Below are 57671 nucleotides of genomic sequence, written 5' to 3' on the forward strand. Positions count from 1 at the left end.
CGGGGTTAGCGATATCGTTAATTTGCCACAGTGAACAGAGTTATCTGGAGGCGATCGCCGCGCTAACACAGCGGGTATTAGTACCTGAGCCGTTAGCGGGGTTCATGGTGACCGATAAACCGGCCAGCGAGACGGCGACGCGTAAACGTGCCCCCAGAGATAAACAAGCCAATCGACGCAGCCTAAACAAGCAAAGTGCGAGAGACTTTGTTAAAAAAGCCGATAAACGCTAGGGCGGCGTTATCCCCATCAGTATAAAGGGGCGATTGCTCAGCGAGAATCGAACACTTCCTTATTGATGAGCATTGGGTTAAACCCAGTTTTCATTGGGCAATAAAAAAGGTGAAACATTACTGTTTCACCTTTCTTTATTTCGAACGCTATCGATTATTCGCCTTGCTCAACGCCTGCACGGTTGATCAGGAACTGAGTTAACAAAGGTACAGGGCGACCCGTAGAGCCTTTGTTGGCACCGCTGTTCCATGCACTACCGGCCACATCAATATGGGCCCAGTTGTACTTCTTGGTAAAGCGTGACAGGAAGCATGCCGCTGTGATCGCGCCTGCTGGGCGGCCACCTAGGTTAGTCATGTCTGCAAATGGGCTTTCAAGGTGCTCTTGATACTCATCCCATAATGGCAAACGCCATGCGCGGTCACCACTTTGCTCACCGGCATTAAGCAGCTCATGAGCCAATGGATTGTGTGATGAGAACAAGCCTGATGCATGTTTGCCTAGGGCAATAACACAAGCGCCAGTCAATGTTGCGGTATCGACGACCAGTTCAGGGTCGAAACGCTCAACATAGGTCAACACGTCACACAGTACCAAACGGCCCTCTGCATCGGTATTCAATACTTCAACAGTTTGACCCGACATAGTGGTTAAGATGTCACCTGGACGGTACGCATTGCTTGACGGCATGTTTTCACAACCAGCAAGAATACCCACTACGTTGATAGGCAGCTTAAGCTCACACAGTGCTTTCATGGCACCGATAACACCTGCCGCACCACCCATGTCGTACTTCATCTCATCCATGCCTTCGCCTGGCTTAAGTGAGATACCACCTGAGTCAAAAGTAAGGCCTTTACCCACTAATACAATCGGCTTTTCAGTGCTGTCGACTGCGCCCTTGTACTCCATCACTGTCATGATGGATTCGTTGTCACTGCCACGGCCCACAGCAAGGTAGGAGTTCATGCCTAACTTAGCCATCTGCTCTTCGCCAACCGTTGATACCGTTAGGGTCTCATGAGTCTCGGCGATTTGGCGTGCCTGTGACGCCAAATAGGCTGGATTACAGATGTTTGGTGGCATGTTAGCCACGTCACGACATAGGTGCATACCTGAAGAGACGGCCATGCCATGCTCAATCGCACGTTCGCCAACCGTTAGCTCGCGACGTGTCGGTACGTTAAACACCAACTTGCGCAATGGGCGACGAGTTTCGCCTTTGCGGGTCTTTAATGCATCAAAGCTGTAAAGACTGTTTTGTGTGGATTCGACCGCTTCACGTACTTTCCAGTAGGTATCGCGTCCTTTGACATGTAACTCAGTTAAGAAGCATACCGCTTCCATAGAACCGGTTTCATTCAAAGTGTTGATGGTTTTAGTAATGATTTGCTTGTATTGGCGCTCGTCTAGCTCGCGCTCTTTTCCACAACCTACAAGCAGGACGCGTTCACTAAGGACGTTTGGTACATGATGCAAAAGCAGCATCTGACCCGGTTTTCCTTCTAAGTCGCCGCGGCGAAGTAGGTTGCTAATGTAGCCGTCACTGATTTTATCCAGTTGCTCAGCAATACCAGAGAGGCGTCTAGGTTCATAGACACCAACGACAATACAGGCCGAACGTTGCTTTTCCGGACTGCCGCTCTTAACGCTAAACTCCATGAGCTCTCCTAGATTCTTAAAGACAAATTTTATTATTTATTAGATAATGTCTGCTTGTGTCCAAAACGGACCTAAAAATTGGTACACCAATGTTAATTTTTCAGGTGTTTTTCTACCATTTTTAGTTAATGGCTGGTCACAAAACTACCAAAAGTAGACAGTCTACATGAAAAGTAGGCTGACACCAGCATAAATATAAGTTTAGGGACTGGATCCTGCCTGTGATTGTATTTAGATACTTGATTCGAGAAGTTTTAAAAGCGCAAATGGCGGTGCTTTTAGTACTTTTAGCTATTTTTATTAGCCAACATTTTGTTCGTGTGCTCGCTGACGCATCAGACGGTGAGTTTCCCGCTTCTCTTGTGATGACACTGCTGGGGCTTAATTTGCCCTATCTGGCTGTGTTAGTGGTACCGCTCAGTCTTTTTCTCGGCATTTTGGTGGCTCATGGCCGCATGTATGCAGAAAGCGAGATGGTGGTGCTGCATGGCGTGGGCGTTAGCGAGTGGTATATCACGCGCGTCACCCTGCTTATCGCGATCGCTAACATGATCTTTACTGGCTTCTTGTCGATATACGTCACTCCCTGGGCGGAGGAGACGCAAAATCGTGTGCTTGAAAATGCACAATCAGAGGCGGGGATCGCTGCATTAACCCAAGGTCGATTCCAAACCAGCCCCAATGGACGTGCGGTACTCTTTGTTGAGCGCATTGGTCGTGACAATCAATTAGATAAAGTGTTTGTGGCCCAGCTGCCAGACCCTGACGATGATGCCGGACAGGCCAACATCGTTGTGGCGAAAGGGGGCAGTGTGGTTGAAGATGATACCGGTGCTCAGCGTTTGCAACTTAACGAGGGAACCCAGTACCAAAGCACGCCTAATCAATTGGACTATCAAGTGGTGGAGTTTGCAGGCTACCAGATGGAGATTAAAGAGCAGGAGGTCGATGAGCGTCGCCGTAAATTGTCCGCGCTGCCAATTGAGCAGCTGATGGACACGGAAGGCCCTGGGGCTGTTGCAGAGTTTCATTGGCGTTTGGCTATCCCGTTAGCAATACCTTTCATGACCTTGATTGCGGTGCCGATGGCCAGAGTCAATGTGCGCCAAGGTAAGTTTGCTAAAATGTTCCCAGCAATTTTACTCTATCTAGGTTATTTCGGTTTGATGATTGCAGGGCGTAAAGCCCTCGAAGATGAGGTGATACCCGCATACTTAGGCATGTGGTGGATCCATCTCTCCGCTCTATTCTTAGGCATACTGCTGCTCGGTAAAGAGCGCCCCGCAGGCGCTAAACTGACCGGCTTTTTTAAGCGTAAGAAGGTAGCGGCATGAGAATTTTAGATTTCTATATTGCTAGAGTTTTGGTTAGCACCTCAGCGCTTTGCTTACTGGTGCTGACCGGATTGTCGGGCATCATCAAATGGGTGGATCAACTACGCTTAGTTGGCCGCGGCACCTATAGTATGGTGGATGCGGGGATCTATGTGCTGTTTCTTATTCCGCGTGATATTGAGATGTTTTTCCCCATGGCTGTGCTGCTAGGTGCCTTGATTGGTATGGGCATGTTGGCCTCTAATTCTGAACTGGTGGTGATGCAGTCGTCCGGTTTATCTCGCTTGCAAATTACTCTGTCTGCCATGAAAACCGCTGTGCCCTTGATGTTAATCGTCATGGCGTTAGGCGAGTGGGGCGCTCCAGTTGCCGAACGTCATGCCAAAGAGTTACAAGCGGTGAAACTGTCTGGTGGTAGTCTGTTTAAGTCAAGCCGTGGTATTTGGGCTAAAGATGGCGATCTGTTTGTCAATATTGGCGAAGTGGTGGATATCAATAGCCTCAATAATGTCACCCTGTATGAGTTTGACGCTGATTTAAAGTTAATCGGGACTGTTGAAGCAAAACGTGGTGTCTATGCCAAAGATCATTGGCGCTTACTCGATGTTAGACAGACCAAGATTGAAGCGCAGCGGGTGACATTGACGGATTTAACTCTGTTCCGCTGGGAGTCAACGTTAACGCCAGATAAGCTCAGTGTGGTGTCGGTTAAGCCCGAAGCCTTGTCGATTGAGGGCTTGGTTGACTACTTAGAGTACCTTAAGGTGAACAATCAAGATTCTGGTCGTTATGAGCTTGCGCTGTGGCGTAAGATTATGCAGCCCGTGACAGTGGCAGTTATGATGTTAGTGGCCTTGTCATTTGTGTTTGGCCCGCTGCGAACTGTCACCATGGGCGCTCGGGTATTACTGGGCGTTGTTGCGGGCTTCAGTTTCTATATCTGCAACGAGATCTTCGGTCCTATGACCTTGGTGTATGGGCTACCGGCCGTGTTTGGAGCCATCATGCCCCCCATTATCTTCAGCGGTGCGGCGATATACTACATACGTAAGTAGAGGGTGAGCTGATAGGTGTGAGGCTTTAGGGCATCTAAACAGGTTGCTAGCACCTAGCACCTAGAATCTAGAATCTAGAATTAAAAAAGGACCATTCAATGGTCCTTTTTTGTTGGTGTTTGCCAGTATTGGAGGCGAATTATACGCCGCGCCAATTACGCATCTGGTTGGCTTCTTTAGACAACACCACCACTTCTGAGCGGGTCATCATATCTTGCAGTGCCAGTTTATCGCCATTGATTAATATCCACAGATTACCGATACCTAGCAATGACCAAACAAGGCGCGCGGCTGCGGTAATGATGCTTAAGCTTTGGCCATTAGGGTGTTGAATTTTCAAACGCCATGCGCGCATACCAAGGGTCTGTCCACCATAACTCCAAAACATCACGTAGAAGAGTCCAACACAGGCCGCAATCCAAAACTGGTAGATCCCTTTATATAGGGCAACGCCGTTAAGCAGATCGGAGACGTGTTCATGTCCGTGCATCGCAATCATGCCTGTTGAGGTGAGTGCAGTGAAAATACCAAAGCCGATGGCACCCGCTATCATGTAAACGGCTACCGCTAACAGTAGGTCGTAGACGATGGCGCCAAAACGGCGAAAAAAGCCTGCTCTAGGGAAGTTAGCATGTTCAAAGTTGGACATGGAGGTTCCTAAATCATGTGGTTAAGGGAGGGCGATTAACGCGCTATTTTAGCCAAGTTACTCTGGGGTTTCATCTCTAATAAAATGAATCTTGGTAAAACCGAAACGCTCAAACTCTTTGAGGCGATAATCTTTAACGGCTTGAGAGCCCTTTGAGGTCATGGCAACCTGTGCTTCCATTGCATGATAGCGGGTTAAGTCTACCCCCTCCGCGGCCGCTACGGCTTCATACATATCGTTGTATTTGTCATAGACAAAGTTGATCTCTTTGTACTGCTTTTTAAAGGTATAACCGACTCTACGGGCCATATTTATCTCTTAACTGTTTAATAATGAATGACTAAATTCTAGTTTACTCGGTAATCTGGTACACCATGTAACAGGCATCATGAGTATAACTATCGAGGGATTTGTCGATTATACGCGATTTAAACCCAAGACGTTGCCAATAACTGCTTGCGCCTTGCACGGCAACCAAAGAGAGGCTGGTAAACTGCATCAGTTTGGCTTGGATAAGCAGTTGGCTAAAGACTTGCTCGCCAGCGCCTTTTCCCCGCGATGCCGACGACAGTGCAATATCGTGCAGATAGAGGGTATCGGCATTGGTGGGCGGTGTCAGCTGTTGTGCTAACGCGGGTGGGCGGCCCAATAGCCAAGGGTGTGCCAAACAATAACCAAGGACAGTGTTATCGTCGACGATGACAAAGCATGATTGCGGCGACAGCTCAGCTTTACTTTTCAGTACCGCAAGAGATTCTGGTTCAATAGTGGGATAGCATTCATCTTGAATGGCCAATATTGCCCGCCAATCATTGTCTTGTATGGAACGAATTATCATCTTCTTGGGTTTCGCTGTGGTTAGTGAGGTGAGCGCTGTTAGGGATACTCTCATAGCGGCTTGGGCGAATCAAATATGCGGCCAACTTTGATTGTGAACTAATATAGTTTAACTATGATATTCAGTCTGTTATTCTGCAGCCTATTGGGCCAAATCCTGCCACCGAACGGTGAATTTTTTGGCTATATCGACTTCTCATGGAGAGAGATACGATGGATTTTTTACTCCTTTCTACTAATGTGCCTTTTACGGTTGCCATCGCCTTTGTGGCGTTACTGGGCGCGGTAGAAGCACTATCGATGCTGATTGGCCTGAGTTTATTAGGCTTACTCGATGACCTATCCCCTATCGATTATGACGCAGACCTAGATTCTGCTTCTGGGGTCACTGGCGTGGTGGGCTGGCTATGTTTAGACCGCTTGCCGTTACTCATCTGGCTAGTATTACTCTTAACCAGCTTTGCAGTGGCGGGTCTAAGCGTCAATTATATTGGTTTAGTGCTAGGCATGACGTTACCTATGCTAATAAGTGTGGCGTTGGCACTACTATTATCGGCTATCTCTTGCCGCACTCTGGGCCACGGTCTTGCCAAATTACTTCCCAAAAATGAATCGTCAGCGGTGTCAGTGGATGCGCTCATAGGCTCCGTTGGCGTGATCACCTTAGGTTGTGCGCGCCAAGGACTCCCCAGTGAGGCGGTGATTATCGATAGCTATCAGCAAAAACACTATGTACTTGTGGAACCAGAAGGGGCCAACGAGACATTCCCTAAAGGGACGCAAGTGGTGCTGCTTAATCGTATCGGCAAAGTCTGGTCCGCAGCACAACTGACTCAGTAACCAACTGACTCAGTAACCAACTGACTCAGTAACCAATAGATGCAGTAGACGCTATCTCAGTGGTGAGTAGCGTCATTTTTGATTTAACAATAATAGCTTTTTTAAGGAACAATTATGGATGAAATTCAAGGAATAGGTTCATCGCTAAGTGGCGGTTTTGTCTTCATTATTGCAGGGGCCGTGCTGCTTGGTTTGTTGGTGATCGGTTTGATTTTTGCCAAACTCTATCGCCGAGCCTCGAAAGAAACTGCCTTTGTTAGAACCGGCTTTGGTGGCGAGAAGATCATCAAAGATGGTGGCGCAATCGTCTTGCCTGTGTTGCATGAAACGATTGCCGTCAACATGAATACTTTGCGTATTGAAGTTGAGAAGATGCAAAAGGATGCTTTGATCACCAAAGATCGTATGCGTGTCGATGTGCGTGCCGATTTCTATTTGCGTGTGGCACCGAGTATCGAAGGGATCTCGATGGCGGCCCAAACCTTAGGTACGCGAACCACGCGCGTCGAAGAGGTGAAAAAGCTGATGGAATCTAAGTTTGTCGACGTGTTACGTGCCGTGGCTGCTGAGATGACCATGACAGAGATGCATGAACAGCGCTCTGACTTTGTGCAGCGAGTGCAAAATAACGTCGCTAATGATTTAGAAAAGAATGGTTTAGAACTCGAGTCTGTCTCCTTGACCGGTTTTGACCAAACAGACCTGCAGTTTTTCAATGAAAATAACGCTTTTGATGCTGAGGGCCGCGCCCGCCTAGCTAAAATTATCGAAGAGAAACGTAAAGAAACTAACGACATAGAGCAAGACAACCGGATTAAGATTGAGCAACGTAATCTTGAGGCGGAAAAAGAGTCGCTAGAGATCGAGAAAGCAGAACAAGAAGCTCGCTTGGCTCAGCAACAGGTGCTTGATTTCAAACGTGCCGAGCAAAAAGCCGAGATCCTCAAACAGCAAGAACAGAAGACACGCGAAGAACGCGAAGCTGAAATTGCGCGGGAACGTGCGGTTGAAACCGCCGAAATTGAAAAAACCAAAGATATCGAAACCCGCGAAATTGAGAAGCGTAAAGCCATTGAGCAATCACGTATTCAGCAGCAACGAGACATTGAGGTCTCAGAGCAAGAGAAGCAAATTGCGGTCGCAGAGAAGTCAGAAGAGGAGTCGGCCGCGCGCGCTAAAGCTGCCGGAGCCGAAAAGCTTAAAGTTGAAAAAGAAGAAGCGGTTATCACGGCTCGTCAAGTGGCCGAAGCGAATCGTCGTAAAGAGATTGAAGTGATCGATGCGCGTAAAGAGGCAGAACGTGATGCTGTGGGCGTGACAGTTGAAGCGGAAGCGGAGAAGCGTGCGGCTGAAGATAGAGCCAGCGCCATTTTAACCGAAGCCAAAGCCAGTGCCGATGCCAAAATATTGCAGGCGCAGGCTAATGAGAAAGTCTATGAAGTAGATGCTAAAGGTAAGCAAGCCTTACATGAGGCGGAAAACGTATTGAGCATAGAGCAGATAGAGCTACAAAAAGCCTTAGCCATGCTTAAAGCACTGCCGCAGATTATTGAGCAATCGGTTAAGCCGCTTGAAAATATCGAAGGCATTAAGATTCTTCAAGGATATGGCACTGGCGGTAACACCTTAGCGACAGGTGAAGGAACGACTGCTCAAGGTGGCATGGCCGAGCAGGTAACGAGCGCAGCGCTTAACTATCGAGCCAACGCACCATTGGTGGATGCCATGCTTAAAGAGCTTGGCTTAGTGGATGCAGAAAAAGGCGGTTTAAACGATCTGTTAAGCGGTAATCATCTGTTGGCTGACGGTAACTTTGCTGTGAGTGATGTAGCTAAGGCGGCGACCAAAGGGCTCAATGGTCAGGGCACCAGTGAGGCTGACGCCTAAGGTCAAGCTACTTCGCGTCAATCATTGAAAAAAGCACCCATTCGGGTGCTTTTTTGTTTGTGGTTTAGGGCTATAAATAACGATTGAAGAGGTGACGCTTAAAGTGCTGCGGATTGAGAGATTCGCCCGTTGCGGCAGTAATGAGTTCATTGGTGGTCAATAGTGAGCCTTTGCTCCAGATATTGTGTTGTAACCACTCAAAAACGCGATTAAGTTTACCGTCACTCACAAGTTGGTCGATATTGCCTAGTTGCGCTTCAATGGCACCTCTGAGCTGTGCAGCATACATGGCGCCCAAGGTATAGCTGGGGAAATAACCTAATTCACCCACGGGCCAGTGAATATCCTGCATACAGCCGTTGCGGTCGTTATCTTTAGTGGATAATCCCAGTAGAGATTGCATGGCGTTGTCCCAAAAATCTGGCAGGTCGGCGACAGATAAACTGCCATCGATCAGGGCTTTTTCAGCATCAAAACGCAGCATAATATGGCACGGGTAGGTGACCTCATCGGCGTCAACGCGGATTAAACCGGGCGTGACTTGTGTGGTGAGGTGCTCAAGTTGGGTTGCAGTAAACTGAGTCCCTAGGTGTTGATTGACCTTGGCGGTGAGTGGCGACAGCAGGCCTTTACCTCTTGCCAGTTGCATTTCAAAGAACAGGCTTTGGCTTTCATGTATCGCCATTGAACGCGCTTGACCTGCTGGTTGGCCGCGCCACTCGAGCGGTAAGCCTTGCTCATAACGGGCATGACCCGTTTCGTGGATAGTGCTAAAGAGTGCGCTGAGAAAGTCTTGCTCCTCATAGCGGGTGGTGATGCGCTGATCGCCAGGCACGCCGCCAGAGAAAGGGTGGCTGCTGACATCGAGCCTGCCTTGATTAAAGTCAAAGCCGAGCAGAGACATGACGTCTAGACTCAGTGCTTGTTGCTTATCAACCGAGCTGGCAGGGATGGTAAGGTGAGGTCGGCTAGCTTGGTGTTGCTGCACCTGCTTGATGAGATCTGGCAGCCAAGTTTTGACCTCATTAAATACCTGCTCAATTTGGCAAGCTTGGGTGCCGGGCTCAAACTTGTTTAACAGTGCATCATAAGGGGACAGCCCTTGCGCCTCGCCTAAAATCTGTGCCTCTTCTCTGACTAAGTCGATAACCGCAGTCAGGTTGGGCGCAAAGCCTTGCCAGTCATTATTTTTACGTTGGTCGCGCCAAGCATGTTCGCACTGGTAGGTGAGTTGAGTTTTCGCCTGTACCAAGGCGCTGGGCAGGGCGTTGGCTTGTAACGTTTGATAGCGCATCTCAGTCAAGTTAGCGCGCTGGGACGGGCTGAGCGGCTCACTGTCAGCACAGTCTAACAACTCAAGCAGCAGTGGCGCGGTTTTCAGCTGATGAATATGCACGGCCAGCTCTGCCATCGCTTCGGCACGTCCATGACTGCCACCCATGGGCATCATGGTCGCTTGGTCCCAATCTCCCAACGCTTGCAGGTGCTGAAAGTGATAAATACGCTGAAACTCTTGGCTTAGCGCTTGGTAGTGCTTAGGTGTCGTCATGGCGGGCCGCTGCTCTATGTTAAGTTGAAATGATTTAGGCAACCAATAGCGCTAGGCTAGGTTGTTGATTATTGGGATAGAGTTTGTAAGCCTTATGATGCTTGATAAGGCTAGCTTTCTTATTTCCTGGGCTCAGTAGCAACTGATGCTCTGCCGCCAGTTGTGCCAGCAGTTGCTCGTCACCGCGCACATAGAGGGTGACGGGTTTAAGTAGTTGTCCTTGGCTGATGTGCTGCTCATATTGTTCAACAGAGATGATTAAGCTGTTGCGGCCATCGCTATCGAGTTTCAGCTTAGTGGTGACTTCGCAATCGACAATCACTAACCACTGCTCCTCATCGAGACTATCGAGCATGGCCTGCAGTGAGGCCCCGATATCACTATTATCGATAGCGGCTAGATATTGCTGCTCAATACGGGAGAGTAGGTTAGGCAGTTGTGCTCCCGCCCCCATGCTGCGTCCATCGCGGATCCAGTTGTTAAGGTCCTCGGCGACGAGCTTAGAGAAACGACGCTCTTTTAGCGCTTGCACCATCCAGCTGCATAGGAAGTGGCTTTCGGCTGCTGGGGTATTAATGGCATTACTGCTGCTTTCTCTTTGCGCAAGGGCAGCGAGTCCAGCCTGTGCTAGGGCCAAAATGGCTTGGTTATAGGTTTGCTCTGTCATGGTTTCTCCGAGCAGAATAGGTGGCGATTTGCCCGGAGAGTATATCCTAAATGCGCTAAGAAACCCTAGGGTTGCGGCACTAAACTGGCGGCCGTTAAGATAAGTTTTGGCGCGGCGCGCACCTTGTAGTTAGGGTTTACATATTGAAAATGGATCAGCCCTGAGGCATCGGTGATATAGATGGCTGGCACAGGTAATACCAAGCGCATATCGCCATCTGGTGTGGGACGCAGTAAGTTATCCAGTTTCATTTTACTCATGTAGCGCTCAGTGATGCGGGCACTGCTGTAGTAACCTAAACCAAACGCTTGCATCGCTTGTAGCTCGGTGTCGGAGAGCAAGGTGTAGGGCAAGGATTGACTGAGCATTGAGGCGTTGAGTTTTTCAGGGCTATCCGGTGAGATACCAATTAACTGAAACCCCATCTCAATCAGCTTAGGTTCTATCGCTTTGAGCTGCCCCATTTGGCTATTACAGAACGGGCACCAGCCACCGCGGTAAAAGAATATGACGCTGGGTTTGCCGGCGAGAAAGGTGTTCAAGTCGACAACTTTGCCCGCTAACGTTTTGACTAATGCCGGGGGGATCGTTTGCCCGTTCATTAATGGCGCAACTGAGAGTTCATCCAGGGCGAGTGGCTTGGCAAGGGCGGGCAGGGCCAATAGCAGCATGAGGGCAGCGACAAGGGATTTCATTGATTATTCCTATTTATTGAGATCGATTGTTCTTGAAAAAGAACAGACCCGCTGACGCCTTGGTTACTTTCACAGCGACAAATAAATAATCGTTATGCATAAAAAAGGCACAGTTAAGTGCCTTATTTGATTGTTAAATAATTCTATGACCGTACGTCGATTATTTTTGCTTCTTTATTTTCGCGTTAGATGAGTTTTTCACTTTAACCCGGCGACCCGTCATGTTCTTCTCTGCGACCACTTGAGCGCCTACATTATCACTGCGCTGCTGCTTCTTAGCAAAACTGCGACGCTTCTGCAGTTGCTTGATCAATAGCTCACGGCTGCCCACTTCGTAGCCAGCAATGGTGATGCGACGTAGTTTATTGCCGATCAGTTTTTCGATATCGGCTAAGGTGCGCTCCTCTTCACGACTGACTAAAGAGATGGCGACACCGCTACGCCCAGCACGACCGGTACGGCCAATACGGTGCACATAATCTTCGGCAAGGAAAGGTAGGTCATAGTTGACCACATATTCAAGCTCAGGAATATCAAGACCACGTGCAGCGACTTCGGTTGCAACCAGTGCGCGTACCTTACCCTCTTTAAACTCACGTAGGGCGCGGCGACGATTGCCTTGGGCTTTTTCACTGTGCACTACGGCTGACGGAATACCGTCGAGATTGAGCTCTTTAACGAGCGTATCGGCTGCTTCTCGGGTGGCGGTAAACACCAATACTTGTTTCCAGTTTTTCTTACCGATTAGCTCAGATAAGAGTTCACGCTTACGACGTTGCTCAACCGGATAAACCACTTGGCTCACGGTGACTGCCGTGGTGTTTTGGCCGTCAACGCTGATCAGCTTAGGTTTAACCAGCATCTCATTGGCAAGCTGTTTGACCGACGATGAGAAGGTCGCAGAAAACAGCATATTTTGACGCTTGCTATTAACGGCTTGCAGAATTTTTTGAATATCAGCGATGAAACCCATGTCTAGCATACGGTCTGCTTCATCGAGCACTAAAAAGTCGACGTTAGACAGGTTGAGGTTACAGGCGGTTAGATGCTCTAACAGGCGACCAGGTGTCGCCACTATGATGTCGGCGCCCTTTTTTAGTTTCTGTGCTTGAGTGTCCATCTTGACACCCCCATAGATAGTTAGCACTGAAATAGGCAGATAGCGGCTGTACTCTTGGATATTGTCAGCAACCTGCGCGGCTAACTCACGCGTAGGAGCCAGGATAAGTGCACGGGCGTTAGAGCGTTGGGTTTCAACTGGGTTGTCGACCATTTTTTGTAAAATAGGTAGTGCGAATGCGGCGGTTTTACCCGTTCCCGTTTGCGCGCTAGCAAGGATATCTTGGCCACGACGGATAGCTGGAATCGACTGCTGCTGAATAGGCGTCATTTTTTGATAACCGCAATCAGAGATGGCGCGCAAAATCTCGGGAGCAAAACTAAAAGATTCAAATCTCATTGGGATATCCTATTTACCTATTACAAAAATAACGCTTAATGTCGCTTAGCCGCAACGGAACCCGATCCGTAACACAAGCTACTACAGCCTAAATGGCGGCCGCGGAGTATAGCAAACATTTTTGCTTAAAACCTGCACTTTCGCATTAATGCCCATTCATTAGAGTGAGTTTGATCCTAAAGGATCGGCGGCGATCGCACCTATGCTAAATTATCTTAGTGCAATAAAAATGGCGCCACGAAGGCGCCATTTTTAGGTGGGTGGGCTTAAATGGCCAAGGTGGCCTTGTTCAACCACGCTAGCTCCTCTCCCTGCATCAGCGGTGACAAGGTTTGCTGTACCCGCTGGTGGTATGCGTTTAGCCAATCAACCTCTGCTGTAGTCAACAGTGATTTGTCGATGAGGCGCGAATCGATTGGAATAAGCGTTAAGGCATGAAACTCATAGATTTCTCGCTCTGCGCCCGCCAAGGCCTGGCAATGCTGCACTGCGACTAAGTTTTCAATTCTGATGCCAAACTCGTTAGCACGGTAGTAACCCGGCTCATTGGATACCACCATTCCAGGTAGTAGCGGGACATCGTTACTGTTTTTAGCGATGCGTTGCGGGCCCTCATGCACACTAAGGAAGTGGCCGACCCCATGTCCGGTGCCATGATCATAATCAAAGCCATGTTGCCACAGGTATTGACGGGCAAACCCATCGAGTTGCTGGCCTGTTGTGCCTTTAGGGAAGCGGGCTTGATCGAGTGCAATATGGCCTTTTAACACCAAGGTGACCATTTTTCGCTGCTCGTCGGTGACCTTGCCGATGGCGATGGTACGGGTGACATCTGTGGTGCCATCTAAATACTGCGCACCGGAGTCAACTAAGTAGATGCTGTCCATCTGCATCATTGCTGGAGTGCCATTATTGTGGTTGTAGTGACACATTGCCGCATTGGCGCCCGCGGCAGAGATGGTGTCAAAGCTGGGCTCTTTATAGATAGGGTCGGCTAAGCGGAAGCTCTCTAACTTGTCAGCGAGTGCGCCTTCATCATAAAGGCGTCCAGCGGCAACCTCTTTGTCTAACCATGCGAGGAAGCGGCTTACGGCAACACCGTCGCGAATATGACAAGCCATCATTCCCGCTAGCTCATGGCTATTCTTCTGAGCTTTTGGCAGCGCGACAGGGTCTTGGCCTGTGATCAGATGAGCACCATGAGATTGTGCGGTGAGTTGCAACCACGCGTTTGAGGCGTTGGGATCGGCGAGTAGTTTGACGCCCTCTAGTTCGCTTAATATGACGGCAAGCGACGCCTCGGAGCGGACCGTCACGCCGCTGCCGACATGGGCGTCGAAGCCATCAGGTATCTTAGCTAAATCGGTAAACAGCACCATATCGCCGTTGGCATGCAGCAATGCAGCACCGAGCACAACGGGTAGTCGGGGGACATCACTGCCGCGAATATTCAGTAGCCAGCAGCAGGAGTCCAGCGCGGTTATTAGCGCACAATCTGCACCGGCGGCTTTGATCCGGGTTCCAATGGCCTGACGTTTTGTAAGGCTGGATTCGCCGGCGCTCTGCTCACTAAAGAGGGTGATTTGTGCTGTTGATGCTGGCGGACGTTGCTCCCAGTGCAGATCGATAGGATTAGCACTCACGGCAACTAATTCTATGTTGGCACGCGCGAGCTGTTGCGCAGCTTTTGTGTGCCAACTGAACGGGTGCAAACGAGGGTCATAACCGATACGGGTATTGGCACCGAGCTGGTCAATCAACCACTCAATTTGCGGTGTCTCGGTGAGGCTCTCATATTCAAACAACTCGCCGTCGACTTGTTGCTGTACCTGGACTGTGTAGCGTCCATCGATAAAAATGGCGGCCCGTGTTTTTAACACAATCGCCATGCCAGCGGAGCCCGTAAAATCGGTAAGCCAATGCAGTCTTTCGTTACGCGCTGGCACATACTCGCCTAAGTATTCGTCCGCACGGGGAACAATAAATGCGTCTAGATTGGCGGTTTGCATCTCTGCGCGCACGGCGGCAAGGCGATTAGCGATTGAGGTAGTCATACTGGCTCCTGTTATTACCAATAAGGTTTGGTATCGGGCTTTATCAAAAGAGGCGCATAGAATATCACAGTCGGTAGGCGCCATGGCAAGGGATCTGTAGCCTTGAAGATTGAATCAGTTTATCTTGGTACCACGATTTGATTAGGCGGCGTGATAGCAGATGGAGCGGGGATTAAGAAAAGGGATGCCGAGTAATGTTTGGGTATTAACGCTTGCGCAAGCCTTTGCGATGAGTGCGACGCCGATGATGATGCTGCTCGGTGGCTTGATAGGTGTAGAGCTTGCGCCAAGCCCAGTCTTAGCGACACTGCCCATTGCCTCTATGGTGATTGGGGTGGCGCTGTCAGTGATCCCTGTCAGTCGTGCTATGCGTCGATTTGGTCGAAAGCCGATTTTTATTTTTGGCGCATTTCTCGGGGCTTGTTCAGGATTAGTCGCCGCCTGCGCCACTCACTTTCATTGGTTTATCTTGTTTTGCTTCAGTGGATTTATGCTAGGGGCCGCGGGCGCTATTGTGCAGCAATATCGCTTTGCGGCGATGGAGTCAGTCGATGCAATCGATGGGGCAAAGGCAGCGTCTAGAGTGCTGGTCGGTGGTTTGGTGGCCGCATTTGTCGGACCAGAATTGGCGGTATTGGGCAGTGAGTTGATCACCACCCCTTATGTGGGGGCATTTCTGTTTTTGACCTTGGTCTGTTTGCTAGCCGCCGTGACCTTGAGTTTCTACCAAGAAGCGGATGGGCTCGTGGTTTCTTCTGATCCGACAACGCAAGGTGATGGACGAGGCATGGGCCTTATTTTAGCTCAACCTATGTTGTGGGTAGCAATTGGTGCGGCGACTTTGGGTTATGCCATGATGAGCTTTGTGATGACAGCCACGCCGCTGCATATGCATCATATGGAGCATCACTCACTTGCCGACACTAAATGGGTGATTCAGAGCCATATTATTGCGATGTATTTTCCATCACTGTTTAGTGGTTATTTAACGGCTAAATATGGCCCATCCAAGATGATGTTAGCGGGGTTGTTGGCTTATGGTGTCACTATCGCTATTGCGTTGATGGGCAGGGAGCTACTTAATTATTGGCTAGCCTTGGTGTTACTGGGGATTGGCTGGAACTTCCTGTTTGTGGCAGGTACGGTTTTGCTGCCGCAGTATTATTGTTCTCAAGAGCGTTTTAAGGTGCAGTCTTTTAATGACTCGTTTGTCTTTGGGGCGCAGGCGATGGCCTCGCTAAGTGCGGGTTGGGTGCTGCACGCACTTGGGTGGGAGGTCATGCTACTTAGCTGTATACCATTGATTGCTGTGTTGCTGTGTTTAATGGCTTGGGGGCGGATGTCGCTGCCTAAAACGGTTAAACGAGGCGTCTAACTGGACGATTGGCAACAATGCATACCCACCGCGCATGAATCTGTGGTTTAAATGTAATCAAAGCAATGTGTTAGTGTGACTTTTTATAGCATCATAACTGTTATTGTGTGGTAATATTTTTGTTTCAATAGTTGCGAGTTATCACGGCGCAAGGACGATTGTCATCGGAGCAAGTTATGCAATCATTAACCATAGATATTGGCGGTACCACAGCCCTATTTGAGATAGTGCAGCAGGGGCGGACAGAGCAGTATAAGATTGCAACGGGTGAGCATTTTACGGTTGATGACCTCAATCAGCAGATCGCTGATTTAGAATCAGACTATGGTCTTAGCGATTACGCACTTGGTGTTGCTGTGCCTGGGTTAGTTAAAGGTAATCAGCTGGTGTCTTGTAAAATATCACCAAAGCTCAATGGTTTATCTATCGATAAGATTATTAGCCGTGCCGCAAAGGTGGGTATTTATAACGATATTGATGCGGGCATGCTGGCTATCTGTGATGTTAAAAATGATTGTGAATTGCTGTTAACCAGTGGCATGGGGATCGGCATGGCGATTGCGATTAAGGGACAGCTGTTTACGGGCGCGGCTGGAATGGCTGGCGAACTCGGCCATTGCCGCGTGATGACTGAAGCGGGCGAATATAGCGTTGAGCAGTTAGCTAGCGGTGAGTCGATTCGATTAAGAGGATTAAAGACGCCGCAAGATCTATACCGTGCTGGCAGCTATTTGGGCATGGGCTTGGCTTGGGCCGTTAATCTGTTTAATCCTAACCGTATATGGTTGGCGGGGCAGATGATAAATAATCCTGACTACCACAAAGGCTGCATCGATACCTTAAAACAACTCGCGCTAACTGCACCAATGACAGAGGTGAAAATTGCTCGTGTCGATGATATGGAAACCTTAGTTTGTCGTGGACTACAAGTGTTACTAAGGCAGTAGACGTTGCTTGCTATGATTGAGGGTGATTTGCCCCTTTCGCTGTTTTTCTCGTCTCAGTACTGATACCAATCAGTATAAAGGTGTGGTCACTCAGGGATAGAACTTGCTGAGTCGATCACTTTCTTATACTGATAGGTATAACCCCCTGTTTGTATCGCATCTGCTTTTAGCCGAGTTCAGCTACCTCATTAGAAAATTTCCGATAAGTTTATACTGATTTTTTGTATATTTTATGCTAAAAAGTCTGGCTACAATCTTGAACTCCCGCGGCAATGTGGCCTACTGTTGGCCTTTGCTGCGCAAATTATAAAGGTGTGTTATGACAGAGATGAGCAGTGGTGCATTTGGTATTGGTGGCTCAACGCCAGCACAAGAGCTAGCAAAGCTTAGCGATATGACTGAGGGCGTTGTCGGCATCAATAAAGATGAGTTTTCTGCCCGTGTCGAAAAAGCGCAGCAGCTTATGCGTGATCAAGGGTTAGCGGCTATTTACATTAATGCAGGCACTAATCTCTATTACTTTACTGGCACACGCTGGTATGCCAGTGAACGTATGGTTGGCGCCATTATTCCTGCAAACGGTGCCGTGGAATATATTGCGCCTGCCTTTGAAGTCGACACCCTTAAAGGTTTTATGGTGATTGATGGCAAGGTCAATACTTGGCATGAAGATGAGAGCCCTTACCAGTTGTTTGGTCAAGTGCTTAGCAACATGGGCATCGACAACGGTAAAGTGGGCATCGATGAATCAGCAGCTTTCTTTATTTTTGATGGCGTACGTCAAGCCGCGCCAAGTTTTGAATATGTGAATGCAAAAAGCGTGACCGCTGAGTGCCGTATGATTAAGTCGGCAACTGAGTTGAGTCTGCTGCAGCGGGCTAAAGATATGACCCTTGAGGTGCACAAAGCGGCGGCGCGCATTCTACACGTTGGGATCTCGGTTGCTGAAGTGGAAGACTTTATTAATCAGGCGCACAAAGCGGTGGGGATTCCTGCTGGGTCCTATTTCTGTATTGTGCTATTTGGTGAAGACAGTGCTTACCCTCATGGTGTGAAGTCGCCTAAGGCGTTAGAGCTCAATGATACCGTGTTGATTGATACCGGCTGTCAGCTTCATGGGTATAACTCAGACATTACCCGTACTTATGTCTTTGGTCGTCCAAGTGAGCGTCAGCGTCAGTTGTGGCAACTAGAGCAAGACGCCCAAATTGCGGCATTTGAAGCGGCAAAAGTAGGTGCTACCTGTGCCAGTGTCGATAGAGCGGCGCGCGATGTGCTAGAGGCGGCTGGCTTTGGTCCAGGATACGATGTTCCGGGTTTACCTCATCGCACAGGTCACGGTATTGGTTTAGATATCCACGAATGGCCCTATTTGGTGCTTAACGATAAGACGCCACTGGCACCTGGCATGTGTTTTAGTAATGAGCCTATGTTGTGTGTACCGGGAGAGTTTGGCGTGCGTCATGAAGATCACTTCTATATGACCGAAAACGGCCCCGTTTGGTTTACCGCGCCCGCTCACTCAATCGATAACCCATTTGGTTACGAGTGATCAGGCTGTGGGCCTTAGTGACTAAAAAAAAACGCGCCAGTCGGCGCGTTTTTTTTGATTGCGATAGCATTACTTATCTATGCTGATTAGCTCTACATCAAAAATCAGTACTGAGCCGCCAGTGATCTTGCCAGTACTGCGATTGCCATAGGCAAGTTGGCTTGGAATAAAGAAACGGGTCTTTTCGCCCACCACCATTAGCTGTACGCCTTCGGTCCAACCTTTAATGACGCGGTTGAGTGGAAAGGCGATAGGCTCACCGCGCTCAACTGAGCTGTCAAACACTGTGCCGTCAATTAAGGTGCCATGGTAATGGACGGTAACAGTATCGGTCGCTTTAGGATGTTCAGTACCGTCACCCTTTGCCAACACTTGATATTGTAGACCCGTTAAGGTTTCAACCACACCAGGTTTGTTTTTGTTATCGGCTAAGAATTGCTGACCCATCTCAATATTCTCTTTGGCCGCTTTTTGGTTATTCATGCTGGTGTAAAAGTAAAACAGCACCCCAGCAATGACGACGACCGCTAATATCATTCTCATAATTAATTCATTTAGTTAAAATTGATGAGTCATGATACCCAATCTATCAGGCTAAAACTACTGAGATAGCCTTGATAGGTAAGCCATATCAATATTGCGCTGTTAATCATGACTGCCAGCCATAGACCGATGCGAAAACTCCTCTTCTGCGATTTATGGCGCAGAGTTTGCTGCGCCAGCAGTGCCCCTGGCCAGCCACCTAATAGCGACAATATTTGCAAACTTCGTTCACTGATACGTCGCCGGTTTAACTGCGCCGCCCGCTTATCGATGGCAAAGGTTGTAAAGGCGGTAAGGCTTAAGACTAAAAAGTAGTACAGCGCATCGACAGGGAGAGACTGCATCAGGTAGCCGCTAATTAAGCCAACAAAGAATGTTGTTACTATGATTAACCTGAATGTGAGTGGTATTGCTGACGTCGATGATGGTCTTGTTTTTTTGGATAATGGTGTCCCATGTTTATCGACTATGGTGGCACAGCGTCGCCCTTGCTTATCTTTACTTGGCGTGAAATAGACAACTTGGCCGCTGAGTGGCGGAGCGCTTTTGATGCCAAAACTGCTGATATGAACAAATAGGGCATCAGTGCCACCAAGGGGCCGGACGAAACCAAACCCCTTATCTTTGTTCCAATCTGTGATTGCTCCTTTAAATACCTTCAAGCTCGTTCCCAAGGATAAAAAGTCTAAAAGTAATCGATCTCGACTTCATAGAGCAAGGCATCATCGTCGTAGGAGTCATATTTAGCGAAAATTGCAAACTTATCTCGATAGATATCAACGGCGTCGAAGTTGTCGGTGGCATCTGTGTATTGAGCCAATAACCCCTGCTTGATCGTTGGGATCGCTAACGCATTAACTTCCTCGCGAAATTGTTTGTCGGAGATTGCTTGGAATACACCTTGGCTCAGTTTGGTTTTACGTAATTGTTCATCGTCAAATTGTAGTTGGAGCAGATTACCAATGATCCACCACTCACCTGAGCCAGAGATGGCAAGTTTGGTCATGTGGGGGAACTGTTGCTGAAATTGAGTAAGGAGTGGACGTTTGCCCTGGTATTGCGGGGCTAAATGAGTCATTAGCCAATCTTTTTGGGCTGGATTTAATCGATCCGTCTGTGGTTGTTTAACTGAATGACTTTGTGCTTCACTCAAGGTAAAGCCGGTCAATAAAGATTGTGGATCGCTAGCGCTGTCTGGGTGGAAAGTTTCAAAGGTCAATGTGAGTTGGTTGCCCTTGCCAGTCAGCGTCAGAGTGTCGTCTGTGCGACGGGTTATCCATCTATCGAGTTGCTTGTCGGCGTCCAAACGGCTGGCTTTTTGTGGTAATAAGTTCTGCACCGACCATCGCGTGTCATCAAATCCATCACGGAACTCAATAAGGTTTCGCCCATAGGCAGTTAATAGATCTGATTCACTACTGATATTAATGAGTGTGGATGATTGAAATACCAACCAGATGTGCCTGCCATATCCCCAGATGGTGTGATGATTTTGTGCGGGGATCTCTATACTTGCGGGTCCAAGTAATGCTAACACCTGCGCTTTACTCATTCCTAGCTGCGCGCCATAGACGCCTGTTTCTAGCGAGACTGCCGCTGGTGGCAAGTCAATGCTAGCTGCCAGGTTTGCTGCTGATTTTATCTCTGGTACCTCGAAGGTATATTCAAACTCAATACGTTGCAGTTTGTAGCCATCGTGGCTAAATGGGGCGGCCTCTGCACTGAAGGTTTTATCGTCGGCACATTGGGTAAAAAGCTGTGCTTGTAGATGGGTACGCAGTTGAGAGATTTTTATCTCTTTTCTGTCGCTATGGGCAGAAAGGGGACTGGTTTTACTGGAGTTGATGACGGAGTTTCTCACATCGATAAGTAAAATGGTGTCGGCACCGCGCTCATCGGCTATTTGGCGTAGTCGTTCGAGCGCATCTTTAAAGGCTTGGCTTTGTTCTGGTTTTTGGGGGGCTTGGTATTTAGAACTGGTAATGGATAAGCTGACTGGGCGGATAGTTTGTGCAATACAGTTAGGTTTGTAATCGACAATTTCTGCAGCCATAACATTGCTGTGGCTGAACAGAGTAAAAAGTAAGCTGACAGCAATCGATAGAGATAACGGGGCGAAAGGTGAACGATCCATGTGATACATCCTTGAGTCCAAATTAATATCAATTTCAGCGATCGCTACATTAATGTCAACAAATTTAATATGTTGAGATTTTTAAGCGTGGTGGTTATTGCGGGTAGGGCTATATCAGTCATGGCTCCAGCTAGAGGAGCCATGGCTTGAGAGTCGACTATTTTGCAGGTTTAGCAGAGATCCAAAGTTTAATATGGCCTTTCACCACGATCACATTATTGTCGTCATAGGCGGTAACGGGAACCAGTAAGTCGCCTTCAACCCACTGCTCTGGCGTCACTTCAGCAACACAGCGAATGTCGCTACCCGCTTTGGCGGTATAATCGACACTCATCCCTTTGGGGATCCAGCGTAGATGAGAGGGAATAGAGGCTTCAGCCATGACGCCCATCGCCATCTCTAAGCCGTTACAGATAGCAATAACATGTACGGTCTGAATATGGTTGTGTACCGCTTTACGCTTTTTGATAAAGCATTGGCAGTAGTTGGGACGAAGCTCGGTGATGAGCGGACGTATGGTGCCAAAATAGGGGGCCATACGTGACACCATAATGGAGAAAATCTTCTGCCCAAATGGCAATCGAGTGACCTTGTTGTATAACGCCATCACCTTGGTTGGTTTTTGTTGCATAGACTCGCCTGTAGGTCTGTTCTGGTCGGATGAGTCGATAGATTAGCCTAATAACAACTGGTTAACAATGGTGTGTTTTTCTGTCAGCTGAGATTGCTGGGGAAAAGGCATAAGGTAAATGAAGCAAAGTTCATTTACCTATATGGCACCAGCATAGGTATAATCGACCGCTATTAACATCGTAATGGCGGTGTGGGATCTATTTAATAAGGAATTTGAGTGAAATACCTGCTGACTTACTTAAAAGGCATGGCGATGGGCGCTGCGGATGTGGTTCCAGGCGTATCGGGCGGCACAATCGCGTTTATTACGGGGATTTTAGATACCTTACTTGAGAGTATTGCACGCATTAACCCGCGTTTGATTGGCGTTGTCAAAGAGAAGGGCGTTAAGGCGGCATTTGAGCATATCAACGGGCCATTCTTAGTTGCCGTCTTTGGCGGCATCTTAACCAGTATCTTCACCTTGGCTAAGTTGATCACCTATCTGCTGGCTAGCTATCCCATTCCTGTATGGTCATTCTTTTTTGGACTGATAATTATCTCCGTCATTCATATGTTGAAGCAAGTGCAGGGTTTTTCCTTGGTGAGATTGCTCTTGTTTGGCGCAGGTGTTGCCTTTGCATGGGTCATTACGGTGTTAAATCCTATAGCGCTGGAAATGACCTATCTTAATGTGTTTATCGGCGGCAGTATTGCTATTTGTGCCATGTTACTGCCTGGTATTTCCGGTAGTTTCATTTTGCTATTGCTTGGCTTATATACCTCGGTACTCAGTGCGGCGAAGAGCTTTGATATTCTCATTCTAGCGATATTTGCCTCGGGCTGTGTGTTCGGTTTATTGACTTTTAGTCACCTGTTATCGGCGTTGCTACGCCGCTATCACGATGCCACGCTTATCTTTCTCACCGGACTCATGTTGGGGACTTTGGGTAAAATTTGGCCATGGAAACAGGTACTGACTTGGCGAGAAAACTCGGCTGGCAACTTAGTGCCTTTGATGGAGCAAAACTTGTCGCCAATGCAGTTTGAGCAGTTTACTGGTCAGCCTGCGCATCTTGCCTGGGCCATTGCTTCGATGGTGGCTGGGATTGGATTGGTGTGGGGATTAGAGCATTTTGCAGGGAGAAAAAGTTAATGAAAAAACTATTACTTCTTGGGCTATTAGGCCTGAGTGCTTGCGCTAATATCAACCATATTGACGTTAGTTTAGAAGAGGAGCCACAAACTGATCCGCTGCAAGTTAAAGACCCTATGGCCACCGATAATCAACGTATTATTGATGATGCTCGCCGTGAGGGGGGACTCAATAACGGCTAGAGCTTGGTCTTGAAAGTAGGCGGCAGTGCGCCGCCTATCTGTTTAGCCTGTCTGTTTAGAATTATCGACCTGCTTCTTGTCGTAGTACTCAAAGGGAAATTGATTGCGGATTCGCTGAGTAATGGTGTCACTCACGTTCGCAGAAACATGCAAGCGCACGTTACCGACTTTTTCTGCTCGCACCACACAAGTGAGTTTTTCAGTCTTGGCGATAGCACGACACTCTCGCTCAAAACGTTCGGGGATCTTGCCTTTATGTTGGGTCATTCTTCCCTCTTTAAAGTGCATTTCAAATAGGGTTAAGCCTTTCTTGCCGCTAAAAATCAGTTTGTAAGCCGCAAACAATCCAATAAGAATAAAAAGTGTTTTTAAGATGGTGGCAGTCATTGAATTTCCTTATTTTGCTCTTTTAAACTCAAGATACTCTTGGTAGGTTTTTTTTCCTAGTAGTTATACCTATCAGTATAAAGATTTGCGTGCTCAGCGAGGTTTTAGCGCTTATGAAGCTGGCTCCTTTGTGCTTGCATCGCCATATCGTCGTGCATTAACGGTATTAACGGTATTAACGGCATTAACTCGATCCACGTTTATTGCAACGAGTGAGCGCGTAATGAGTCTAGATTTAAGCGTTGCTAACGCAACTCCTGCAGCACTATCACTCGGCTCTTAGGAGGGGTCTGCCTCAGAGATGAACCCATTGACCCGAGAATACCCATTGCTGCATCTGTTCGCCTTGAATGAGTTTGCCAAACAACACACTGATCACAGTCATCTCTCATATTGAGTCGTTTTTGCCCTATTGCAGGATCTTTATGCTATATATACAGAAGCTGTTGTAAGGGATGACTTAACTAAATTAAGGAAGATGCTATGTACCTATCTAATGCCCAGCGCTGGGCAAAACTGTGTGAAGAGCAAGCTAAGATTATTGAAAACCTCTCAAATACCTTCCCGCAGCGTCAAGCACAACATAAAGAGCTGGGTTATTGTTGGCGAAACCTCGCCGATAAAGTACGCAGTGGCGAAAGCCCTAAGGTTTTGTAATGAAACAATAAAAAACCGCCAAAGGCGGTTTTTTTGTATCGATAATAACGATGGGAACGGGATAGCTTAGAAAGCGTATGAAGCCGATACTAAGAAAGTGCTATCGTTACGGAAGCTACCTTCATCGAACTGGTATTCGCTGTCGATGTTATTATCTAACCAAGCTGCAGATAAACCAACGCCTGCAATTTCTGTTGAAACACCGATAGAGTAGTCAACATAGGTACCCATATCATCTTCTGGTGCATCACCAAAGTTATAGCCAGCATGGAGGTCTAAACTCCAATTTTCAGCAAATTCCCATGAGTAGTTGAGCTCGGTGTAATGGTAATCAAGGTCACTTCCGCCGTAGTCATTGGTATACCAATATGCAGCATGGAAATCTGCAAAGTAGAAACCTATGGTACCTTCTAGGTAATCTTGAGATACATCATCGCCTGGATAAGTGTAATAAAGTAGGGTGACGTCATATTCTACTTCTTCACCGATAGCACCAGCGTAGCCAGCATAAAAATCAACTTCTATGTTGGCGCCGTTTTCATCTTCAGGATCATCAAAATCAACGTTACTTCCCCAAGCTCCGACGAAAAATCCGCTTTCCATGCTGTAATCGATACCAGCTTGTACGGCAAAATCGCCTGCTGACTGTGATACACCGCGGAAGCGATAGTCATTTGTTACACCAATCTCGCCAGATACTTCTGCTTGAGCAATAGGGGCCATTAGCGCTGTTGCTAAGGTTAGTCCCACGACTTGGGCAATCCGTTTTTTATTAAATTTTTTATACACGGTGTTTTCTCCATTTCACTTTGTTGACATAAGTCCATTTAAACCAATAAATGGACTTAGTTAAGCCAAACAACAGCCTTTTAATGCTGAGACATCATGGCGCTTACTCAAACTCGAACAGGGTTACTTTTGTTCAAATATGACGTAAATTTTTCTGCATGCTTGAGTGATTTTCCAAACCCCTGAAAAGCCTGCGGGTATCACGAAACGATCGCCTTTTTTTACCGTGACACTCTGACCTTGTTGATCGGTTATCTCGCTTTCACCGGCCAGGATTTCGCAATATTCATGTTCGGTATAGTGTATTTTCCAGCTGCCTATTTCACCTTGCCACACACCCGCATGAAACTGGTTGCATGGACTAGAGTAGTGATTATCTATTTGCTGCTTGGGATCACCGCTAAGCACCTTCTCCTTGGCGACATCATAAAACTCTGTCTCAACTGCGTGTTGGCTAAAGTTAACAATGCTGTTGACGGTAATGCTCATTTTTTCTCCAAACATTATAGGCTTAACATATACGGGTGCAGCGATAACTGCACCTGTTTTGTTAAGGTTAAAATCATTATTTCATTGTCGGCATGACAAATTCGGCCTGGGCGTCTTTGGGCTTAGGCCAACGTGCAGTGATCGCTTTACGCTTAGTGTAAAAACGCACTCCATCAGGTCCATGCATATGTAGCGGACCGAACAGTGAGCGCTTCCAGCCACCAAAGCTATGAAATGCCATTGGCACGGGGATCGGTACGTTAACCCCAACCATCCCCACCTGCACGTGATGACAGAAGTGGCGTGCAGCTTCACCACTTTGAGTAAAGATGGCCGTGCCATTACCAAATTCATGGTCATTGATTAGTTGGAGGGCTTCTGCATAGTCTTTAACACGCACAATGGCGAGCACCGGCCCAAAGATCTCCTCTTTGTAAATCGTCATATCAGGGGTCACGTGATCAAACAAACTGCCACCTAAGAAATACCCTTGCTCATGGTCCGTTACACTGAGTTGACGTCCGTCGGCCAGTAGCGTAGCGCCTTCGGCAACACCTTGGTCGACATAGCTGCGGACTTTCGCTAGGTGCTGAGCTGAAATGAGTGGCCCCATATCCATATCGGCTTCAAGGCCATTGCCCACACGAAGCGCTTCAATTTGTGGCAGCAGTTTTTCGACTAACGCATCGCCTGCATCACCAACAGCCAATACTACTGAGATAGCCATGCAGCGTTCACCAGCACTGCCATAAGCGGCACCCATCAGTGCGCCGACAGCTTGATCAAGGTCGGCATCAGGCATCAATAGCATATGGTTTTTAGCACCACCAAGGGCTTGAACACGCTTGCCATGCTTGGATGCTGTTTCGTAGATATATTCGGCAATAGGGGTTGAACCCACAAAGCTAACCGCTTGAATATCTTTATGACTAAGTAGGGTATCAACGGCTTCTTTATCACCATTAACCACGTTAAAGACGCCATCAGGTAGTCCTGCTTCGGTGAGCAGTTCGGCCATACGCATCACAGAGCTAGGATCTTTCTCTGAGGGTTTCATAATAAAGGTGTTGCCCGCAGCGATAGCAATAGGGAACATCCACATCGGTACCATGACAGGGAAATTAAACGGGGCAATACCGGCAACGACACCTAAAGACTGGTTAAGTGTCCAGGCATCAACACCACCACCCACTTGTTCGGTATGCTCTCCCTTTAAAAGATGAGGGATACCGCAGGCAAATTCGACCACTTCAAGTCCGCGGATGATTTCACCTTTGGCATCATCGAGTACTTTACCGTGCTCACGGGTGATAAGGGCGGCTAACTCATCCATGTTGGCTTCGACGAGCGCCTTAAACTTGAAAAGCACGCGCGAACGATTAAGCGGGGTCATCTGTGACCAGCTTGCGTGAGCTTTCTTAGCCAGTTCAATTGCGCCAGCCACATCTGCTGCACTCGCCAAGGATACGTCAGCTTTGTGTTCGCCCGTTGCTGGTTCATACACTGCGCTGCAGCGCTCGCTCTTTTGGGTGTGTTGTCCGTTTATATAATGGTTTATCTGCTGCATAGCGCTAAAATTCCTGCAAAGTTTCAATTAGGTTTAAGGTAAAAATCAGTCGTTAGCCTACGCTTTTTATCGCGTCACTTAGGGTGTTAACAATGTGGTCAATCTGTTGTCTATCAACGATAAGTGGTGGCGATATGGCGATAATGTCGCCAGTGGCACGCACTAAAGTGCCATTTTTGAAACAGGTTTCAAAAATACCAAATCCACGTTTGCCAACCCCTTTGTCGCTGGGGGCAAACTGAATACCAGCCACTAAACCTGTGTTACGAATATCGATAAGGTTAGGTAGGCCTTTCAAGCTATGAACTGCTTGTTCGAAATAGCCTTCGAGTGAGCGGCTGCGTTCAAACAGCTTTTCCTCTTCATAGATGTCTAGTGTGGCTAATGCCGCGGCGGCAGCGACTGGGTGCCCAGAATAGGTGTAACCATGAAACAGTTCGATTGCTCCTTCCGGTGCATCCATACTGGCATCATAAATCCCATCATCGATGAGTACCGCACCCATAGGAATAGTGCCGTTGTTGAGAGCTTTTGCTGTGGTGATCATGTCTGGTTTCACATCCCAGCGTTGGCTAGCAAAGGCATCACCGACACGACCAAATCCAGTGATCACTTCATCAAAGATGAGCAAGATGCCATGTTTCTTGGTGATCTCTCTAAGGCGCTTAAGGTAACCCTGAGGTGGTAAAATAACCCCAGCCGATCCCGACATGGGTTCAACAATCACGGCGGCAATATTTTCTGCACCGTGCAGCGTGACTAACTGTTCTAACACATCAGCTTTCTCTGCACCTGTTTCAGGTAAACCTTTGCAAAAAGCATTGGTGTTGATGTCTAGCGTGTGGGGAAGATGATCGACACCTTGAAGTAACTGTTGGCTGAAGGTGCGACGGTTGCCACCAATACCACCAACAGAGATGCCGCCGAACCCAACACCGTGATAGCCTAACTCTCTACCGATGAAGCGGGTACGAGTGGCTTCACCGCGGGCACGATGGTAGTTAAGGGCAATTTTAAGGGCGGTATCAACCGATTCAGACCCTGAGTTGGTAAAAAACACCTTATTAATGCCTTCAGGGGCAATAGCCGCGAGGCGTTGGGCTAATTCAAATGCTAATGGGTGACCCATTTGAAAAGAGGGCGCGTAGTCCATTTCATGGATCTGTTTGCTGACCGCTTCAGAGATTGCCTTACGTCCATGGCCAGCATTACAGCACCACAAACCCGCAGTGGCATCTAGGACTGGACGGCCATCGACATCTTTGTAGTACATGCCTTCGGCTTGAGCTAATAATCTAGGATTTTGTTTAAATTGTCTGTTGGCGGTAAAAGGCATCCAATAGTGATCGAGTGATACTGCTTGGCTCTGCCCTGCTTTCTTGAAATCTTCCATATCATCTACCCTGGTCCGAATTAGTTGTTGTTTTTTTGAGTGGTTGATATTTGCTATGCTATGTCAGAAATAATGAACATGAAAGTCTTTTGTTCATTATTTATAGCAAAAAATAACTTTTTGTAAAAAATATTGAAATAAGGCTGGAGAAAAGCGTAATCTAACGGCAAGCGTTTTCCACTTATCCTAAACAACTATGGTGTTGAAAAGGCGTTCGACTAACATTATGTAATTTATCACCCGTTAAGAGGTCAGAATGAGTACTCCAGAAAATCGTGAACAATGGCAGCAGATGGCAGATTCATTGTCGATCAATGGTCAGGCATTTATCGATGGCGAATATTGTGCAGCGGCATCATCCGATACCTTTGACTGCATCAGTCCTGTGGACGGCAAGGTGCTGGTAAAGGTGGCTAGCTGTAATGAAGCCGATGCCAACATTGCTGTAGCCAATGCGCGGGAAGTATTCGATAGGGGTGATTGGTCGCAGATGCCACCCGTTAAACGAAAGCAGGTGATGATACGGTTTGCCGAGCTGCTTGAAGCGAATATGGACGAACTTGCACTGCTTGAAACGTTAGATATGGGCAAGCCTATTCGTTATTCACGTACGGTAGATGTCGCGGGTGCGGCGCGAGCGATCCGCTGGTCAGGGGAAGCTGTCGATAAGATTTATGACGAGATTGCACCTACGGCTCATAATGAGATTGGCATGATAACCCGTGAAGCGGTAGGCGTAGTGGCCGCTATTGTGCCGTGGAACTTTCCGTTGCTCATGGCATGTTGGAAGTTAGGGCCAGCCTTAGCCACGGGTAACTCTGTGGTGTTAAAACCCTCTGAAAAGTCGCCACTCACCGCAATACGCATGGCGCAAATTGCGCTTGAGGCGGGTTTGCCAAAAGGCGTGCTAAACGTACTTCCAGGTTTTGGACATACCGTGGGTAAGGCATTAGCCCTGCATATGGATGTCGACACATTAGTTTTCACTGGATCCACCAAAATCGCTAAGCAGCTAATGATTTATGCGGGTGAGTCCAATATGAAGCGAGTGTGGCTTGAGGCGGGCGGTAAGAGCCCTAATATTGTCTTTAATGATGCGCCTGATCTGCAAAAAGCGGCCATTGCGGCGGCGTCTGCGATTGCATTTAACCAAGGTGAGGTGTGTACCGCAGGCTCAAGACTCTTGGTGGAGTCAGGCGTTAAGGATGAACTGATTCGTTTAATCGAAGCTGAGATGCAGGCTTGGCAGCCAGGCCATCCACTAGACCCTGAGACAACCTGTGGCGCTGTCGTTGACCAACAGCAGTTAGATAATGTGCTGCGTTATATCCGCTCAGGTGTTGCCGAAGGGGCCAAGCTGGTTCAAGGTGGTGAGCAGGTGATGACTGCGACGGGTGGTGTTTATGTTGCGCCGACTATCTTTGCTAATGTTAAAAATGAGATGACCATTGCCAAAGAGGAGATCTTTGGGCCTGTCCTCTCTGTTATTACCTTTGATGGCATGGATGAGGCGATTCGTATTGGTAACGACACTATCTATGGCTTAGCCGCGGGTGTTTGGACTTCTGATATCAATAAAGCCCATAAAACGGCCAAGGCGCTGCGCAGCGGTATGGTATGGATTAACCATTACGATGGCGGTGATATGACCGCACCATTTGGTGGCTATAAACAATCGGGTAATGGCCGTGATAAATCGCTACATGCTTTTGATAAGTATACTGAAATAAAGGCGACTTGGATTGTGTTAGATTAATCTTTCGGTAACCAAACCGCTTCAATTAAAGCCCTTCAGCTTACGCTGTAGGGCTTTTTTATTTACCTGTCGGTTAGGGCATATAGGTCCAGTGAAATCGTGGTAGTGCATATTTTACTTGTAGATAACAAGGTTATTCGTTTATGTTGCGCAAAGTGATTGAGTTTTGAATATTGATTGGCGCGAGCCAGTTGGGAGTCAGTTATGGAATATCCTTTGGTCAGCACGGCCTGGCTTGAAGCCAATCTATTTGAAGCAAATCTGATTGTTTTAGATGCCAGTATGCAATCGGTTGTGGGTAAAGAGCCGATTGTTTATGACGAGTTTGTGGCGATTCCGCGCGCCCAGCAATTTGATCTAGAAAAGGTATTTTGTGATCTGACCTCAAGTCAAATTCATGCAATGCCCACCGATGTGCAGTTCAATCAAGCGATAGCCACCTTTGGTATTGATAGCGATAGTACTGTTGTTATCTACGATAACCAAGGGATCTACTCATCACCCAGAGCATGGTGGATGTTTAAAGCTATGGGGTTTGAGCGGGTGTTTGTACTTGACGGTGGATTGCCTCAATGGTTGAGTGAAGCGCGTATGACCGTAGATTCATATCATCAACCTGAGCAAGATAGACTGGGTGATTTTCATGGCCAATATCATAGTGAACTCGTGTGTGATACGGCTCATCTATTAGCCCTGTTTGATGATGAGCATGTGCAAGTGTTCGATGCTCGAGGAGCACAACGTTTCTCTGGTGAAATGGCGGAGCCTAGACCCAATGTACGCAGTGGTCATATACCCGGTTCGGTTAATTTGCCGTTTGCACAGGTGCTCAACGGGCATCGGCTTAAGGAGCGCACTGAGCTTGTTAAGCTGTTTGATGGATTAGAGGGCAATGACGAGCAGCAGCGTATTTTTAGCTGTGGCTCAGGTATCACGGCCTGTATTTTAATTCTTGCCTCAGTGGCTGCAGGCCACCACCGAGCGGTATTATATGATGGTTCTTGGGCTGAGTGGGGCAGTAATCATCAGTTGCCAATTAGTCCAGCCGCACTCAAATCGGATCGCAGTGATAGTGGTAATACCGTGAACTGAGAGCTAAAGCGCGTCATAAGGGAGCCTAAGGGCTCCTTTTTTATGGCGGTTAAAATAGGTCTTTAAATCTATGGTACAACATGCCTGCAGCCAACATAGGTGACCTAAATGTTGGACCACCTGGAAAGGTCATGTGGGGGATTTTAGCAAAGATATCGAAACGTTCAGCTTGGGCTGTTAGTGCTTCAGCAATGAGCTTTGCTGACATATGAGTGGCATTGACACCGTGCCCTGCATAGGCCTGCGCATACAGAATATTGGGGCAATCTGGTAGGCGTCCAAGTTGCGGTAAGCGATTAGCGCCAATGCCTATCATGCCACCCCATTGGTAGTCGATTCTCACTCCTTTTAATTGGGGAAATACCTTTTCTAAATTAGGTCTGAGTGCCGCTTCAATGTTTTTAGGATCTTTTCCTGAATAGGTGCATAGACCGCCAAAGAGCAATCGGTTGTCTTGGGATAGGTGGAAATAATCGAGGTCGATGCGGAGATCGGCAAAAGCCATATTTTGTGGAATTATTGCATCGCATTGGGCTTGAGTCAGCGGCTCTGTTGCAAGCAGGTAACTGCCTGCGGGAAGCACTTTCCCACCGACGTAGCTGTCGAGTTTATGGCCAATATAGGCATTCCCCGCTAACACGACGTACTGGCAATCGACGACACCTTTGTCGGTGATAACTTGCGGTTTGTCACCCTTTACTATCTTGGTGGCGGCGCTGTATTCAAATATCTGCACCCCAAGTGAGCGTGCAACCTGCGCTTCACCTAGCGCTAAGTTTAGTGGATGCAGGTGACCACTGTTCATGTCAACTAATGCACCGCTGTATACCGATGAGCCGATAACCTCACTCACATCTCGCTGTTGTAGCAGTTTAAAACCCTCGCCACGTCCTTGCGCTAGCATCTGCTCGTAGTCAGCGCTAAGTTCCTCCATATGACGTGGTTTGATGGCAAGGTCGCAATAGCCCATTTTCAGGTTACAGTCTATGTTGTGCGTTTTAACTCGGTCGCGTACTATCTGCACCGCCTCAAAGCCCATTTCGTGGATAGCGTTTACGCCATAGTGACCAATCTCATCACGAAACTGGTCAACATTATGACCAATTCCTCTAATAAGCTCACCGCCATTACGTCCAGATGCTCCCCAACCAATACGTTTAGCTTCGAGTAGTGCGACGCTAAATCCCTTTTGAGCGAGTTCTATGGCGGTGTTAATGCCACTAAAGCCACCACCGACCACACAGACATCGACCTTAATGTGCTCAGTCAGTTGGGGCGCTTCATGCAAAGCATTTGCTGTGGCGTAGTAATAGGAGTCAGGATAGTTATTGCTGTGAACGGGGCTTTTACTGGACATCATGGCTCCAAAATCGGCATTTTTTATCGTTATTCGACTAAATTGGCTTGAGTGCAGTATACTTTGCGCTTGGGTTAGTTATACTTCACACCTGTTGATTATATTTAACATGCTTTTTTGTGTGAGACAAACTAGTATGTTAAATAATTTCTACATAAGTTCGTTTAGAAGAGGGTCTTTTTTTGGATATAGGCGCAAATCTCAAAGCTGTACGTAAAATGAAAGGTTTATCGCAACGAGAATTGGCAAAAAGAGCTGGTGTGACTAATAGCACGATCTCAATGATCGAAAAAAACAGTGTCAGCCCTTCGGTGAGTTCCCTAAAAAAAGTATTGTCTGGACTACCTATGTCCTTGGTGGATTTCTTCTCCATTGAAGATAATGAGCCTAGCGAGCCAAAGGTGGTTTACCGTGCTGGAGAGTTATTGGATATTGGTGATGGCAATCTAGATTACAAGTTAATTGGACGAGATTACCCTAACCGCGCAATGTCTGTGATGAATGAAGTTTATCCACCTGGTTCTGATACTGGCGAAGAGATGCTTCAGCACGAAGGCGAGGAAGCCGCCATGGTGATTGAAGGTAAGATAGAGATCACCGTGGGTGGAGAGGTATTTGTGCTTGAAGAGGGTGATAGCTATTACTTTAATAGTGAACAGCCACACCGTTTTCGCAACCCTTTTGAGGCACCTTGCCGAATCGTTAGTGCGACCACACCTGCAAACTTCTAATCTTGTCTTTCCTTACTAGGCGTTAATTGACGCCTAGGAACCCCTTTGTTTTTATTCCTCAAAACCTCGTGATCACCGCGTGACCCTCGGCTTTTCTTTGGGTTTATCTTTCCTTATTAGTGTAAATAATATCGCGCAAACCATAGTGAATATGGCTGGGCTTCCGATAACGTAACCTTGGGAGCGATGTCACATACTCACGGCTTAATGTCGCATGCGTTTATGCTGCCTATAAAAGCTGTTTCGTTATTAACTTCTGTTTAATAAGACTTTTATTGTTACCCATAAAGTATTGTATATTTTGTTGGTGAACACCTATTGCCTAGTGATATTTTTCAGTGTAGTGTGTGAAAAAATGAACGCTTTGTTACATGGTGTTCATTTATCTATAACTATAAGAATGAAGCAACAACACAGGTGAACTATGTCCGAGGAAGGACTCGCAGTGATTGGCGTGACAGCGTGTAATCAACAACTAGGTTTGCATCCGTTTAATATTGTTGGTGAAAAATACCTTCTCAGTATTGCAGATGCGACTAACGCATGGCCTTTGGTTATTCCCGCCTTAGGGCATTGTCCTGCAGAGACCATTCTTCCTCGTCTGGACGGTATCTTATTTACCGGGTCCCCATCAAATATCGAACCTCATCATTATGATGGCCCGACGAGCGACGTTGATACCCTGCATGATCCTAAGCGCGATGCGACAAATTTACCTCTATTACGTGCGGCAATTGATGCCGGTGTGCCTGTTTTGGCGATTTGTAGAGGCTTTCAAGAGATGAATGTCGTTTATGGCGGCACTTTGCATCAAAAATTACATGAAGTGGATGGCCTAATAGAACACAGGGAAGATAGAACTGCTTCAGTAGATATTCAATATGGCTTATCTCATGAGATCAAGATAGAACCTGGAGGATTGCTCCACGAGGCGTGGGGCCGCAATTTAGCAGAGGTGAACTCTGTACACACTCAAGGTGTCGACCGTTTGGGTGTTGGATTGCGGCCAGAAGCTTACGCCTTGGACGGACTCATCGAGGCTTTTTCGGTCAAAAATGCTAAGAATTTTGCGTTAGGTGTTCAATTTCATCCTGAATGGAAGGTACTCGATAACGCCTTTTACCGCGCCATTTTTAGTGCATTCAATACGGCGTGCCAAGTGCGCGCATCGAAACGAACGAGATAAACACATGAAGAAGTTAATCAGTTATTTAAAAGAAAATAAGATCACCGAAGTCGAGTGTGTCATCAGTGATATGACAGGTATTGCTCGCGGCAAAATCGCTCCAGTGGGTAAATTTATTGATGAAAAAGGCATGCGTTTACCAGAGAGTGTGTTGCTGCAAACGGTAACCGGTGATTATGTTGATGGCGACGTCTACGATTCATTGCTGGACAAAGCTGATATCGATTTTGAGTGTGTCCCTGACGAAAATGCCATATATATGTTGCCCTGGTGCGTTGAGGCAACCGCGCAGGTTATCCATGATACTTATGACAAGATGGGTAATCCCATTGAACTCTCGCCACGTAATCTATTAAAGAAAGTGTTAAAGCTTTATGACGCAAAGGGGTGGAAGCCCGTCGTTGCGCCTGAGATGGAGTTTTATCTCACTAAACCCAACGAAGATCCGGACATTCCATTAAGTCCGCCCATTGGTCGCAGTGGTCGAAGAGAGTCTGGCCGTCAATCTTTCTCTATTGATGCCGCCAATGAATATGATCCGCTATTTGAAGATATGTATGACTGGTGCGAAGCCCAAGGGTTAGATATTGATACCTTGATCCACGAAGAGGGCACGGCACAGATGGAGATTAACTTCAGCCATGGTGATGCTCTGTCGCTTGCTGATCAAGTATTTGTTTTTAAACGCACCCTACGTGAAGCGGCGTTAAAGCATAATGTGTGTGCCACCTTCATGGCAAAACCTGTGACTGCAGAACCTGGCAGTTCGATGCATATTCATCAAAGTGTGGTTGATGCAAAATCAGGTCAAAATGTGTTTACTAACGAAGATGGCACGATGAGTGCTAAGTTTTTAAGTTATATCGGTGGCTTACAAAGGTACATTCCTGAATTGTTGCCATTGATGGCGCCTAACGTGAACTCATTTAGACGGTTTTTACCCGGGACATCAGCGCCAGTGAATTTAGAGTGGGGTGATGAAAACCGGACATGTGGTTTGCGTATTCCTGAATCATCACCACAAAACCGTCGCATTGAAAACCGTATTGCAGGCGCCGATGCCAATAGTTATTTAGCGATAGCTGCGACCCTGTTGTGTGGCTATATGGGGATGGTTGAAGACGTAAAGCCTTCAACACCTGTGCAGGGCCGTGCCAATGAGAATCGTCAAGGTAACAGCCTACCTTTAACACTAGAAGAAGCCTTGGCAGTGATGTCAGAGAGTTCTGCTGTGCGTGAATATTTAGGCGAAACGTTTACCAATGGCTATATTGCGGTTAAACAGGCGGATTTAGAAAATTATCGACGTGTGATTAGTTCGTGGGAACGAGAGTTCTTATTGCTTACAGTTTAGTTGGTTACTGCACTTTTATGGTGCGACAACCTAATCATTTTAGGGCGTGTAGGATAATATTTCACGAGTGATGATTGAGCTGTAACTAAAGTGTTTTATAGTTTTAAATTCATCTTGAACGGGAAAGTATTCAGTTTTACTCTACGGGAGAAAAAGGCGTTAGATGGGTTCGATGCGGTTGTAAGCTGTAGCATTGGTCAATAATAACAACATGATGATGTCGATAAATCGACACTACTTATGACTGACAGTTATGCCCCGTGAAAACGACGGTAGCAATGGAGATATCGATGACAGTTTTTAATACAGTTAAAGCATCTTGTTTGGTTGTCGGATGTGTTTTAGCGAGTGGTTCGCTTCAGGCTGAAGAAGTACTTAAAGTCTATAATTGGAACGACTACATCGCTGAAAATACACTAGAGAACTTTTATAAAGAAACCGGTATTCGGGTGATTTATGATGTGTTCGACAGCAATGAGATGGTTGAGGCTAAGTTGCTATCTGGCCATTCGGGTTATGACATTGTTGTGCCATCTAATGATTTTCTTGCTAAACAGATTAAGGTGGGGGCGTTTGCACCACTGGATAAAACTAAGCTGACTAACCTTGGTAATCTTAATGCCGATTTAATGAAGCAATTAGAGAAGGCTGATCCACAAAACCGTTATGCAGTACCTTACCTTTGGGGCACAACAGGGATTGGCTATAACGTTGAAAAAGTGAAAGCCGTTTTAGGTGAAGATGCGCCGGTTGATTCTTTAGCGCTGATTTTTGAACCTAAGTATGCCGAAAAGATTTCAAGCTGTGGCTTCTCTATGATGGATTCTGCCGATGAGATGATGTCGCAAGCCCTTTCTTACCTTGGTCTCGACCCAAACAGCACCTCTGCTGAGGACTATAAAGCCGCTGGCGCGGCGATTGAAAAGGTACGTCCTTACGTCACCTATTTCCATTCATCACGGTATATCACAGATTTGGCCAATGGTGACACCTGTGTGGCCTTCGGTTTCTCTGGTGATGTGTTCCAAGCGTCTGCGCGTGCAGACGATGCAAAGAATGGCCAGCAGATCCATTATTCGATAGCCAAAGAGGGCGCTAACTTGTGGTTTGATATGTTAGCCATCCCAGCCGATGCAGAGAATATTGATAACGCACATGTGTTTATCAATTACCTCATGCGCCCTGATGTGATCGCAGAGATCTCAAACTATGTGGCTTATGCCAACCCTAATGACAAAGCACAGGCTATGGTGGACAAGGAGATATTAGATAATCCTGGCATCTACCCGAGCGATGAAATCATTAAAAATTTATATATTCGTGAGGTGCGTCCTCTGAAGGTTCAGCGAGCGATGACTCGTGCTTGGACCAAAGCAAAATCAGGATACTAGTTTAAATCATTGCGCTACTCGTGATAGTGGGTAGTGCGATTGAACTGTTGAATGTTAAGCAATCAGCCGATGCGCTTTACGCGTTGTAGCATTGGATAATTATAACAATGAAAGCCGTAATTTAGCGGCAATGCACTGGCAGTATATTAGATAGACATTACTGGCACGCTAATAAGGAGATAGCATGAAGCTTTTAAAGAAAATGACAACATTGGCCTTAGTGACAGCTGGGGTATTTACCAGTTCGATGGCGACTGCGGAAGAGGTTGTGCGGGTTTATAACTGGTCTGATTATATCGCTGAAGATACCTTGGCTAATTTTGAAAAAGAAACAGGCATTAAGGTTGTTTATGATGTATTTGACAGCAATGAAGTAGTTGAAGCTAAACTGCTCTCTGGACGTTCAGGTTACGATATTGTTGTACCGTCTAATAACTTCTTAGCTAAGCAGATCCAAGCGGGCGCCTTCCAAAAGCTAGATGCTAGCCAATTGAGCAACCACAAAAACCTTAAGCCTGAGTTGATGAAGCAGCTAGAATCGGCTGATCCGCGCAATGAACACGCTGTGCCATATCTTTGGGGCACAACGGGTATTGGTTATAACGTGGCGAAAGTAAAAGAAGTCCTTGGCGAAGATGCACCAGTGGATTCTTTGGAGTTAATGTTTAACCCTAAGTATGCAGAAAAGCTATCTAAGTGTGGCATGTCATTCCTAGATTCTGCCGACGAGATGTTACCTATCGCGCTAATTTATCTTGGTTTAGATCCTAATAGCACCAGTGCTGACGATTATGCAAAAGCGGGTGAAGTGATGTCTAAGGTGCGTCCTTATGTCACCTATTTCCACTCTTCACGCTATATTACCGATCTGGCTAATGGTGATATCTGTGTAGCCTTTGGCTATTCAGGCGACGTGTTCCAAGCGGCCGCGCGTGCTGAAGAAGCTGAAAATGGCCAAGAGATTGGTTATGCGATTCCAAAAGAGGGTGCTAACCTTTGGTTTGATATGTTAGCGATTCCATCTGATGCGAAAAACGTCAAAAATGCACATACCTTTATTAACTACCTACTTCGCCCTGAAGTGATTGCGCCTATCACTAACTATGTGGCGTACGCTAATCCAAATGTCCCAGCACAAGAGCTAGTGGATGAAGAGATCCGTAATGACGCAGCAATCTATCCAACTGCTGAAGTTCTTTCACGTCTCTATGTTGCCGATGTGCGTCCTATGAAAGCACAGCGTGTCATGACGCGTGTTTGGACCAAAGTCAAATCAGGTATGTAATACCCGCTTAAAACAGGGCAAGTTTACTTGCCCTGTCTCATTTCAATTTATTCAGTAGTGCAGTAGGTGCCTGGAAGGCACTTTTTGTGGAGAAGTAACTATGGCTAGCAATTCGGGCGTCACCAATAAACCGACAACAAAGACGCAAGGAGAGGTATTGCTGAAGATAGACAGAGTCAGCAAGCTATTTGACGACGTTCGCGCTGTGGACGACGTTTCGCTCAATATTAATCGTGGGGAGATTTTTGCATTATTAGGCGGTTCAGGCTCGGGTAAATCCACCTTACTGCGGATGCTAGCAGGTTTTGAGAAACCTTCAGAAGGGCGTATCTATCTCGATGGCGAAGATATTACCGATATGCCACCTTATGAACGTCCAATTAATATGATGTTCCAATCTTATGCATTGTTTCCGCATATGACCGTGGCGCAAAATATCGCCTTTGGTTTAAAGCAAGACAAGATGCCAAAAGCTGACATTGAGCAGCGTGTGCAAGAGATGTTGAAGTTGGTGCACATGGAAGCTTATGCAAGACGTAAACCTAACCAGCTCTCTGGCGGTCAGCGCCAACGTGTTGCCTTGGCGCGATCTCTGGCTAAGCGACCTAAATTACTCTTACTCGATGAGCCGATGGGCGCATTGGATAAAAAATTGCGTACCCAGATGCAGCTTGAAGTGGTCGATATTTTAGAGGCTGTAGGGGTGACTTGTGTGATGGTAACCCATGACCAAGAAGAAGCGATGACCATGGCTGAGCGTATCTCCATTATGAATGATGGCTGGATTGCGCAAACGGGATCGCCAATGGATATTTATGAAAGTCCAGCCAGTCGTATGGTGGCTGAGTTTATTGGTTCAGTAAACCTCTTCGAAGGTGAGATCATTGCCGATGAGGCGGATCATGCTGTTATTCAAGCCCCTAATTTGCCGCAACAGTTCTATATTGGTCATGGTATTTCGACCAGTGTTGACGACAAGCACGTGTGGCTAGCGGTGCGACCAGAAAAGACCCATATCACGCGAGAGCAACCACAAGAGCAGTATAACTGGTGCCAAGGTGAGGTTGAGGATATCGCCTATCTTGGCGGTATCTCTGTTTACTATATTCGCTTAAGCAACAAACAGCTTATCCAATCAGTGATGACCAATAGTGATCGCCGTTCAGACTCACCAACATGGGAAGAGCAAGTGTTCGTTAGCTGGGAGGCCACCAGTGGTGTGGTGCTCAGATCATGAGTGGGGGCAGTATGAAGAAAAAACGACTGACGTTTAGGCTGCCCAAAGGGCAGTGCTATACCATAGGTGTGCCCTATTTTTGGCTGTTGATGTTTTTTGCGTTGCCGTTTGCCATCGTATTAAAGATCAGCTTGTCTACGCCAGCGATTGCGATTCCGCCATATGAAGCGCTATTTGAATACGCCGATGAGTCACTGCAGATTATGCTTAATCTGGGTAACTACATTTTAGTCTTCGAAGATTCTTTATATATCAATGCCTATCTAGGCTCGTTGAAGATGGCCTGTATAACCACTCTCGGATGTCTACTGATCGGCTATCCCATGGCATACGCCATCGCGAGAGCACCTAAGCAGCATCAGACAGTGTTGATTTTGCTGGTGATGTTACCGTCTTGGACGTCGTTTCTTATCCGCGTGTATGCCTGGATGGGAATATTGAGCAATAACGGCGTTATCAATAACGTGTTGATGTGGTTAGGGGTTATCTCTGAACCGATTCAAATGCTTAACACAAACTTTGCGGTCTATATCGGTATTATCTATACCTACCTGCCATTTATGATTTTGCCACTTTATGCCAACCTGTCTCAACTCGATGGTAGTTTGCTCGAAGCCGCGGCGGATCTGGGGTCTCGTAGCTTAAATACCTTTTGGAAGATCACTTTGCCCCTGTCTAAAGGCGGCGTGATTGCAGGCTCTATGTTGGTATTTATTCCTGTGGTCGGTGAGTTCGTTATTCCTGAGCTGCTTGGTGGCCCTGACTCGCTAATGATAGGTAAAGTGCTATGGCAAGAGTTCTTTAATAACCGTGATTGGCCGGTTGCATCGGCACTAGCCATTGTAATGCTTGGACTACTGATTATTCCTATCACGCTATTTCATCGTTACCAGTCAAGAAGTATGGAGAAAACGATATGAATAACAGATTAAAGAAAATGAGTTTCTCCACCATTATGCTTTGGGCTGGAATGTTTTTCCTCTATGCCCCAATGTTTATTCTGGTGATCTACTCATTTAACGAATCCAAACTGGTCACAGTTTGGGGCGGATTTTCACCTAAATGGTATGGTGAGCTGTTCCGCGATGAACAGATTCTGGATGCAGTTTGGACCAGTTTGAAGGTGGCATTTTTTGCCTCAACAATGGCTGTGATATTAGGCACAATGGCGGCATTTGTGATGACACGTTTTGCGCGCGGTTGGGGCAAGATGACACTGTCTAACATGATCACCGCCCCCTTGGTTATGCCTGAAGTGATCACGGGTTTATCCTTGTTACTACTGTTTGTACACATGGCAGACCTCTTTGGCTGGCCAGCTGAACGCGGCATGTTGACAGTATGGATTGCCCATTCCACTTTCTGTGCGGCTTATGTTGCAGTGGTTGTCGCATCGCGATTGCGTGAACTCGATATGTCGATAGAGGAAGCGGCTCAAGACTTAGGCGCTACCCCGCTTAAAACCTTCTTTTATATCACTGTACCTATGATCTCTCCGGCCTTGATTGCAGGTTGGCTACTGTCATTTAGTTTGTCGCTTGATGACTTAGTCATAGCCAGTTTTGCTTCTGGTCCAGGTGCTACAACATTGCCAATGGTGGTGTTCTCATCTGTGAGGATGGGGGTTTCGCCTAAGATCAATGCACTGGCAACGCTGATTATTCTGATTGTGTCACTCATCGCCTTTATCTCTTGGTATATGGCAAGACGTGCCGACAAGCGCAGCAGAATGGCTAGCGATTAACGGATCAATCCCTTCTATCAAACAAGGTGACAGGCTGCAGCTAAAACTGCTGCAGCCTGCCTAATGCAACAGCACAACAATGATAAAGATTTAGGTGGATTTTATGAACTGTACACCTCATGCAAACTCTTACTACGCGGCGTCAGCCAATACCAAACAGCTGCGAGCAAAACTTGCCGATAACATCGAAACCGATGTGTGTATTATCGGCGCTGGCTATACCGGTTTATCCTCGGCGATTCACCTTTTAGAAGCGGGCTTTAAGGTCACTGTACTCGAAGCCGCTCGCGTAGGCTTTGGCGCCTCAGGGCGTAATGGCGGTCAAATTGTAAATAGCTTTAGCCGTGATATCGATACTATAGAAAAAACGGTAGGCGTTGAGAAAGGTAAGCTCTTTGGTGAGATGGCCTTCGAAGGCGGTCGTATCATTAAGCACTTGGTGGCTAAATATAACATCCAGTGTGACCTTAAAGATGGTGGCGTTTTTGCGGCATTAAACAGCAAGCAGATGGGCCATCTTGACTCACAAAAGGCGCTGTGGGAAAAGCACGGTCACATGGGACATCTAGAGATGCTTGATGAATCAGGTATCCGTAATGTTGTGAGCTCTGAGCGCTATGTGGGCGGATTGCTCGACAAGAGTGGCGGCCATATTCATCCGCTTAACTTAGCACTGGGTGAAGCCGATGCGGTAGAGTCATTAGGCGGACAGATTTTTGAAGACTCGGCGGTAATCAAGGTCGATCAAGGCGAGAGCCCTGTCGTGCACACTGCACAAGGCTCGGTGAAATGTAAGTTCGTCATTGTGGCGGGTAACGCATACCTAAACGGGCTAATGCCTGAACTGCAGGCTAAGTCTATGCCATGCGGTACTCAAGTGATCACCACCGAACCGCTGAGCGACGAGTTAGCAAGATCGCTGTTACCACAAGATTACTGTGTCGAAGATTGTAACTACCTGCTTGACTACTTCCGTTTGTCAGGTGACAACCGACTCATTTATGGTGGTGGCGTGGTATATGGTGCGCGCGATCCTGCTGATATCGAAGCTATCATTCGGCCTAAAATGTTATCTACCTTCCCGCAGCTAAAAGATGTGAAGATTGATTTTACTTGGACGGGGAACTTCCTGCTAACGCTGTCGCGTTTACCGCAAGTTGGGCGCATTGGCAGTAATATCTATTACTCACAAGGTTGCAGCGGTCACGGAGTGACTTATACCCATCTTGCAGGTCAAATACTCGCTGAAACCATTAATGGTCAAGCGAAGCGTTTTGATGCCTTTGCTGGGCTGCCACACTACCCGTTCCCTGGTGGTCACTTGATGCAAGTGCCATTCTCGGCGATAGGTGCTTGGTACTACACCATGCGAGACAAGCTTGGTATCTAAGTTACCATTGAGCTGTAATAATAGAGCCTGCGTATAGCGGGCTTTTTATTGGCTGTGGTTTAGGGGTTTGGCAATATTTGGGTGAAGCGCTTGTTGATCAAATTCACTATGCCACTACAAATCACTGTCGGCTTATTACGCTCAACCTAATGTGAAAGCCCTCAGTAAGGATTAACAATGAAGATGAAGTTGTTTGCAGTGGCAGCACTGATATTGATGGTGATAGTGGTATTGTCGCAACACGGCCATCAGCTTGAACCTTTGTCGCCTGAGGCCAAGATACTTGCCTTTGGCGATAGCTTAACAGAAGGTGTCGGGGCGTCAGAGGGAGCCGATTACCCACAAGTGCTATCCACCATGCTGGGGCGCACAGTAGTCAATGCTGGTATCTCTGGCGAAACCACGAGTGAAGGGCTTATACGGTTTGAGGAACAGTTAGATCTATGGTCACCTGGATTGGTTTTACTGTTAGAAGGTGGCAACGATTTTCTGAGAAATGTCAGTGAGCAGAAGGTAAAAAACAATTTAAAACAGATGATTGAGATAGCAAAGGCGAGGAATATTGAGGTGGTATTGATTGCGGTGCCACAAAAAAGTCTCTGGTTGGCACCATCTGAAATATACGCAGAACTGGCTGCACAATTTGAACTGTTATTAATTGAAGATATTTTGCTAGACCTGCTAAAATTACCAGAGGTAAAGTCAGATAGTATTCACTTCAATGATGAGGGGTATTATCGCCTAGCAAAGCATATCGAGCAGCGCCTCGTAAAAGCTGGGGCAATTTAACTAAATCTGAGTCAGATAACGATAGATGCTCCATGAATACAGGCTTGCTACCAGATTACGCTGGCTAGGCTTTTGCCAGATATCACTATAAAAAGGCTCACTTTGACGGCGTTGATAGCTCAATTAGTGTTTATTTAAGGTAAACTCCAGTTTTGCTCTAATTCGACTTGACCACAACGGGCGTTTTATGGGTAAATTCTTGGATAACAAATGGCATTTGGCCAGAATAATAAATCAGGTTAATAACTTCTCATGACAGATCTTGAGCATCAAGTTTTCACTCAAGTACGTGCAATTATCGCCAATGAAGAGCAGGTCATTGGGCGCCGCGGTATTTTGATCCCATTAAAGAAAGCGATCATTGCCGATGGTGATATTCGTAATGTGATTGATATCGTTTCTTCAGATCCCGCATTGGCGGCGCATCTCCTTTGGCGTAGTAATTCTGCGGCCAATGCTGGTGGCGTAGTGTCATCTAAGAATCGTTCTTTAAAAGATGCATTGGTGCGTTTAGGTCAAGTAAATATCTACCGTTATGCTTTTACCTTTTATTTGAAAGAACGTCTCGATGAACTGCCGCAACCCTACAAAAAACTGGTTTATGGGTATTGGGCATTAACTGAGAGTATTGCCGCTGATGCGGTAGATAACTTGCACAACATGGAAGGGGTAAATATTAACCCTGATGAGGTGCAAACCTTAGCGCTATTTAGTGTCTTTGGTGAGATTATTGCGTTAACTGCTTTTGCATATTTAAATGCTGAGTCGGAGCAATCTTTCCCTCTGTCTATTATCAAATCTTTGATTGATAATCAGAAACAAACATTGACTATCGAAGCGTTTGAATCGCTTGGGTTAGATGAAGAGCTCAGAGAAGAGTTTATGATTGCCCACAACTTACGCCAGACCCGCAATCCTGATTCTCCAGGTTTAGTACTTAGACGAGTGCTATCAATGCGTAAGCAGCTACTCAATCCGCTATAGCCGATAATCTCTTGTCGATACCAAATAATAAAAAACCTGCTAAGTGCAGGTTTTTTTATCAGTGTGATTAATTCAACTTTTGTTTACTTAGCCCTTCCTGCCCGACTAATGACAGCCATTGCTGTGCGACGTTTGCTTGATGACTGCTGCGACGATATGCACCAAACAGCGGCCGTTTTAATCCCTCTGCACCAAGTTTAACCGCCTTCAATGACAAGCCGTGGGCTTCATTAATTGACCAACTTGGTAGCGCCGCTACGCCATCTTTGCAAGCGACACGCTGCAGTAACATGGCGGTCAAGTCACAGCGGATCTGTTTGTTCACCGGGACACCCGCAGGTTCCATGAAGTGGCGATATATGTCTAAGCGGTCCACTGGCACTGGGTAGGTGATGAGTGGCTCTCCTGCTAACTGTGATGGTGTCACATAAGGGAGGGTGGCAAGCGGATGATCATTTGCCATGAGTAGTTTGACTTCAAAATCGAACAGGTGCAGATACGCAATATCGTTGTCAGGAATAGGATCTGAGGTGAGTACCACATCTAACTGTCCCTGTTTTAGTGCGCTCAGAGACTCAAAAAGATGCCGACTCGACAACTCCAAATTGGTATGGGGGAAGCTTTGGTTAAACTTTTCAGTGACAGGCATTAACCAACGAAAACAGCTATGGCAGTCTATGCCCACAAAGAGATCGCTAATTTGATCGGTTAAACCATTCTTGAGGTCAATTTCGGTTTCAACCACTTTTGGCAAAATTTCCTCTGCCAAATTAAGTAAGCGCGTGCCCTCTTGAGTAAAAGAGAGTGGTTTACTCTTTCTGACAAAAATGGTCGAGTTGATCCGTGTCTCCAGCTCCTTAATCTGATGGGACAAGGCCGATTGAGTAACAAAACGCTTTTTCGCCGCGCCAGCCAGACTGCCGCTCTCCTTGAGTGCGACCAATGTACGTAAGTGCCTAAGCTCTATCATTTTACCCTCACATGAATATTGCTCATGTTGTTCTTGAAATCAATTCGATTGCGAAGTCACAGACTAACACAATAAACTTCTAGACGTCCAGACGCCCAAATATTTAATTCTATGATAGCGGCAATAGCGTGTCGCTATTTATCAACAGAAGGCGTTGATTCATGAATTTCGCTCATATTAACTCAAAAGGTATACAATATGCAAAGTGTAAAAATCGCCTCTTTAGGCTTTCCAAGGATTGGTCGCAAGCGAGAGCTGAAATTTGCGCAAGAGAAGTACTGGCGCGGGGAGATCTCCCGTCAAGCATTGTTTGATGTAGCCAAATCATTACGGATACAACATTGGCAGTGGCAGGCTGAGGCCGGGGTTGAACTGCTGCCAGTGGGTGACTTTGCGTATTACGATCAAGTGTTGACCTTAAGCGCTACTATTGGAGCGATACCAGATCGCCACCGAGGCAGTGAGCAGGTTGATCTTGATACGCTGTTTCGTGTGGCTCGGGGCCGTGCACCTACTGGCGAGGAAGCGCCGGCAGCAGAGATGACCAAATACTTTAATACTAACTATCACTACATAGTGCCAGAGCTCAGCCCAGCGCAAACGTTCAGTATCGCTTATGAACAACTGTTCGAAGAAGTAGAGGAAGCAGTTGCACTGGGTTATAAAGTGAAACCTGTATTGTTAGGGCCCGTTTCATATCTCTACCTGGCTAAGGCGCAAGGGGAGGAATTTGACTGCTTAAGCTTATTGGACAATTTGGTCGCCGTTTACCAAGCGATTTTGGCGCGGTTTGCAGCCCAAGGTGTTGAATGGGTGCAGTTAGATGAACCCATTCTAGCTTTAGCACTTGAGCCACAATGGACACAGGCTTTTGAGTCGGCTTATCAAACGCTTAGCCATAGCAAGCCAAAGTTACTGCTTGCCAGCTATTACGGATCGATTGCTCATCATCAACCACTCGTTTCCGCTTTGCCCGTTGCAGGTCTGCATTTAGATCTGGTGGCGGCTCCAGAGCAACTGCCGCTGTTTGCTGCGCAGTTAAGCCGAGATCAAGTGCTCTCTCTTGGGGTGATCAATGGCCGTAATGTGTGGGCGGCCCAGTTAGATGACATTGCCGATAACCTTTCAGCTGTGGTGAAGGATTTTGCAGACCGAATTTGGATAGCGCCGTCATGTTCATTATTACACTGCCCCGTTGACTTAGATTGTGAGCAGCAACTGGCCCCATCTTTACGTGATCAGCTAGCATTTGCTAAACAAAAATTGACTGAGCTTACGCAGTTAAAGTTATTGTTAACGTCACCAGACAGCGAGTCAGCGAAACAGATTATTGGTACCTGTATTGAGCGTCGCAATGCTCGTTCGCAAGCGGCGAATAAACAGGTTCAGCAACGTGTCGCTTCCTTGTGTCCCCAAGATTATGAGAGACAACATGCGTTCGCTTATCGCCAAGCGGCGCAGCAACAACGGTTTAAGCTCCCACTTCTGCCCACAACGACTATTGGCTCCTTTCCACAAACGCCAGCCATTCGAGGTTTGCGCAATCGTTGGCGTCTAGCTGAGATAACCCAAGCTCAATATACCGCGCAGCTTAAGGCGGTGACTCAAGACACCATTGAGCGCCAACTAAAACTCGGTATCGATGTGTTGGTGCATGGTGAAGCAGAACGCAATGACATGGTTGAGTACTTTGGTGAGCAACTGCAAGGCTTCGGTTTCACTCAGTTTGGCTGGGTGCAAAGTTATGGTTCACGCTGCGTTAAACCGCCACTCATTTATGGTGATGTCAGTCGTAAGGGGCCGATGACGCTAGAGTGGGCTGAGTATGCACAGAGCCTTACCGATAAACCGGTCAAAGGGATGTTAACTGGGCCGGTGACCATTCTGCACTGGTCGTTTGCGCGTGAAGATATCAGTCGCGATACCATTGCGACGCAGATAGCCTTAGCCATACGCGATGAAGTGGTTGATCTGCAGGAGGCGGGCATAGGCATTATTCAGATTGATGAGCCAGCTTTTCGTGAAGGTTTGCCACTCAAACGTAGCGATTGGCAGCATTACCTCGACTGGGCAGTGGCGGCCTTTAAACTGAGCGCGGCAGGCGTGCGGGATGATACACAGATCCATACTCACATGTGTTACAGCGAGTTTAATGAGACGATTGCAGCCATCGCGGCCATGGACGCCGATGTAATAACCATTGAGACCTCGCGCTCGCGCATGGAGCTTTTAAATGCCTTTGAAGATTTTGAATACCCCAACGAAATCGGCCCAGGTGTATATGACATCCACAGTCCTAATATTCCAAGTGTCGAGCAGATGGTGAGTTTAATGGAAAAGGCGGCAAGTAAAGTGCCTGTACGGCAACTATGGGTTAACCCAGATTGCGGCTTAAAAACCCGTACCTGGGAGGAGGTTGAGCCTGCCTTAAAAAATCTTGTTACGGCAACAAAATCACTACGACGTAGCCTAGGCTAATCAGTTGGTATAAACCATAAAGTGGCTCATCATGAGCCACGTTTTCGTTACGTTAGCGGTGTGACGCCGGCATAGTGAATGCCTGACAACAGCGCCATCTCTTTGTGCCATGTTGCTAAGTCATCAAGCGTAAAGTCAGCCAGATGATGATGGCCGCAGGCACGCGCCATCACTTGCATCAAGGTTGTTGACGCCGCAAAAAAATTGGCCAGTTGCTGCGCCGATTGATCGACATTGAGCCGTTGTCGCAGATCGGCTCTTTGGGTCGCTATGCCAGCAGGACAGTTGTTGGTGTTGCATATTCTTGCCGCAACACAGCCAATTGATTGCATGGCGCTGTTGGCGATGGCAACGCCATCAGCGCCCAGCGCCATCGCTTTGACAAAATCGATAGGCACTCGCAAGCCGCCGGTGACAATAAGGGTAACTCGCCCCTTTGCGCCCTGGCTGTCGAGGTAACGCCGTGCACGAGCAAGTGCAGGAATGGTGGGGACACTGATATGATCACGAAACATGCTTGGAGCGGCCCCGGTACCGCCACCGCGACCATCTAAGATGATGTAATCAGCACTGGCATCGAGAGCAAACTGGATATCTCGTTCAATATGGTTGGCACTGAGTTTAAAGCCGATTGGGATACCACCGCTGATCTCCCTGACTCGATCGGCAAATTTCTTAAAATCAGCAACCGAGTGTAAGTCTTTAAAGCAGGGGGGAGAGACAGCCGGTTGGCCCGCAGGAATACCTCTAACCTCTGAAATCTTGCCAATATTCTTGATACCCGGTAGGTGACCACCTGTGCCAGTTTTAGCGCCTTGACCGCCTTTAAAATGAAAGGCTTGCACCTTGTGAAGTAGCTGCTCTTGGTAGCCAAATTGGGCGCTAGCCAGCTCATAAAAATAGCGTGAGTTGGCCGCTTGTTCCTCAGGCAGCATACCCCCTTCGCCTGAGCATATCCCGGTCCCAGCAAGTTCTGCGCCTTTAGCCAGTGCCACTTTAGCCTCTTGTGATAATGCACCAAAGCTCATATCAGAGACAAACAGTGGTATCTTCAATATGAGTGGTTTTCTGGCTTGGGGACCGATAACCAATTCCGTTGCTACAGCCTGATCTTCTTGCAGTGGTTGGGTAGCCATCTGAGCGGTCATTATCTGTATGTCATCCCAGTGAGGCAGGTGGTGACGGGGAACACCCATTGAGGTCATAGGGCCATGGTGCCCCATTTTACTTAGGCCTTCGCGTGCTAATTGATGGATAAATTCTACCGTCGGCTCCTCTTGGGTAACGGCGGCGTGGGGTTGAGCGTCGGACCCGTTGAGTGTTGCGATGCCAGGACCTTCGTGGCCAACATCTTTGGCTGTAAATTGTTTATGGCTGCCATCACAAAACGGGGTGTTGGCGCTATGTTTGCAGGCGCATAGGTAGGCATCGCCCGCTTGCTTAGCAATAAAAGCTTTAGGTTTAAAGTTGGTGCCCGCATGAGAACCGTCACAGAAGGGTTGGCTTTTAGAGCGGCCACAAGCGCAAAAATAGTACTCTTGCCCTTTAGTTAGTGTGACTTTTTTGGGCTTGTTGTCAGCAATGATTGGATGAGACATAGGTCCTCCTTAGCATGGGCTTAAAACGCATGAGTAAACTATAGGAGATCTTTTGCTGCGGTGCGCTAACGCAAGGCGTGAGTATTGATTGGGTGTTAATTTTCTAACTTTATGAATATTTTCAGTTAATGGGCGGTCTGGTGTATTAAGATAGTGAGTGCATTATTGGAGACGCTGAGGGAGCAATGATGGCCAGAATAACCAGGCAGCACCTGACGAATAAGGGCAATATGTCGCGTTACGCGTACGCATCAGGAATGAGCCGCCGAGCCTTTTTGCAAAAGACGGGGGCGGGCGCAGCACTGCTTGCGTTAATCGGCATCAAGCCAGTTTTTGCTGGCACCGAGGCGTTTGACCGTAACCAAGTGGTACCAGATAGAAGTACAAGTTCCCCAAGAAACTTTGATGTGATCACCCGCGCGATTGTCGAAACCGTACAGCTGCATCTGTTCCCTGATGATGGTGATGGTCCGTCAGCTCAGCAGCTTAACGCCTATACCTATCTGTTGTGGGCGATCGATGAGCCTGACAATCAAGCCGATGGTGATAGGCCTTTTGTAATACAAGGCGCTAGTTGGCTGGAGGAGTTGTCGCAAGAGGAGTTAGGTACGAGTTTCTTGCTCCTCGATGAGACTGCTCAAGATAACCTGTTACAGCGAGTCGCCAAAAGCCGCGCTGGCGAGAATTGGTTGTCCTTGCTGCTCTATTACCTGTTAGAAGCGCTTACGCTTGATCCCATTTATGGCGGTAATCCCCAAGGTATCGGTTGGCAATGGCTTGAGTATCAACCTGGATTTCCGCGCCCAACGGTTGGTAAAACCTACTTGGATTTTTAGCGGGCTGTGGCGTTGTTCGCAAGGCTGAAGTACGGCCTATTGCGCTAGATTGTTGTACACGCCTTAAAGGTCACTCGACGTTTATCGTGATTGCCAAAGCAGATAAAGAGATAGTCTTTATGAATAACAAATTAGATTTTGATGTGTGTATTGTCGGCAGTGGAGCCGGGGCGGCTCCTATTGCCTATGAGCTGGCAAAAGCGGGTTACTCTGTTGGCGTGCTGGAAAAAGGGCTGTGGTACAAAGAGAGTGATTTTACCAAAGATGAGCAGTTAGGTCGTCATAACCGCTTTCGTTCACAGTTTAAAGATGAGCGACATCAGTTAGAAGAGCCTGATGAGCAAGGGGGCTGGTCTCTAGATACCACTGCGCAATTCTGGGGCGGTAATTTGGTCGGTGGTGCATCCAATTTTATGAGTGGCTATTTTCACCGATTAAAACCACAAGACTTTCGACTTATTAGCGAATTTGGTCCCATTGCGGGAGCCAATACGGTTGACTGGCCCATAAGTTATGCTGATTTAGAGCCATATTATACCAAGGTAGAGCAGGTCGTTGGAGTATCAGGGCGGGTGGTTGACCATCCTCACCTTGAGCCACGCTCAACCCAAGATTACCCTTTTCCACCCACAGCAGAGCATCCCATTGCCGCCAAATTTGATTTAGCGTGCAAATCATTAAAGCTCCATCCATTACCTATGGCTCGCGGCGTATTATCCATCCCATTTAATGGTCGGAAAAGTTGCGAATATTCAGGTTTTTGTGGCAGCTATGGTTGTCATTCAGGTGCTAAAGCCAGTGCGCGTGCAGCGCTACTTGATCAGGCTGTAGTGGGAGGGCACTGTGAGGTGATCACGCAAGCTATGGTGTATCGCCTTAATACTGACCAGAAGGGGCTGGTGAGTTCGGTTGACTATTTTGACGCTGATGACAAGCGTCAGCGTGTGACGGCAAAGCTGTTTGTGGTGGCCTGCTATGCTATCGAGAGCGCGCGATTACTGCTTAACAGCAAAGGGGAGAAACATAAAAAAGGCATTGGTAATCGCTTTGGCCAAGTGGGCAAAAATCTGCATTGTTGCGCGGGAGGTACTGGCCACGGGGTCTTTAAACTAGATAGATTAAACGACAACCAAAAACGGCAGCTTAGCCTGCGAGGCCCCTTTTTCAATCGCGCATTGCAAGACTGGTATGTGATTGATGATAAGTCGATAGCCAGCAAACCAATAAAAGGCGGCACGCTAGATTTTGTTTTCGATCCGCCAGCACCAACGGCCGACACCTCAAGCCTCAAGTGGAAAGAGGGCAATTTACTTTGGGGCACACAGTTAAAGCAGCGAATAAAAGCCCATTTCACCCAGTCGAAGGACTTTAAATTTGAAGTGTTTTGCGACTGGCTGACCAACGATGAGTGTTATGTCAGTTTAGCTAAAGATGAAAAAGATCGTTGGGGCCAGCCCGTCGCGAACGTTAGAGTTGGCTTTCATCCTCATGACCTAATCGTTGCTCAATACCTGGTAGACAGAGGTGTTGAGGTCATGAAAGCCATGGGCGCCGACGAAGCATGGGGCAATGTGTTTAGTGCGCCGACCTCAAACTTAGTGGCGGGGGGCTGTCGTTTTGGCGATGATCCCAAAACGTCGGTACTGGATAAAAACTGCCGCGTGCATGACTGCGACAATCTTTATGTTACCGATGGCTCGTTTATGCCTAATGGTGGCTCGGTCACGCCAACATTAACCATCTATGCCAATGCTTTTCGCGTCGCCGATAAGATAGCCGCACATCTTGGTGAACTTGTTGCCGACAAAAACACAGCTGATTAACGCTGGCAGCCCTTTAAAAGTTGAATGGCTTGATGCTTGCAGTGATGCCGATAATGAGTCGTATGCTTTATTTATTCAGAAGATGAAACGACAGAGCTTAAAAGCGATATTCTAGACATGAAAAAGCCGCTTAGATTTCTCTAAGCGGCTTATCAAAATTGGTGGCCCCTCACAGACTCGAACTGCTAGGTGTTTGAGATGATGAGTCAGCTTCAAAAGTAAACTGTGGCGATTCAAATTGCGATTGGCAAGGCTATACGACAGCTATGGGCGGTATTTCAATCAACCTGAAAGATAGACCTATTAAATTGCATTACGAGCTAAATGTTAATGAGGAAACAGGGGAGTGCTTGCAGAGTTATTATGATGGTGAACTTATCACCAAAGTGAAAGGCTTATGGTTTGCAGGACAAACCATCGTCACTAGGCTCTATCAATGGAGAATTGAGAAGGCATAAGACCTTTCAGGTTAGGTTCTAAAAAATGCCCAAGGAGCAGTGAAGTTTTGCTTTGCATGGCTAAAACTTCAAACGATACAAATCAGCTACACCTCAACAGCAGCTTAAGCTAAAAACTAGGCTATAGCTCGAATCGAATACATTGAGATACCTCTTATAAATCTTTTACCAGTCGCCTGCCAGAATGGCAAAGATACTTTTACTTGGAGTTCTGTAAATAACTGTACTCATTAGTAATTTAATGTTTGTTTAGAAGGGATAGGTAAGATATATTCAATATGGTTATCTAGCTTTAAACATTTTTTCAAGTGAAAAATCAGGGACGATAGGTATGACAGGTAAGATTGATGGTGTTTTCTTTAAATTAGATGGCGAGAATGCTATTTGTCATGTTGAATATATTTCAGCTGAACTCAAAGGATTGATAAAAAAAAATCTATCGACTATATGTCATGGCTCTCATATTCATGATTACTTTGATGATCCTCTATACTCTTACCAAACAACACTAGAGTCTTTTCTAGAGAGGTACGATAGTAAAACACAAGAAACTCAAATAGGGATGATAGGAGAGCTCCTTTCGCATTTATTGTTAACGGAACTTTATGACGACTTTGAAATAGCATCTGCTTTTTTTAACTTGGAAGAAAATTCTATTAAAAAAGGATTTGACCTTGTTTTATGTAGAACCTCTGATAAGTCTTTATGGATTACTGAAGTTAAATCAGGAATGCTTCACAAAGGCAGGGGTCATGACAAAACGACTAGGGATTTATTAAATTCCGCAAAACAAGATCTCAATAAAAGACTTAACGAAACAGAAAAAAAATATTGGTACAACTCCATAAATTCTGTTCGTTCATCTCTTCACGATGAGAGTGATTATAAACAGACTTTATTAAAAATATTACGTAGTGAAGGTAATAATGCAGTAGAAGCAAAGGCAACTAGTAAAGATAATTCTGTTGTTTTAATCACAAACCTATTTGATTCAATGCAAACGAAAATCACCTTGTCTCCAGTTGTTAACTTTACAGCCAAGCTGAATAAAGCTGCTTTATTCTATAAGGTATTTGTATTTTGCATACAAAAAGAAACGTATTCTAATGTAGTTGAATTTATTCGTTCTGAAGCGGTGGCTGTGTAAATGAAAGAATTGACATTACGTAGGATTAAACACAAAAGTTTTTCAGAACAATATAGCATTCTAATATCTGTTTATAAAAAATTGTTTACTGATGAAATGTTACTTGAAAGTGATGTTGAAAAAACTCTTTCTATGGTCGTTCTTTTTATGAAACAAACTGATGAGGTGATGAAGAGACTAGGTTATAGGATGGCATTGGCATATGGCATTAAAACTAATGATTTTAGACCACTGTATGATATCTCTCTTAACTCAGGTGTAATTCCGATAGCTGCTTTAATAAGTAATTTAGAAGATATGCCATTAGATAGTGGTTATTATAATAAGGATTCATTTCTTACTAATATGGTTGATAGTTACATAGATAACTTTAGAAATGGCAAAATAGTCTTTACAGAACAGCAGTATGTCTTAAATGCATTTTTTGATAACAATATAAAAAAAACAACAACCATTGTTGCTCCAACATCTTACGGAAAATCTGAATTGATTATTTCAGCGATTGAAAAGTCAAAGAATAAAATGATTTGTATCGTAGTACCTTCGAAAGCGCTTTTAGCTCAGACAAGGAAAAGAGTTTTAGATGCAGGAATAGGATGGGTTACTAAAATAGTGTCTCACCCTGAAATGCATAATTCAGAATACACTTCTTCTGTTTATATTTTAACGCAGGAAAGATTAACAAGAATTCTTAATCAAGATCTAGATGTTTGTTTTGACATTGTTATTATTGACGAGGCTCATAATTTATTATCAAAAGACAATCGTAATGTTTTGTTGGCCTCTGTTATAAGCATCCTAAAGTACCGCTCAACTGAGACAGGTTTCAAATTCTTAACACCATTCCTGGCTGATGCAGAGAGTTTGAATCTTAGAGGGGGGAACTATGAATCTAAAAATTATAAAGTTAATGAATATGTAAAATCAGAATGTATTTATATTGCTAATTATATGGCTGGTAATAAAAGTCTAGAGTTTTATGATCATTTTTTGGGTGAGTTTATATCACTTGAGAATAAAGCTGAGGATTACTATACATATATACTGATGAATGCTGAAAAAAAGAATCTAATTTACTTTAATAGACCAAAGCATATACAGTCTTTTGCAAAGAAACTTGCAGATAAATTGCCTGAAATAAGATCAAAAGTAATTGATGTTGCAATTAAGGAGATTGCTAGTAGTACACATGAACAGTACCTTTTGTTGTACTGCTTAAAACGTGGGGTTCTTTACCATCACGGTTCAATGAATGATGCAATGAGGAATTATACTGAATATTTATATCGTACATGTGACGAAATTAAATACTTAGTATCGAACTCTACATTATTGGAAGGCGTTAATCTGCCTGTGCAAAAAATGTTCCTTTTAAGTATTAAGAAAGGACTTGGCAACCTGAAACCATCTCAATTTAAAAACCTTATAGGAAGGGTTAATAGGTTTAGTGAGGTTTTTAGCTCTAACAAAGTAAACTCTTTAAAAATGCTGATGCCAGAAATTCACATTATAGCTACAGATGAATATAGTCGGGCAGATTCAAACTTTCACTCTTTTTGTGAAAAAGTTATGGGCGTTGAAAAGAAAGATAAAGATATAATAGAGAATGTACTTCTTGATGGGACTGAAATAACTGATAAAAACAAATATGAATATGAAAGTGTAATGACTCGACTTGAGAATCTAGAGGAAGGGATTACAGGTGTTAACGATATCCCTAGAGTCAAAACAAAAGTCGGGTTAAAATTACTAGAGAACAACATTTCAGAAATTGATATATTTGATTGTGAGTTTGAGATAGAAGAGAAATTGTCAAAGTTCTTAAATGAAAATAAAAATGAAAAAATAAGTGATTCAAACACATTAATGTATGTGATTTATGATGCATTTATCTCCTTTATTGATTCCGATAGTGCGAGTGGTCGAAATAGTTTATTTCGCCTTAAGAGTGATAAAGCCCAAACTTTTTATGCCATGTTTTTAGATTGGAACATTGAAAAAGCTCCTTTGCCAGTTATGATTCAGAGGTTTATTAGATACTGGGATAGCTTACCAGCACAAACTCCTGTTTTTGTTGGTTCTTGGGGTGATACAAAAAAAGAAGAAATGCATAGAGTCGTATTTACTTTTATAAAGTTGAAAACAATTAGTGAAAAAATAAATTTGGCAATTGTAAGGATTAAAGAGGAAGAAGATTTCTTTGATTACGTGATCTTTAGGTTTATTGATATCCTTAATGAACTTGAATTAATTGAGGAGAATTTTTATAAGCTTGCTAAATATGGAACAACAAGTAAGGTGGTAATAAATTTAATTCAAAATGGTTTTAGTCGAGGGGTGTCTGAGATGCTACTGAAGGATTATCACCATTTAATTGAATTCAATGGTGATAATGTTTCAATTAGTCCAAAAATTCATGAACAGCTTGAAGGTAATGGTGTCGGTTTTTTACAAAGATATGAAGTTAGCTTGAATGTTATAAATCCCAAATGAGTACTTTTCATATGTTATTAATCTTGAGGGAGCATTGATGGTGGTTAGGGGGATTATGTATGAAGAAGAAGTTTAGTCGGTCAAAGCTGTTAAAATGGTTGAAGTCAGCAGCTGGAATTACTCTTTTGTCAATTAGCCTTGGGAATAATGTTTCGACCGTAGTGACGAATAGCACGTCGCCTCAGTTTGTAGCCCAAGCTATGGAGCAACGTTTAGATTCGTTCCCCAAAGGTACTTATGTTGTTAAGTATGAGCGCTCCACTGAAGATGAGCAAGACAGTATTCCATACTCTAAGACGGTCTTGGCGATAGCTTACGATGCTAATTTAGCACAAGGTGGAAAAATTATTAACTTAAGTACTATGATGGAAGAGATTGGAGGCTTTGAGTATATTGTGAGTAGTGCTAAGGATACCAGCTCATATAACTTAACTTCAATCTTTGTTAAGCAACCTGAAAACCCTTTGGAGCTTGAAGAGTTGCTCTGCACTTTAAAAAGGCACGCAAGTTTTGTGACAGTTGAAGATGCTTCGGGTTACATTTCCAGTACTAACTCATTTATAAATGGTCAAAAATCTACCTAAAAAGCCAATAAATAAGAAAGTAATAGCTCCTTGAGAACTAAATACCTACCTCTGATTATGCTCGGATAGCTTTGGCGAGCACCTCTACTGAAACCGCAAGTGCGGCCATATAAATGACAGGTAGCTAAACCTTTGGGGAGCTCAGTAAAAAGAACCTCTTATGGCGTCAATTATAAACTTGTTCTCCTATTAGTCGCTAAGTGTGTATTTGGTATTGCAAGGGCCGCTTCAGGCCACTTATATCGTTAATATACCTAATTACCCTAAGCAACATCACAAGCTA

Annotated in this window: 53 protein-coding genes (1 of these 53 only partly in view); 32 read left to right on the forward strand and 21 right to left on the reverse strand. The window is 46.2% G+C overall.

Annotated elements, in window-relative coordinates:
* Positions 1-233, forward strand: partial view of a DEAD/DEAH box helicase gene (locus tag BEL05_RS16245; protein ID WP_069671813.1) — the end only. It extends 1003 nt beyond the left edge of the window; only the last 233 of its 1236 coding nucleotides appear in the window; its start codon lies beyond the left edge, outside the window; the stop codon is at positions 231-233.
* Positions 234-387: 154 nt separating this feature from the next.
* Here the strand turns inward: BEL05_RS16245 and pepA are convergent, their stop codons facing one another.
* Positions 388-1896, reverse strand: a complete 1509-nt coding sequence (gene pepA, locus BEL05_RS16250; RefSeq protein ID WP_028762331.1) for a leucyl aminopeptidase — start codon at positions 1894-1896, stop codon at positions 388-390.
* A gap of 221 nt (positions 1897-2117) precedes the next feature.
* Here pepA and lptF point away from each other — a divergent pair, with 221 nt between their 5' ends.
* Both lptF and lptG read left to right on the forward strand, forming a co-directional pair.
* Positions 2118-3230 carry an LPS export ABC transporter permease LptF gene (gene lptF / locus BEL05_RS16255; RefSeq protein WP_069671814.1) on the forward strand — a complete coding sequence of 371 codons (1113 nt, stop codon included), beginning with the start codon at positions 2118-2120 and terminating at the stop codon, positions 3228-3230.
* Complete coding sequence (gene lptG, locus BEL05_RS16260; protein WP_028762329.1) at positions 3227-4285, forward strand: LPS export ABC transporter permease LptG; 1059 nt, start codon at positions 3227-3229, stop codon at positions 4283-4285. Before lptF ends, lptG begins: the two co-directional genes overlap by 4 nt.
* A 139-nt stretch (positions 4286-4424) precedes the next feature.
* On the opposite strand, the gene BEL05_RS16265 is transcribed toward lptG, so the two are convergent.
* The 3 genes from BEL05_RS16265 to BEL05_RS16275 are packed head-to-tail and all read right to left on the reverse strand — an operon-like array spanning position 4425 to position 5772.
* On the reverse strand, positions 4425-4934 hold the full coding sequence (locus BEL05_RS16265) for an RDD family protein (RefSeq protein WP_069671815.1): 510 nt from the start codon (positions 4932-4934) through the stop codon (positions 4425-4427).
* Positions 4935-4991: 57 nt separating this feature from the next.
* Positions 4992-5243, reverse strand: a complete 252-nt coding sequence (locus tag BEL05_RS16270; RefSeq protein ID WP_028762327.1) for a DUF2960 domain-containing protein — start codon at positions 5241-5243, stop codon at positions 4992-4994.
* A gap of 43 nt (positions 5244-5286) precedes the next feature.
* Positions 5287-5772 (reverse strand): GNAT family N-acetyltransferase, encoded by a 486-nt coding sequence (locus BEL05_RS16275; RefSeq protein ID WP_069671816.1) that lies wholly within the window; start codon positions 5770-5772, stop codon positions 5287-5289.
* A gap of 212 nt (positions 5773-5984) precedes the next feature.
* Here BEL05_RS16275 and BEL05_RS16280 point away from each other — a divergent pair, with 212 nt between their 5' ends.
* Positions 5985-6611 (forward strand): OB-fold-containig protein, encoded by a 627-nt coding sequence (locus tag BEL05_RS16280; protein ID WP_069671817.1) that lies wholly within the window; start codon positions 5985-5987, stop codon positions 6609-6611.
* Positions 6612-6725: 114 nt separating this feature from the next.
* Complete coding sequence (locus BEL05_RS16285; protein WP_069671818.1) at positions 6726-8498, forward strand: flotillin family protein; 1773 nt, start codon at positions 6726-6728, stop codon at positions 8496-8498.
* A 70-nt stretch (positions 8499-8568) separates the two neighbouring features.
* Here the strand turns inward: BEL05_RS16285 and BEL05_RS16290 are convergent, their stop codons facing one another.
* The 5 genes from BEL05_RS16290 to BEL05_RS16310 form a co-directional block, all read right to left on the reverse strand.
* On the reverse strand, positions 8569-10047 hold the full coding sequence (locus BEL05_RS16290; RefSeq protein WP_069671819.1) for a carboxypeptidase M32: 1479 nt from the start codon (positions 10045-10047) through the stop codon (positions 8569-8571).
* A gap of 34 nt (positions 10048-10081) precedes the next feature.
* Positions 10082-10714: a DUF2913 family protein gene (locus BEL05_RS16295; RefSeq protein ID WP_069671820.1), complete on the reverse strand. Its 633-nt coding sequence runs from the start codon at positions 10712-10714 to the stop codon at positions 10082-10084.
* A 65-nt stretch (positions 10715-10779) separates the two neighbouring features.
* Positions 10780-11409, reverse strand: coding sequence for a peroxiredoxin-like family protein (locus BEL05_RS16300; protein ID WP_069671821.1), 630 nt, complete (start codon positions 11407-11409; stop codon positions 10780-10782).
* A gap of 160 nt (positions 11410-11569) precedes the next feature.
* A complete protein-coding gene (locus tag BEL05_RS16305; RefSeq protein ID WP_028762320.1) occupies positions 11570-12868 on the reverse strand; it encodes a DEAD/DEAH box helicase in 1299 nt (432 codons plus the stop codon).
* Between the two features lie 266 nt (positions 12869-13134).
* Complete coding sequence (locus tag BEL05_RS16310; RefSeq protein WP_069671822.1) at positions 13135-14922, reverse strand: aminopeptidase P family protein; 1788 nt, start codon at positions 14920-14922, stop codon at positions 13135-13137.
* A gap of 184 nt (positions 14923-15106) precedes the next feature.
* Between BEL05_RS16310 and BEL05_RS16315 the strand changes: the two genes are divergently transcribed.
* The 3 genes from BEL05_RS16315 (at position 15107) to BEL05_RS16325 (ending at position 18796) form a co-directional block, all read left to right on the forward strand.
* Positions 15107-16297 carry an MFS transporter gene (locus BEL05_RS16315; RefSeq protein WP_083250381.1) on the forward strand — a complete coding sequence of 397 codons (1191 nt, stop codon included), beginning with the start codon at positions 15107-15109 and terminating at the stop codon, positions 16295-16297.
* A 176-nt stretch (positions 16298-16473) separates the two neighbouring features.
* Positions 16474-17244 (forward strand): ROK family protein, encoded by a 771-nt coding sequence (locus BEL05_RS16320; RefSeq protein WP_028762317.1) that lies wholly within the window; start codon positions 16474-16476, stop codon positions 17242-17244.
* A gap of 319 nt (positions 17245-17563) precedes the next feature.
* Positions 17564-18796: a M24 family metallopeptidase gene (locus BEL05_RS16325; protein WP_394229543.1), complete on the forward strand. Its 1233-nt coding sequence runs from the start codon at positions 17564-17566 to the stop codon at positions 18794-18796.
* A gap of 69 nt (positions 18797-18865) precedes the next feature.
* On the opposite strand, the gene bamJ is transcribed toward BEL05_RS16325, so the two are convergent.
* The 4 genes from bamJ to BEL05_RS16345 all read right to left on the reverse strand — a co-directional run bounded on the left by bamJ (position 18866) and on the right by BEL05_RS16345 (position 22104).
* Positions 18866-19339 carry a BamJ family beta-barrel-assembly machinery protein gene (bamJ, locus tag BEL05_RS16330; RefSeq protein ID WP_069671824.1) on the reverse strand — a complete coding sequence of 158 codons (474 nt, stop codon included), beginning with the start codon at positions 19337-19339 and terminating at the stop codon, positions 18866-18868.
* Positions 19340-19368: 29 nt separating this feature from the next.
* On the reverse strand, positions 19369-20001 hold the full coding sequence (locus tag BEL05_RS16335) for a DUF1294 domain-containing protein (protein ID WP_069671825.1): 633 nt from the start codon (positions 19999-20001) through the stop codon (positions 19369-19371).
* A 23-nt stretch (positions 20002-20024) separates the two neighbouring features.
* Positions 20025-21473, reverse strand: a complete 1449-nt coding sequence (locus BEL05_RS16340; protein WP_069671826.1) for a hypothetical protein — start codon at positions 21471-21473, stop codon at positions 20025-20027.
* Between the two features lie 157 nt (positions 21474-21630).
* Positions 21631-22104 carry a hotdog fold domain-containing protein gene (locus BEL05_RS16345; protein WP_028762312.1) on the reverse strand — a complete coding sequence of 158 codons (474 nt, stop codon included), beginning with the start codon at positions 22102-22104 and terminating at the stop codon, positions 21631-21633.
* A gap of 219 nt (positions 22105-22323) precedes the next feature.
* Between BEL05_RS16345 and BEL05_RS16350 the strand changes: the two genes are divergently transcribed.
* Positions 22324-23241: a polyprenyl-phosphate transporter gene (locus BEL05_RS16350; protein ID WP_069671827.1), complete on the forward strand. Its 918-nt coding sequence runs from the start codon at positions 22324-22326 to the stop codon at positions 23239-23241.
* Positions 23241-23423, forward strand: coding sequence for a hypothetical protein (locus BEL05_RS16355; protein WP_069671828.1), 183 nt, complete (start codon positions 23241-23243; stop codon positions 23421-23423). Before BEL05_RS16350 ends, BEL05_RS16355 begins: the two co-directional genes overlap by 1 nt.
* Before the next feature lie 42 nt (positions 23424-23465).
* Here the strand turns inward: BEL05_RS16355 and BEL05_RS16360 are convergent, their stop codons facing one another.
* On the reverse strand, positions 23466-23810 hold the full coding sequence (locus tag BEL05_RS16360) for a DUF3634 family protein (RefSeq protein ID WP_069671829.1): 345 nt from the start codon (positions 23808-23810) through the stop codon (positions 23466-23468).
* An 85-nt stretch (positions 23811-23895) separates the two neighbouring features.
* Between BEL05_RS16360 and BEL05_RS20945 the strand changes: the two genes are divergently transcribed.
* Both BEL05_RS20945 and BEL05_RS21085 read left to right on the forward strand, forming a co-directional pair.
* Entirely contained in the window at positions 23896-24093 is a 198-nt protein-coding gene (locus tag BEL05_RS20945; RefSeq protein WP_139151907.1) for a hypothetical protein, read from the forward strand.
* 200 nt (positions 24094-24293) lie between these two features.
* On the forward strand, positions 24294-24467 hold the full coding sequence (locus tag BEL05_RS21085; protein ID WP_175427352.1) for a hypothetical protein: 174 nt from the start codon (positions 24294-24296) through the stop codon (positions 24465-24467).
* A 66-nt stretch (positions 24468-24533) separates the two neighbouring features.
* Here BEL05_RS21085 and BEL05_RS16365 read toward each other — a convergent pair whose 3' ends face one another.
* The 4 genes from BEL05_RS16365 to aptA form a co-directional block, all read right to left on the reverse strand.
* Entirely contained in the window at positions 24534-25256 is a 723-nt protein-coding gene (locus BEL05_RS16365; RefSeq protein ID WP_028762308.1) for a TorF family putative porin, read from the reverse strand.
* A 123-nt stretch (positions 25257-25379) separates the two neighbouring features.
* Positions 25380-25745, reverse strand: coding sequence for a cupin domain-containing protein (locus tag BEL05_RS16370; protein WP_069671830.1), 366 nt, complete (start codon positions 25743-25745; stop codon positions 25380-25382).
* Between the two features lie 76 nt (positions 25746-25821).
* Positions 25822-27312: a CoA-acylating methylmalonate-semialdehyde dehydrogenase gene (locus tag BEL05_RS16375; protein WP_028762306.1), complete on the reverse strand. Its 1491-nt coding sequence runs from the start codon at positions 27310-27312 to the stop codon at positions 25822-25824.
* Positions 27313-27364: 52 nt separating this feature from the next.
* Complete coding sequence (aptA, locus tag BEL05_RS16380) at positions 27365-28705, reverse strand: omega-aminotransferase AptA (protein ID WP_028762305.1); 1341 nt, start codon at positions 28703-28705, stop codon at positions 27365-27367.
* Positions 28706-28961: 256 nt separating this feature from the next.
* Here aptA and BEL05_RS16385 point away from each other — a divergent pair, with 256 nt between their 5' ends.
* Positions 28962-30461 (forward strand): aldehyde dehydrogenase, encoded by a 1500-nt coding sequence (locus tag BEL05_RS16385; protein ID WP_069671831.1) that lies wholly within the window; start codon positions 28962-28964, stop codon positions 30459-30461.
* A 204-nt stretch (positions 30462-30665) separates the two neighbouring features.
* Entirely contained in the window at positions 30666-31553 is an 888-nt protein-coding gene (locus BEL05_RS16390) for a sulfurtransferase (RefSeq protein ID WP_069671832.1), read from the forward strand.
* Between the two features lie 49 nt (positions 31554-31602).
* Here BEL05_RS16390 and BEL05_RS16395 read toward each other — a convergent pair whose 3' ends face one another.
* Positions 31603-32910 (reverse strand): NAD(P)/FAD-dependent oxidoreductase, encoded by a 1308-nt coding sequence (locus BEL05_RS16395; protein ID WP_069671833.1) that lies wholly within the window; start codon positions 32908-32910, stop codon positions 31603-31605.
* Positions 32911-33092: 182 nt separating this feature from the next.
* Between BEL05_RS16395 and BEL05_RS16400 the strand changes: the two genes are divergently transcribed.
* From BEL05_RS16400 to BEL05_RS16450, 11 genes are all read left to right on the forward strand, one after another.
* Entirely contained in the window at positions 33093-33641 is a 549-nt protein-coding gene (locus tag BEL05_RS16400; protein ID WP_028762303.1) for a cupin domain-containing protein, read from the forward strand.
* Between the two features lie 424 nt (positions 33642-34065).
* Positions 34066-34827 carry a gamma-glutamyl-gamma-aminobutyrate hydrolase family protein gene (locus tag BEL05_RS16405; protein WP_028762302.1) on the forward strand — a complete coding sequence of 254 codons (762 nt, stop codon included), beginning with the start codon at positions 34066-34068 and terminating at the stop codon, positions 34825-34827.
* A 4-nt stretch (positions 34828-34831) separates the two neighbouring features.
* Positions 34832-36181 carry a glutamine synthetase family protein gene (locus BEL05_RS16410; protein ID WP_069671834.1) on the forward strand — a complete coding sequence of 450 codons (1350 nt, stop codon included), beginning with the start codon at positions 34832-34834 and terminating at the stop codon, positions 36179-36181.
* Between the two features lie 290 nt (positions 36182-36471).
* Complete coding sequence (locus BEL05_RS16415) at positions 36472-37572, forward strand: polyamine ABC transporter substrate-binding protein (protein WP_069671835.1); 1101 nt, start codon at positions 36472-36474, stop codon at positions 37570-37572.
* Positions 37573-37756: 184 nt separating this feature from the next.
* Entirely contained in the window at positions 37757-38857 is a 1101-nt protein-coding gene (locus BEL05_RS16420) for a polyamine ABC transporter substrate-binding protein (protein ID WP_069671836.1), read from the forward strand.
* Positions 38858-38957: 100 nt separating this feature from the next.
* Positions 38958-40094, forward strand: a complete 1137-nt coding sequence (gene potA, locus BEL05_RS16425) for a polyamine ABC transporter ATP-binding protein (protein WP_069671837.1) — start codon at positions 38958-38960, stop codon at positions 40092-40094.
* An 11-nt stretch (positions 40095-40105) separates the two neighbouring features.
* Positions 40106-41014: an ABC transporter permease subunit gene (locus BEL05_RS16430; protein ID WP_028762297.1), complete on the forward strand. Its 909-nt coding sequence runs from the start codon at positions 40106-40108 to the stop codon at positions 41012-41014.
* Complete coding sequence (locus BEL05_RS16435) at positions 41011-41838, forward strand: ABC transporter permease subunit (RefSeq protein WP_028762296.1); 828 nt, start codon at positions 41011-41013, stop codon at positions 41836-41838. Before BEL05_RS16430 ends, BEL05_RS16435 begins: the two co-directional genes overlap by 4 nt.
* 103 nt (positions 41839-41941) lie before the next feature.
* Entirely contained in the window at positions 41942-43228 is a 1287-nt protein-coding gene (locus BEL05_RS16440; RefSeq protein WP_028762295.1) for an NAD(P)/FAD-dependent oxidoreductase, read from the forward strand.
* Positions 43229-43405: 177 nt separating this feature from the next.
* Entirely contained in the window at positions 43406-44017 is a 612-nt protein-coding gene (locus BEL05_RS16445; protein ID WP_028762294.1) for a GDSL-type esterase/lipase family protein, read from the forward strand.
* A gap of 252 nt (positions 44018-44269) precedes the next feature.
* Positions 44270-45001 carry an HDOD domain-containing protein gene (locus BEL05_RS16450; RefSeq protein WP_028762293.1) on the forward strand — a complete coding sequence of 244 codons (732 nt, stop codon included), beginning with the start codon at positions 44270-44272 and terminating at the stop codon, positions 44999-45001.
* 67 nt (positions 45002-45068) lie between these two features.
* On the opposite strand, the gene BEL05_RS16455 is transcribed toward BEL05_RS16450, so the two are convergent.
* Positions 45069-45971, reverse strand: a complete 903-nt coding sequence (locus BEL05_RS16455) for a LysR family transcriptional regulator (protein ID WP_028762292.1) — start codon at positions 45969-45971, stop codon at positions 45069-45071.
* A 198-nt stretch (positions 45972-46169) separates the two neighbouring features.
* Between BEL05_RS16455 and metE the strand changes: the two genes are divergently transcribed.
* Positions 46170-48449 carry a 5-methyltetrahydropteroyltriglutamate--homocysteine S-methyltransferase gene (metE, locus tag BEL05_RS16460; protein ID WP_069671838.1) on the forward strand — a complete coding sequence of 760 codons (2280 nt, stop codon included), beginning with the start codon at positions 46170-46172 and terminating at the stop codon, positions 48447-48449.
* A gap of 47 nt (positions 48450-48496) precedes the next feature.
* Here the strand turns inward: metE and BEL05_RS16465 are convergent, their stop codons facing one another.
* Entirely contained in the window at positions 48497-50047 is a 1551-nt protein-coding gene (locus BEL05_RS16465) for a glutamate synthase-related protein (RefSeq protein ID WP_069671839.1), read from the reverse strand.
* A gap of 188 nt (positions 50048-50235) precedes the next feature.
* Here BEL05_RS16465 and BEL05_RS16470 point away from each other — a divergent pair, with 188 nt between their 5' ends.
* The 6 genes from BEL05_RS16470 to BEL05_RS16495 all read left to right on the forward strand — a co-directional run bounded on the left by BEL05_RS16470 (position 50236) and on the right by BEL05_RS16495 (position 57388).
* Complete coding sequence (locus tag BEL05_RS16470) at positions 50236-50883, forward strand: gluconate 2-dehydrogenase subunit 3 family protein (RefSeq protein WP_245687016.1); 648 nt, start codon at positions 50236-50238, stop codon at positions 50881-50883.
* 119 nt (positions 50884-51002) lie between these two features.
* A complete protein-coding gene (locus tag BEL05_RS16475) occupies positions 51003-52706 on the forward strand; it encodes a GMC family oxidoreductase (RefSeq protein WP_069671841.1) in 1704 nt (567 codons plus the stop codon).
* A 266-nt stretch (positions 52707-52972) separates the two neighbouring features.
* Positions 52973-53164, forward strand: coding sequence for a hypothetical protein (locus tag BEL05_RS16480; RefSeq protein ID WP_069671842.1), 192 nt, complete (start codon positions 52973-52975; stop codon positions 53162-53164).
* A 331-nt stretch (positions 53165-53495) separates the two neighbouring features.
* Positions 53496-54311: a Hachiman antiphage defense system protein HamA gene (locus BEL05_RS16485; RefSeq protein WP_083250383.1), complete on the forward strand. Its 816-nt coding sequence runs from the start codon at positions 53496-53498 to the stop codon at positions 54309-54311.
* Complete coding sequence (locus BEL05_RS16490; protein WP_069671843.1) at positions 54312-56804, forward strand: DEAD/DEAH box helicase; 2493 nt, start codon at positions 54312-54314, stop codon at positions 56802-56804. It abuts the gene before it with no gap.
* 59 nt (positions 56805-56863) lie between these two features.
* Positions 56864-57388, forward strand: a complete 525-nt coding sequence (locus BEL05_RS16495) for a hypothetical protein (protein WP_069671844.1) — start codon at positions 56864-56866, stop codon at positions 57386-57388.
* Positions 57389-57671 lie beyond the last annotated feature (283 nt).

The organism is Shewanella colwelliana, from assembly GCF_001735525.1.
Taxonomy (GTDB): Bacteria; Pseudomonadota; Gammaproteobacteria; order Enterobacterales; family Shewanellaceae; genus Shewanella; species Shewanella colwelliana.

Bases quoted from the DNA above. Each gene is read 5' to 3' on its own strand.
- pepA (WP_028762331.1), bottom strand. From the start codon at position 1,896: ATGGAGTTTAGCGTTAAGAGCGGCAGTCCGGAAAAGCAACGTTCGGCC.
- lptG (WP_028762329.1), top strand. From the start codon at position 3,227: ATGAGAATTTTAGATTTCTATATTGCTAGAGTTTTGGTTAGCACCTCA.
- BEL05_RS16265 (WP_069671815.1), bottom strand. From the start codon at position 4,934: ATGTCCAACTTTGAACATGCTAACTTCCCTAGAGCAGGCTTTTTTCGC.
- BEL05_RS16270 (WP_028762327.1), bottom strand. From the start codon at position 5,243: ATGGCCCGTAGAGTCGGTTATACCTTTAAAAAGCAGTACAAAGAGATC.
- BEL05_RS16275 (WP_069671816.1), bottom strand. From the start codon at position 5,772: ATGATAATTCGTTCCATACAAGACAATGATTGGCGGGCAATATTGGCC.
- BEL05_RS16280 (WP_069671817.1), top strand. From the start codon at position 5,985: ATGGATTTTTTACTCCTTTCTACTAATGTGCCTTTTACGGTTGCCATC.
- BEL05_RS16285 (WP_069671818.1), top strand. From the start codon at position 6,726: ATGGATGAAATTCAAGGAATAGGTTCATCGCTAAGTGGCGGTTTTGTC.
- BEL05_RS16290 (WP_069671819.1), bottom strand. From the start codon at position 10,047: ATGACGACACCTAAGCACTACCAAGCGCTAAGCCAAGAGTTTCAGCGT.
- BEL05_RS16295 (WP_069671820.1), bottom strand. From the start codon at position 10,714: ATGACAGAGCAAACCTATAACCAAGCCATTTTGGCCCTAGCACAGGCT.
- BEL05_RS16300 (WP_069671821.1), bottom strand. From the start codon at position 11,409: ATGAAATCCCTTGTCGCTGCCCTCATGCTGCTATTGGCCCTGCCCGCC.
- BEL05_RS16305 (WP_028762320.1), bottom strand. From the start codon at position 12,868: ATGAGATTTGAATCTTTTAGTTTTGCTCCCGAGATTTTGCGCGCCATC.
- BEL05_RS16310 (WP_069671822.1), bottom strand. From the start codon at position 14,922: ATGACTACCTCAATCGCTAATCGCCTTGCCGCCGTGCGCGCAGAGATG.
- BEL05_RS16315 (WP_083250381.1), top strand. From the start codon at position 15,107: ATGCCGAGTAATGTTTGGGTATTAACGCTTGCGCAAGCCTTTGCGATG.
- BEL05_RS16320 (WP_028762317.1), top strand. From the start codon at position 16,474: ATGCAATCATTAACCATAGATATTGGCGGTACCACAGCCCTATTTGAG.
- BEL05_RS16325 (WP_394229543.1), top strand. From the start codon at position 17,564: ATGACAGAGATGAGCAGTGGTGCATTTGGTATTGGTGGCTCAACGCCA.
- bamJ (WP_069671824.1), bottom strand. From the start codon at position 19,339: ATGAGAATGATATTAGCGGTCGTCGTCATTGCTGGGGTGCTGTTTTAC.
- BEL05_RS16340 (WP_069671826.1), bottom strand. From the start codon at position 21,473: ATGGATCGTTCACCTTTCGCCCCGTTATCTCTATCGATTGCTGTCAGC.
- BEL05_RS16345 (WP_028762312.1), bottom strand. From the start codon at position 22,104: ATGCAACAAAAACCAACCAAGGTGATGGCGTTATACAACAAGGTCACT.
- BEL05_RS16355 (WP_069671828.1), top strand. From the start codon at position 23,241: ATGAAAAAACTATTACTTCTTGGGCTATTAGGCCTGAGTGCTTGCGCT.
- BEL05_RS16360 (WP_069671829.1), bottom strand. From the start codon at position 23,810: ATGACTGCCACCATCTTAAAAACACTTTTTATTCTTATTGGATTGTTT.
- BEL05_RS21085 (WP_175427352.1), top strand. From the start codon at position 24,294: ATGTACCTATCTAATGCCCAGCGCTGGGCAAAACTGTGTGAAGAGCAA.
- BEL05_RS16370 (WP_069671830.1), bottom strand. From the start codon at position 25,745: ATGAGCATTACCGTCAACAGCATTGTTAACTTTAGCCAACACGCAGTT.
- BEL05_RS16375 (WP_028762306.1), bottom strand. From the start codon at position 27,312: ATGCAGCAGATAAACCATTATATAAACGGACAACACACCCAAAAGAGC.
- aptA (WP_028762305.1), bottom strand. From the start codon at position 28,705: ATGGAAGATTTCAAGAAAGCAGGGCAGAGCCAAGCAGTATCACTCGAT.
- BEL05_RS16385 (WP_069671831.1), top strand. From the start codon at position 28,962: ATGAGTACTCCAGAAAATCGTGAACAATGGCAGCAGATGGCAGATTCA.
- BEL05_RS16390 (WP_069671832.1), top strand. From the start codon at position 30,666: ATGGAATATCCTTTGGTCAGCACGGCCTGGCTTGAAGCCAATCTATTT.
- BEL05_RS16395 (WP_069671833.1), bottom strand. From the start codon at position 32,910: ATGTCCAGTAAAAGCCCCGTTCACAGCAATAACTATCCTGACTCCTAT.
- BEL05_RS16405 (WP_028762302.1), top strand. From the start codon at position 34,066: ATGTCCGAGGAAGGACTCGCAGTGATTGGCGTGACAGCGTGTAATCAA.
- BEL05_RS16410 (WP_069671834.1), top strand. From the start codon at position 34,832: ATGAAGAAGTTAATCAGTTATTTAAAAGAAAATAAGATCACCGAAGTC.
- BEL05_RS16415 (WP_069671835.1), top strand. From the start codon at position 36,472: ATGACAGTTTTTAATACAGTTAAAGCATCTTGTTTGGTTGTCGGATGT.
- BEL05_RS16420 (WP_069671836.1), top strand. From the start codon at position 37,757: ATGAAGCTTTTAAAGAAAATGACAACATTGGCCTTAGTGACAGCTGGG.
- potA (WP_069671837.1), top strand. From the start codon at position 38,958: ATGGCTAGCAATTCGGGCGTCACCAATAAACCGACAACAAAGACGCAA.
- BEL05_RS16430 (WP_028762297.1), top strand. From the start codon at position 40,106: ATGAAGAAAAAACGACTGACGTTTAGGCTGCCCAAAGGGCAGTGCTAT.
- BEL05_RS16435 (WP_028762296.1), top strand. From the start codon at position 41,011: ATGAATAACAGATTAAAGAAAATGAGTTTCTCCACCATTATGCTTTGG.
- BEL05_RS16440 (WP_028762295.1), top strand. From the start codon at position 41,942: ATGAACTGTACACCTCATGCAAACTCTTACTACGCGGCGTCAGCCAAT.
- BEL05_RS16445 (WP_028762294.1), top strand. From the start codon at position 43,406: ATGAAGATGAAGTTGTTTGCAGTGGCAGCACTGATATTGATGGTGATA.
- BEL05_RS16450 (WP_028762293.1), top strand. From the start codon at position 44,270: ATGACAGATCTTGAGCATCAAGTTTTCACTCAAGTACGTGCAATTATC.
- BEL05_RS16455 (WP_028762292.1), bottom strand. From the start codon at position 45,971: ATGATAGAGCTTAGGCACTTACGTACATTGGTCGCACTCAAGGAGAGC.
- metE (WP_069671838.1), top strand. From the start codon at position 46,170: ATGCAAAGTGTAAAAATCGCCTCTTTAGGCTTTCCAAGGATTGGTCGC.
- BEL05_RS16465 (WP_069671839.1), bottom strand. From the start codon at position 50,047: ATGTCTCATCCAATCATTGCTGACAACAAGCCCAAAAAAGTCACACTA.
- BEL05_RS16470 (WP_245687016.1), top strand. From the start codon at position 50,236: ATGGCCAGAATAACCAGGCAGCACCTGACGAATAAGGGCAATATGTCG.
- BEL05_RS16475 (WP_069671841.1), top strand. From the start codon at position 51,003: ATGAATAACAAATTAGATTTTGATGTGTGTATTGTCGGCAGTGGAGCC.
- BEL05_RS16480 (WP_069671842.1), top strand. From the start codon at position 52,973: ATGGGCGGTATTTCAATCAACCTGAAAGATAGACCTATTAAATTGCAT.
- BEL05_RS16485 (WP_083250383.1), top strand. From the start codon at position 53,496: ATGACAGGTAAGATTGATGGTGTTTTCTTTAAATTAGATGGCGAGAAT.
- BEL05_RS16490 (WP_069671843.1), top strand. From the start codon at position 54,312: ATGAAAGAATTGACATTACGTAGGATTAAACACAAAAGTTTTTCAGAA.
- BEL05_RS16495 (WP_069671844.1), top strand. From the start codon at position 56,864: ATGAAGAAGAAGTTTAGTCGGTCAAAGCTGTTAAAATGGTTGAAGTCA.